Below are 56965 nucleotides of genomic sequence, written 5' to 3'. Positions count from 1 at the left end.
CCCGATGCTCGGCGCCCAGCGCATGCAAGCGGATCTGGCCCAGATCGGCCTGAAGGTCAATATCAAGGTCATGGAATGGGGCGAAATGCTCAAGCGCGCCAAAGCTGGCGAGCACGACATGGTTTCTGCCGGTTGGGCCGGGGATAACGGCGACCCGGATAACTTCCTCACCCCTAACCTGAGTTGCGATGCAGCGAAAAACGGCGAAAACTACGCCCGCTGGTGTAACAAAGAGTTTCAAGACTTGATCGACAAGGCCCGCGCCGACGCTGAACCCGCCGAGCGCGCTGCACTCTATGAACAAGCTTTGGCCGTTTTCGAGAAGGACCAGCCGTGGATTCCCATGGCCTACCCGAAAATGTTTACCGCCATGCGCAAGAACGTCGAGGGTTATACCCAAAGCCCTCTGACCACCAATAACTTCGCCACCACCCAGGTGAAGTAAATAAGAAAAACGCTCGGCACCGTCGACACTGACGGTGCCGGACCTGCCTAACCGGCTGATTGAGGTACACACCAAGATGTTTAGTTTTATTGCCCGCCGACTGGGGTTATTGATCCCCACGTTCTTCGGCATCACGTTGCTGACCTTTGCGTTGATTCGCATGATTCCAGGCGACCCCGTAGAAGTCATGATGGGCGAGCGACGGGTTGACCCCGAAATGCACGCACAGGCAATGGAGCGCCTTGGCCTTAACAAGCCGCTGTATGCGCAATACTTGGACTATGTCGGCAAGCTCGCCCAGGGCGACCTTGGCGAATCGCTGCGCACGCGCACCAGCGTGTGGACCGAGTTCACCGCCCTCTTCCCCGCGACCCTGGAACTGTCCATGGCCGCGCTGTTGTTCGCCGGTATCCTGGGCCTGTTGGCCGGGGTGATCGCGGCACTCAAGCGAGGATCCCTGTTCGACCATGGGGTGATGGGCATCTCCCTGGCGGGGTACTCGATGCCGATCTTCTGGTGGGGCCTGATCCTGATCATGTTCTTCTCGGTGAGCCTGGGCTGGACCCCGGTATCCGGGCGTATCGACCTGCTCTATGACATCGAGCCACGCACCGGTTTCATGCTGATCGACACCTTGCTGGCTGACGAGCCGGACGCGTTCTGGGATGCGTTGCACCACCTGATCCTGCCGGCCATCGTGCTCGGCACCATCCCGCTGGCGGTGATCGCGCGCATGACCCGTTCGTCGATGCTCGAAGTGCTGCGTGAGGACTACATCCGCACCGCCAAGGCCAAGGGCCTGTCGCCGGCTCGCGTGGTGTTCGTGCACGGCCTGCGCAACGCGCTGATCCCGGTACTCACCGTGGTCGGCTTGCAAGTCGGCACACTGCTGGCCGGTGCGGTACTGACCGAAACCATCTTCTCGTGGCCCGGCATCGGCAAATGGCTGATCGAAGCCATTGGCGCGCGGGACTACCCGGTGGTGCAAAACGGCATTCTGCTGATCGCCTGCCTGGTGATCCTGGTGAACTTCGTGGTGGATATCCTCTACGGCTTCGCCAACCCACGCATCCGTCACCAGCGCTGAGATCATGACCATGACCACACCTACTCAAGTGTCAGCAGTCGATCAGAGCCTGCTGTACCCGTCCCCGTACAAAGAATTCTGGCAAGCCTTCTCCAAGAACAAAGGCGCGGTTGCCGGCCTGCTGTTCATGTTGCTGATCGTGTTCTGCGCGATCTTCGCCCCGTGGGTTGCCCCGCATAACCCCAGCGAGCAATACCGCGACTTCCTGCTGACGCCGCCGGCGTGGCTGGAAGGCGGGCAGATGCAGTTCCTGCTGGGCACCGACGAACTGGGCCGTGACTTGCTCTCGCGCCTGATCCAGGGCTCGCGCCTGTCGTTGCTGATCGGCTTGTCGTCGGTGGTGATGTCGCTGATCCCGGGCATCCTGCTGGGCCTGTTCGCCGGGTTCTTCCCGCGCTTGCTGGGCCCGACCATCATGCGCCTGATGGATATCATGCTGGCCCTGCCGTCGCTGCTGCTGGCCGTGGCGATTGTCGCCATCCTCGGCCCTGGCCTGATCAACACCGTGATCGCCATCGCCATCGTGTCGCTGCCGTCCTATGTGCGCCTGACCCGCGCCGCCGTAATGGGCGAACTGAACCGCGACTACGTGACTGCCGCCCGCCTCGCTGGCGCCGGCCTGCCACGCCTGATGTTCATCACCGTGCTGCCTAACTGCATGGCGCCGCTGATCGTACAGGCGACCTTGAGCTTTTCCTCGGCGATTCTCGATGCCGCGGCCCTGGGCTTCCTCGGCCTTGGCGTACAACCGCCAACCCCTGAGTGGGGCACCATGCTGGCTTCGGCCCGAGACTACATCGAACGCGCCTGGTGGGTCGTGAGCCTGCCTGGCTTGACCATTTTGCTCAGCGTGCTGGCAATCAACTTGATGGGTGACGGCCTGCGCGACGCGCTGGACCCGAAACTCAAGAACGCCGCCTGAGGAGATTCCCATGTCACTATTAGAAATCAAGAATCTCAACGTGCGCTTCGGCGACAAGACCGCCGTGCCGGTGGTCGATGGCCTCGACATTTCGGTCGACAAAGGCGAAGTACTGGCGATCGTTGGCGAGTCGGGCTCGGGTAAATCCGTGACCATGATGGCGCTGATGGGCCTGATCGAGCATCCCGGCATCGTCACCGCCGACGCCCTGAGCTTCGACGGCAAGGACATGCTCAAGTTGAGCAACCGCCAGCGCCGTCAGATCGTCGGCAAAGACCTGGCGATGGTGTTCCAGGACCCGATGACCGCGCTGAACCCCAGCTACACCGTGGGTTTCCAGATTGAAGAAGTGCTGCGCCTGCATTTGAAAATGTCGGGCAAACAAGCACGCAAACGCGCCATTGAGCTGCTGGAAAAAGTCGAAATCCCAGGCGCCGCCAGCCGTATGGACGCCTACCCGCATCAACTGTCCGGCGGCATGAGCCAACGTGTTGCAATCGCCATGGCGATTGCTGGCGAACCGAAACTGCTGATCGCCGATGAACCGACCACTGCACTGGACGTGACCATCCAGGCGCAGATCATGGAACTGCTGCTGGCCCTGCAAAAAGAGCAGAACATGGGCCTGGTGCTGATCACCCACGACCTTGCGGTAGTGGCTGAGACCGCCCAGCGCGTATGCGTGATGTACGCCGGCCAAGCCGTGGAAGTCGGCCAGGTGCCGCAGTTGTTCGACATTCCGGCGCACCCGTACAGCGAAGCGCTGCTCAAGGCGATTCCCGAGCACAGCCTGGGTGCTACGCGCCTGGCCACGCTGCCGGGCATCGTGCCCGGCCGCTATGACCGTCCGCAGGGTTGCCTGCTGTCGCCGCGCTGCCCGTATGTGCAGGACGCCTGCCGCGCCCAGCGCCCGGGCCTTGATCCGAAAAGCAACAGCCTTGCCCGCTGCTTCTACCCGCTGAACCAGGAGGTGGCGTAATGGCCGTCGTACTTACCGCCCGCGACCTCACCCGTCACTACGAAGTGTCCCGTGGCCTGTTCAAGGGCCACGCCACCGTGCGTGCCCTCAATGGTGTGTCTTTTGAGCTGGAAGCCGGCAAGACCCTCGCCGTGGTAGGCGAGTCGGGCTGTGGCAAATCCACCCTGGCCCGTGCCCTGACGCTGATTGAAGAGCCCTCGTCGGGCTCGTTGAAAATCGCCGGGCAAGAAGTGGCCGGCGCCGACAAGGCTCAGCGCAAGCAATTGCGCAAAGACGTGCAGATGGTGTTCCAGAGCCCCTATGCCTCGTTGAACCCACGCCAGAAAGTCGGTGATCAACTGGCCGAACCGCTGCTGATCAACACCAACCTGTCGGCCACTGAGCGCCGCGAGAAAGTGCAGGCGATGATGAAGCAAGTGGGCCTGCGCCCTGAGCATTATCAGCGCTACCCGCACATGTTCTCCGGCGGCCAGCGCCAGCGCATCGCGTTGGCTCGGGCGATGATGTTGCAACCCAAGGTGCTGGTGGCGGACGAACCGACCTCGGCGCTTGACGTGTCGATCCAGGCGCAGGTACTCAACCTGTTCATGGATTTGCAGCAGGAATTCAACACCGCTTACGTGTTCATCTCTCACAACCTGGCGGTGGTGCAGCACGTGGCTGACGATGTGATGGTGATGTACCTCGGCCGCCCGGTTGAGGTGGGCCCCAAGGAAAACATCTACGCTCGCCCCTTGCACCCTTACACCCAGGCGCTGCTGTCGGCCACCCCGACCATTCACCCGGACCCGAGCAAGCCGAAGATCAAGATCGTCGGCGAACTGCCCAACCCGCTGAACCCGCCACCTGGCTGCGCGTTCCACAAGCGCTGCCCGTATGCGACGGAGCGCTGCAGTAGCGAGGAGCCGCTGTTGCGTGCGTTGGATAACCGGCAGGTGGCTTGCCACTACGCGGAGCAATTCGTGGCCTGAAGCAACACAACCGCCCTGTAGGAGCGAGCTTGCTCGCGAAAAACGTCAACGATAACGCGGGTAGTCTGGCTTAACGCGGTGTCCATGGGTTCTTCGCGAGCAAGCTCGCTCCTACAAGGGGCTGCGGTTTAAATGAGTTCCATCGCCCTTCCCGCCAGATTGCGCATCAGTCTGGCCGGAGGGGCTTTTTTTTGCGCGGTTGTAACAAAAAACATACCGTTTGAACCCGTGCCCAACGCCCTGAAAACATTGAGCCAGAGCGTTTCAAAAAGTGTATAGATTGTAAATGCAATTTACTTCTGTTTGAGAATCAATACCATTACGGCGCACAGAGAGCGCTGGATGCACAAAAAAATTCAGACGCCTCTCGTTCAATCGCCCCTCCTAAAGGACTTTGTGGACATGTCGTCTCAATTCAGGCTCAGCCATCTCTCGCTGGCGTTTATCGCTACCCTTTCGTCCCCTGCGCTGCTGGCGCAGAGTGTGGAAAAAGAGCGCGACAAAGTGCCGATCCAAGCGACAGACCTGCCTGTGGATGGCACGCCCCAAGCCCTGGTGCTGGGCGAGACACGTGTACTGGGCACCGCCGCCGAAGAACTCAAGCAAGCGCCCGGCGTGTCGATCATCACCGCCGAAGACATCAAGAAACGCCCGCCCACTAACGACCTGTCGGAGATCATCCGCCGCGAGCCGGGTGTGAACCTGACCGGCAACAGTTCCAGCGGCAGTCGTGGCAATAACCGCCAGATCGACCTGCGCGGCATGGGCCCGGAAAACACCCTGATTCTGATCGATGGCAAGCCGTCCACCTCGCGCAACGCTGTGCGTTACGGCTGGAGCGGTGACCGTGATACCCGCGGCGAAACCAACTGGGTACCGGCCGAAGAAGTCGAACGCATTGAAATTCTGCGCGGCCCGGCCGCCGCCCGTTATGGCTCCGGTGCCATGGGCGGTGTCATCAACATCATCACCAAACGCCCCACCGACCAACTGCACGGCTCGCTGACCGCCTACACCGCCTTCCCCGAAAACGATGCCGAGGGCGCGAGCAAGCGCACCAACTTCAACCTCAGTGGCCCATTGACCGACAGCCTGGCGTTCCGCGTCTATGGCGGCCTGAACAAGACCGACGCCGATGACGCCGACATCAACCGCGCAGCGCAAGCGACGCCGGACTCGTTGGTAGCCGGCCGCGAAGGTGTGCGCAACAAAGACGTGAATGGCTTGCTGAGCTGGCAGTTCACCCCCGAGCAAACCCTCGACCTGGAGGCCAGCTACAGCCGCCAGGGCAATATTTTCGCCGGCGATACCATGCTCAACGGCGGTGGCGCGTTCGTGGAAAGCCTGGTGGGCAAGGAAACCAGTGTGATTCAACGCAGCAGCTTTTCTGCCACCCATCGCGGCGAATTCGACTGGGGTTCGACCCTGGCCTCGCTGACCCACGACCTGACCCGCAACGAGCGCCTCAACGAAGGCCTGGCGGGCTCCGGCGAAGGCGCGCCCTCCGCCAGTGCAGGCCGTTTCGAGTCGCGCTTGCGCAACACGCGGGCCACCGCCGAGGTCAACCTGCCCCTGAGCGCCGGTGCCGAACAGGTGCTGACCCTGGGCAGCGAATACCTCTACGAATCGATGAACGACCCAGGCTCGCTGCGCCCGCAAACTTACGACCCAGGCACCGGCGGCGTACCCGCCATCCCGGGCGTGAGCCGCAACAGCACCAAGACCACCGCCTCAAGCTACGCCTTGTTTGCCGAGGACAACATCGAACTGGGCAGCAAGACCGTGATCACGCCTGGCTTGCGCTTCGACGATCATGAGGAATACGGAGGCAACTGGAGCCCCAGCTTCAACGCCTCGCACCAGTTGACCGACGAACTGAGCATCAAGGGCGGCATTGCCCGCGCCTACAAAACCCCCAACCTGTACCAGTCCAACCCGAACTATTTGCTCTACAGCCGTGGCAATGGCTGCAACGCCAGCGAAGCCAACATGGGCGGTTGCTACCTGGTGGGCAACCGGGACCTGAAGCCGGAAATCAGCGTCAACAAGGAAATCGGCCTGGCTTTGGACAAGGGCACCTGGCGCACCAGTGCGACGTATTTCCGTAATGACTACAAGAACAAGATCAACGCCAGTAACGAGGCGGCGTTCCGTCTGGGCAATGGCCGACGTGTATTGGAGTGGGAAAACAGCGGCCCAGCCTTGGTGCAGGGCGTTGAAGGCAACCTGTTCATCAGCCTGCGCGATGATCTGGACTTGAACACCAACCTGACCTACATGATCGACTCCAAGGACAAAGACACCGGCGAGCCCTTGAGCATCATCCCCAAGTACACCGTCAACACCACGCTGGACTGGCAAGCCACTGACAAGCTGTCTTTCCAGGTCAGCGGCACTTATTACGGCAAGCAGGAGGCGCCGACGCTCAACTCACGCAGCGCCAGCAGTTACGATCGCAGCGCCCAGCAGGACGTCGACCCGTACGGGCTGATGGGCCTGAGCAGCGGCTACGAATTCAATAAAAACCTGAGCGTACGAGTGGGCATCAACAACCTGCTGGACAAGCGTTTGTCGCGCAAAGGCAACGCCGAGGATGCGGGGGCGCAGACCTACAATGAGCCAGGGCGGGCTTACTTCGCGTCGGTGACCACTTCGTTCTGAGGAAAGTGGGCGGCCAGTAATAACAATGCCTTGGAAACCCCATCCAAGGCATTGTTTGAAGCGCTTTACATTGCTGAGCGAGCCTACGTCTGGCTATCGCCTTCGTCTGCGTCGTCGCTGTCGGGCTCGTCGGTGGTCGAGTCATCATCTCCCTCAGTGCCACCTTGGCCTTTATCGCCGGGTTCCGCTTCGGACTTGGCCAACTGCAAGTCCGGGCTCTGGCTACTCGTCACCATGGCTGAGCCATGCACCGGGTTATGCGCCCAGGCCGTCGACATCCCCAACGACAACAGCACCAGCACCTTCATCAACAGCACTATTCGTTGAAAAATACTCATGATCGATTCCGTCCAGTCAGTAGGTAAAGCCCACGCGACAGACCAATTACCATCGCCAGTCTTTGAAGCTAGTTCTGATCAAGGGTTTGCGCCAATTTCTGGTCAAATCGAGATTAACTGTGGGAGCGGGCTTGCTCGCGAATGCGGGGCGTCATTCAACAGATGCGTCGGCTGATCCACCGCCTTCGCGAGCAAGCCCGCTCCCACACTTAGCCTTTGGGCGACCAATAAAAAGGGCGAAGCCATCACAGCTTCGCCCTTCTCTTAACCGCTCAAACCTTAGTGGTGTTCGCGGGTCGCGCGGAATTTCACATCCGGCCAACGCTCTTCCATCAGCGCCAGGTTGACCCGGGTTGGCGCCAGGTAGGTCAGGTGACCACCGCCGTCGATCGCGAGGTTTTCCACGGCCTTGTTGGAGAACTCTTCCAACTTCTTCTTATCGCTGCAATCAATCCAGCGCGCCGAATACACGGTGATCGGCTCGTAGGAGCACTCCACCTTGTATTCCTCTTTCAAGCGGCTGGCGACCACGTCGAACTGCAGCACGCCCACGGCGCCGAGGATGATGTCGTTGCTGCGCTCGGGGAAGAACACCTGGGTGGCGCCCTCTTCGGCCAATTGCTGCAAGCCTTGGCGCAGTTGCTTGGACTTGAGCGGGTCACGCAGACGCACGCGGCGGAACAGTTCCGGGGCGAAGTGCGGGATACCGGTAAAGCCCAGCGCTTCGCCTTCGGTGAAGGTGTCGCCGATCTGGATGGTGCCGTGGTTGTGCAGGCCGATGATGTCGCCGGCAAACGCCTCTTCCAGCTGCTCACGCTCGGAGGAGAAGAACGTCAGGGCGTCGCCGATGCGCACGTCCTTGCCGGTGCGCACGTGGCGCATCTTCATGCCTTTTTCGTATTTGCCGGAGCAGATGCGCATAAAGGCGATACGGTCACGGTGTTTGGGGTCCATGTTCGCCTGGATCTTGAACACAAAGCCGGTGAATTTCTCTTCCACCGGTTCCACGGTGCGCTCGTTGGCGACGCGGGCCAGGGGTTTTGGCGCCCAGTCCACAACGGCGTCGAGCACGTGGTCGACACCGAAGTTGCCCAGCGCGGTACCGAAGAACACTGGCGTCAGTTGGCCGTCGAGGAACTCCTGCTGGTTGAACTCATGGCAGGCGCCCTGCACCAGCTCCAACTGGTCGACAAAACGGTCGTACTCGTCACCCAGGTGGGCGCGGGCTTCGTCGGAGTCGAGCTTCTCGATGATCTTGGTTTCGGTGCGTTCATGACCGTGGCCAGCGGTGTACACAATGATGTAGTCGTCGGCCAGGTGGTACACGCCCTTGAAGTCGCGGTAGCAACCAATCGGCCAGGTGATCGGCGCGGCCTTGATCTTCAGGACGGCTTCGATTTCATCCAGCAGCTCGATGGGGTCGCGGATATCGCGGTCGAGTTTGTTGATGAAGCTGACAATCGGCGTGTCACGCAGACGGCACACGTCCATCAGCGCGATGGTACGTGGCTCGACGCCTTTACCGCCGTCGAGAACCATCAGCGCCGAGTCCACCGCGGTGAGGGTGCGGTAGGTATCTTCGGAGAAGTCTTCGTGCCCCGGGGTGTCGAGCAGGTTGATCATGTGCTCGCGATACGGGAACTGCATGACCGACGTGGTAATGGAAATACCCCGTTGTTTTTCCATTTCCATCCAGTCGGAGGTGGCATGGCGGTCGGATTTGCGCGATTTCACCGTGCCGGCTACCGCGATCGCCTTGCCCATCAGCAACAGCTTTTCGGTGATGGTGGTTTTACCGGCATCGGGGTGGGAAATAATGGCGAAAGTGCGGCGTTTCGCGACTTCGGCGGCCTGGTGGGTCATGGGAAATCGCCTGGCAGGTGAGTCAAAAAAGGGCGGCGAGTATAGCGCAAACGCGAGGGTACGGACCACCGTTGAGCCCATTGGGGGTGGCTAAATGCGCCCAAGTGTGGAACCTTTTAAAAGGTCGAGACGTCCACTCCCCTGCTACCGCACTCGGAACAGGGGCTGAAATATCAGCAAGTTAGCCTGACGAGGCTGCGCTCATGGCTTGATCGCATACTGCATTGCCAGTATCGGCGAGCTGCTTTTCGCGAACCTATTCGCCGACAGCCAGGAATGGCATTGCCGCCGGAGAATGTGTTCGCCGACAAAAGAAAAAAAGGAGTCCGCCTGTGGCTATTCGCTATGGCAAAGGGCTGATAGGAGGCGCGGTTGTCGTCGCGCTCCTGGCCCTGCTGGTCCACTGGATCGGCATCAACACGATCGAACTGTACCGCGACGATTTGTTGTTTTACCTGCAAGCTCATCTGATTCTCGTCCTAGTCTCCATGCTGGCAGCCCTGATTGTGGGCATCCCCGCCGGTATCCTGCTCAGCCGACCCAATATGGTCGGGCGCGCAGAACGTTTCATGCAGATCTTCAACATCGGCAACACCGTCCCTCCCCTGGCCGTACTGGCCATCGCCCTCGGCGTCCTCGGCATCGGCAGCGGCCCGGCCATCTTCGCGCTGTTCCTCGCCTCGCTCCTGCCCATCGTGCGCAACACCTACGAAGGCCTGAAAAACGTTCAGGGTTCCCTGAAAGAAGCCGCCACCGGCATCGGCATGACTCCTAGCCAGGTGCTGTTTCGCGTGGAGCTGCCCAACGCTGTGCCGATCATCATCGGCGGTGTGCGCGTGGCCCTGGCGATCAACGTCGGCACCGCGCCGCTGGCCTTCCTGATCGGCGCCAACAGCCTGGGCAGCCTGATCTTCCCCGGCATTGCCCTGAACAATCAGCCGCAACTGCTGCTCGGCGCCGCCTGCACCGCGCTGCTGGCGTTGCTGCTTGATGGCCTGGTAACCATGGCCAGCCGCCTCTGGCTGGAACGCGGGTTGCGCCCGTCTTAAGCCCGGTAAAGGAATTCACATGAAAAAACTGAGCTTGATATTAGGCTGCGTCCTGCTGCTTGCAGGTATTGCACAAGCCGCCGAAAAACCCGTGATCCGCATCGGCGCTCGGGTGTTCACCGAGCAGACCCTGCTCGCCGAAATCACTTCCCAGTACCTGCGCACCAAGGGCTACGACGCCCGTGTGACTGGCGGCCTGGGCAGTAACCTGGCGCGCAGTGCCCAGGAAAGCGGGCAACTGGACCTGATCTGGGAATACACCGGTGTGTCCCTGGTGGCCTACAACCATATCGACGAGAAACTCGACAGCGAACAGTCCTACGCTCGGGTCAAAGAACTCGACGCGAAAAAAGGCCTGATCTGGCTGTCGCCGTCTCGCTTTAGCAACACCTACGCCCTGGCACTGCCGGAGAAAGTCGCGCAGGAACATCCCGAGATCAACAGCATCAGCGACCTCACCCAAGCCATGGCTCAGGAGACCAAAGAGCATCGCCTGGTCGCCCTGGACACCGAGTTCGCCAACCGCTCCGATGGCCTGGCCGGCATGGTCAAGCTGTACGACATGAACCTGACGCGCAAAAACACCCGGCAGATGGACGCAGGCCTGGTCTACACCGCGCTGCGTAACGGCCAGGTGTTCGCCGGTTTGGTCTACACCACTGACGGTCGCCTTAACGCGTTCAAGTTGAAGCTGCTGGAAGACGACAAGCACTACTTCCCCGACTACACCGCAGCCCCGGTGATCCGCCAGGAATACCTCGACAAACACCCGCAACTGGCCGCCGAACTCAAGCCTTTGGCCCACCTGTTCGACGACGAAACCATGCGCCAGCTCAATGCACGGGTCGACGTCGACCATGAAAGCCCGTCCGCCGTTGCCGCCGATTTCCTGCGCCAACATCCAATCAACTAAAAAGGAGAAGACATGGAATTTTTGAACGCCTTTTCCCATCTTGATTGGGCCCAAGTGCTGCACTTGACCTGGCAGCACATCACCCTGGTCGGCATCGCCGTGATCCTCGCGATCTTTATCGGCGTGCCCCTGGGCATTCTGATGACGCGCTTCCCCACCCTGGCAGGTCCGTTGCAAGCCAGCGCCACGGTGCTGCTGACCGTGCCCTCCATTGCGCTGTTCGGCTTGCTGCTGCCGTTCTACTCCAAGTTCGGCCAAGGCCTGGGGCCAATGCCGGCGATCACCGCCGTGTTCCTCTACTCCCTGCTGCCGATCATGCGTAACACCTACCTCGCGCTGACCGGCGTAGAGCCAGGCATTCGTGAAGCCGCACGCGGCATCGGCATGACCTTCGGCCAGCGCCTGCGCATGGTCGAACTGCCGATTGCCGTGCCGGTGATTCTCGCTGGCGTGCGCACCGCCGTGGTGATGAACATCGGTGTGATGACCATCGCCGCCACCATCGGTGCCGGTGGCCTGGGTGTACTGATTCTGGCCTCTATCAGCCGCAGTGACATGTCGATGCTGATCGTCGGCGCCGTGCTGGTCAGCCTCCTGGCCATCTTCGCCGACCTGCTTCTGCAATGGCTGCAACGCTCGCTGACTCCAAAAGGATTGCTCAAATGATCGAACTTCAAAACCTGTCCAAGACTTTTCAAAGCAACGGCAAGACCGTCACTGCCGTCAACGATGTGAGCCTGACCGTCAACGAAGGCGAGATTTGCGTATTCCTGGGGCCCTCGGGCTGCGGCAAGAGCACCACGCTGAAAATGATCAACCGCCTGATCAAGCCCACCTCGGGCAAGATCTTGATCAACGGCGAAGACACCACCGACCTCGACGAGGTGACCCTGCGCCGCAACATCGGCTACGTGATCCAGCAGATCGGCCTGTTCCCCAACATGACCATCGAAGAGAACATCGTGGTGGTGCCCAAGCTGCTCGGCTGGGACAAGCAGAAATGCCACGACCGCGCCCGCGAGTTGATGAGCATGATCAAGCTGGAGCCCAAGCAGTACCTGCATCGCTACCCGCGTGAATTGTCGGGCGGGCAGCAACAGCGCATCGGCGTGATCCGCGCCCTGGCGGCCGACGCGCCGTTGCTGCTGATGGATGAGCCGTTCGGCGCGGTCGACCCGATCAACCGCGAGATGATCCAGAACGAGTTCTTCGAGATGCAGCGCGCGCTGAACAAGACCGTGATCATGGTCAGCCACGACATCGACGAAGCCATCAAGCTGGGTGACAAGATCGCCATCTTCCGCGCCGGCAAGCTGCTGCAGATCGACCACCCGGACACGTTGCTGGCGCACCCGGCCGACGAGTTCGTCAGCAACTTCGTGGGCCAGGACAGCACCCTCAAGCGCCTGCTGCTGGTCAAAGCCGAAGACGCGGCGGACAACGCCCCGTCCGTCAGCCCGGAAACCCCGGTGGCCGATGCCCTGGAGCTGATGGACGAGCACGACCGCCGCTACGTGGTGGTCACCTGCGCCGAAAACAAAGCGCTGGGTTATGTGCGCCGCCGCGACCTGCACCGCCAGGCCGGCACCTGCGGCCAGTACCTGCGCGAGTTCAATGCCACGGCGGCGTATGACGAGCATTTGCGCATCCTGCTGTCGCGCATGTACGAGTTCAACCGCTCGTGGCTGCCGGTGATGGATGCCGAGCGCGTGTTCCTGGGTGAAGTGACCCAGGAGTCGATTGCCGAGTACTTGAGTTCCGGTAAATCCCGTGGCGGCAAGACCAGTATTGTCTCGCCTGCCGAGACAGCCTTGGCTTAAAACTGTGGGAGCGGGCTTGCTCGCGAATGCAGAGTGTCAGTCGCCAGATAGGTTGACTGGTGCACCGCATTCGCGAGCAAGCCCGCTCCCACATTGGATCTTCAGTGGGTCTGAAACACCTCAAATCTCCCCATCCGGGGAACATCAATCCGTCACACCGGTCGGTTACATAAGTAGCTGCACGCGGCCGCGCGACGAACGCGTGCAAAAACGCGACATTTTTAGTTGATCCCACGCCCGCCAAGCCCTAAAGTTCGCGCCGAACGTCCATGCTGGAAACGATCCATCCGGCTCAAGTACTGACGACGAGACAGCAAGGCCAAGGGCAGCTTACCCCGTGGCCTTTTTGCTTTCGGCGACATGCCTTGGGAAGTAGGCGAACCAAAGTGGGGATACGGAGGACGTTCATTTGCACCCATTGATCAAATTAGTTTGCCCTTAGGAGTTCCCAGCATGTCGATCCAGGTCGAAGATTATTTCGCGCGCGCCACTTTTGACAAAATGAAGGCGTTCGCCGACAAGCAAGAAACCCCGTTCGTGGTGATCGACACCGCGATGATCAGCCAGGCCTACGATGACCTGCGCGCCGGTTTCGAATTCGCCAAGGTGTATTACGCCGTCAAGGCCAACCCGGCCGTCGAGATCATCGACCTGTTGAAAGACAAAGGCTCGAGCTTCGACATCGCTTCGATCTACGAGCTGGACAAGGTCATGGACCGCGGCGTCAGCGCCGACCGTATCAGCTACGGCAACACCATCAAGAAATCCAAGGACATCCGCTACTTCTATGAGAAGGGCGTGCGCCTGTTCTCCACCGACTCCGAAGCCGACCTGCGCAACATCGCCAAGGCCGCGCCGGGCTCGAAAGTGTATGTGCGTATCCTCACCGAAGGCTCAACCACCGCTGACTGGCCGTTGTCGCGCAAATTCGGCTGCCAGACCGACATGGCCATGGACCTGCTGATCCTCGCCCGCGACCTGGGCCTGGTGCCTTACGGCATCTCGTTCCACGTAGGCTCGCAACAGCGCGACATCAGCGTGTGGGACGCGGCCATCGCCAAGGTCAAGGTGATCTTCGAACGCCTGAAAGAAGAAGACGGCATTCACCTGAAGCTGATCAACATGGGCGGTGGCTTCCCGGCCAACTACATCACCCGCACCAACAGCCTGGAAACCTACGCCGAAGAAATCATCCGCTTCCTCAAGGAAGACTTCGGTGACGACCTGCCGGAAATCATCCTGGAGCCTGGCCGTTCGCTGATCGCCAACGCCGGCATCCTGGTCAGCGAAGTGGTATTGGTGGCGCGCAAGTCCCGTACCGCCGTCGAGCGTTGGGTGTACACGGATGTGGGCAAGTTCTCCGGCCTGATCGAAACCATGGACGAAGCCATCAAGTTCCCGATCTGGACCGAGAAGAAAGGCGAGATGGAAGAAGTGGTCATCGCCGGCCCGACCTGCGACAGCGCCGATATCATGTACGAAAACTACAAGTACGGCCTGCCATTGAACCTGGCCATTGGTGATCGTCTGTACTGGTTGTCGACCGGTGCCTACACCACCAGCTACAGCGCGGTGGAGTTCAATGGGTTCCCGCCGTTGAAGTCGTTTTACGTGTAAGACCGCTTCGCATAAAAAACCCATGACGCGTCATGGGTTTTTTTTGGCTTACGAAAAGGTCGCGGCTCGTTGTTGGTAGGCCTCGGCCATGGCGCGAATTCGCGGATCATCCGCCAGCGCCAGGGCCTTGTGCGCCGTTCGCAGGAATTTGAGATTCCCGCCTTCCAGCGCCTTGCGCAACCACTCCAGTGCCGCATCGATCTGGCCGCTGTCGGCCAGCACCGCCGCATGGCTGAACTGCCCACGAAAATCCCCGGCCTCGGCTGAACGGCGATACCACTCGACAGCCGCCTCAAGGTCCTTGGGGCAATGCTGCCCATCTTCCAGGTAGCGCCCGAGCAGGTTCATGGACTTGGCGTGGCCCTGCTCGGCGGCCTGGCGGTACAGCGCCAGTGCTTGCGCCTGGTCTTCTACAACGCCACGGCCGGTAGCCAAGAGGTTGGCGTAGTTGTACTGCGCCCAATCCAACCCGGCGTGTGCCGCCAGGCGATATTCCCGTGCTGCTGCGGCTTCATCGACGGCACAGCCCCAACCATGCTCCAGGCAGCGCCCGGTCATATTGCGCGCCATCTGGTGCCCGCCCTGCGCGGCAATCTGGAACCAGCGCAGCGCCAAGGCTTCATCGCGCGCAATGCCGCGCCCTTCCAGCAATATTTGCCCGAGCAGGGCCTGGGCATCGACCACGCCTGCCTTGGCCGCGATGAGGATTGCCTGGGCGGCGCGCACCGGCGAATCGTCGAGCATGCTTTGTAATTGTTCGACGTTGAGCACTTCTTCGCGGCGCAATAAAAAGCCCATGTTCAGACCTCGACCCAGCGGCGCAGCAGGTTGTGGTAGGTGCCGGTGAGCTGGATCAACGCGGGGTGGTCGGGGACGTCGCGGGTCAGTTGCTGGATCGCGCCGTCCATCTCGAACAGCAAGGTGCGCTGGCTGTCTTCGCGCACCAGGCTTTGGGTCCAGAAGAACGAGGCATAGCGCGCGCCACGGGTCACCGCGTTGACCTTGTGCAGGCTGGAGCCGGGGTACAGCACCATGTCGCCGGCGGGTAGCTTGACCCGCTGCAGGCCGAACGTGTCCTGGATCTCCAGTTCCCCGCCGTCGTAGTCGTCGGGGTCACTGAAGAACAGCGTGGACGAAAGGTCGGTGCGCACGCGCTCGTGGCTGCCTTTGGGCTGGCGCACCGCATTGTCGATATGAAAGTCAAAACTGCCGCCTGCGGTATAGCAGTTGAGCAGCGGCGGGAAGACTTTGTGCGGCAGCGCGGCCGACATGAACAGCGGGTTGCTCCACAACCGCTCCAGCATGGCTGCGCCAATTTCCTTGGCCAAGGGGTGACCTTCAGGCAATTGCAGGTTGTGCTTGGCCTTGGCCGACTGGTGACCGGCGGTGATTTTGCCGTCAGCCCATTCGGTCTCTTCCAGGGCTTGGCGAATGCGCAGCACCTCCTCGCGAGAGAACAGGCCGGGAATGTGCAGCAACATGAGGCAATACCTGCGATCAGAGAGGCGTCAATGGTATTGATTCTTATCCGCCCTGTAAAACACGGGGACGAACGAGAGGGCAAATTCCGTAACAAAAAAGTGTAAAGAATGTAAATTTGATGCGAATAGCAATATCTCGCAATTGATACAAAGTCTTGTTGGCCCTATATTCCGCGGCCTCACATCCTTGGGGAAGGGACACGTCATGTCGCGCACTATTCTAAAAATACCGGTCAGTTCACCACGCATGCTGGCTTCGGCCATCGGCGTTGCCCTGAGTGCCGGCTCCGCCGCCCACCTGGCGCAGGCGGCTGAAAATACCGAGCCAAAAGGCGAGCGCAACCCTATCTCCCTCGGCGCCACCAACATCACCGGCCAAGAGCAGGACAACACCTCCTACCAGGTGGAGAAAGCCTCTTCGCAGAAGTACACCGCGCCGCTGGTGGACACGCCGCGCTCGGTCACTGTGGTGCCGCAACAAGTACTCAAGGACACCGCCGCCACCTCGTTGCAGGATGCCTTGCGCACCGTACCGGGTATCACCTTCGGCGCCGGTGAAGGTGGCAACCCTCAGGGCGACCGTCCGTTTATCCGTGGTTTTGACGCTCAGGGCGACACCTACCTCGATGGCGTACGCGATACCGGCGGCCAGAGCCGCGAGATCTTCGACATCGAGTCCATCGAAGTCAGCAAAGGCCCCAACTCCTCGTTCGGCGGCCGTGGCTCGGCCGGTGGCAGCCTCAACCTGGTGAGCAAGACCCCACAAGCGCGGGACTTCACCAACGGCGGCTTTACCTACGGCTCCGACCAGACCCGCCGCTACGTGCTCGACGTGAACCGCCAGTTCCTGGACGACAGCGCGGCCTTCCGCCTGAACCTGATGAGCCATGAACAAAACGTGGCTGGCCGCGATGCGGTGAACTACGACCGTTGGGGCGTGGCACCGTCGCTGACCTTTGGCCTGGGCACACCGACCCGCGTCAACCTCAGCTACTACCATATGGAAAGTGATGACCTGCCGGATTCGGGGATTCCCTACGGCTACGGTTCGTCGACCGCCACGGCCCACGTGCATGACAAACCCAACGATGGCGGCGACAGCAACAACTTCTACGGTTTGAAAAGCCGTGACTTCCGCAAGACTCGCGCCGACATCAGCACGTTCTCCATCGAGCACGACCTGAACGACAACATGACGCTCAAAAACACCCTGCGCCACGGCAGCACCGGCCAGGACTATGTGCTCACTCAGCCGGATGACAGCAAGTTCAACGTCAACCGCTATGGCACCGTCTGGCGTCGCGCCAACAGCCGTGTCTCCACCACGACCACAACCACCAACCAGACCGATCTGTTTGGCAGCTTCCAGGCCCTGGGCTTCAAGCACACTTACTCCACTGGCCTGGAATTTACCGGTGAAGAAACCCGTGTCAGCGGCTACACCGTCAGCCCTAACGCCAACCCGGTGTGCACAACGGCCAAGGGCAGCCTGGGCGGCCAGTGCACCTCACTGAGCAACCCGAACCCCGACGACGCCTGGAACGGCAGCATCGCGCGCAACTACAACGGCACCAACACCAAGGCCACCAGCCGCGCCGCGTACGTGTTCGACACCATCGAACTCGATCCGAAATGGCTGCTGAACGTGGGCCTGCGCTACGACACCTTTGACACCGAAGCCAACACCAACGCGGTGCCGAGCGCGACGGTAAAAGCCCGCAGCAAGATCAAGGACGACAGTCAGTTCTTCAACTGGCAAGCCGGCCTAGTCTGGAAGCCGGTGGAGAACGGCAGCATCTACGCCTCGTACGCAACATCGGCCACGCCAGCCGGTGGCCTGATAGGCGAAGGTTCCGACGGCAACCCACTGTCTGCCGGTGCCGCCACCAGCGACTTGCAGCCAGAAGAAACCGTCAACTACGAACTGGGCACCAAGTGGGACCTGTTCCACGACCGCCTGTCCCTGACCGCAGCCGTGTTCCGCACCGAGAAGAAAAACACCCGCATCCTGGTGGATGCACTCACCTACCAGAACGCCGGTGAATCTCAGGTCGATGGCATCGAGTTGTCCGCCAGCGGCAAAATTACCGAACAATGGCAGGTGTTTGCGGGCTACAGCTATCTGGACAGCGAACTGGTTAAATCCGGCCTCAACGGGCGTAACGGTGTCGTGAGTTCCGGCTCCAGCAAGGGCAACCAAATGCCCAACACGCCGAAGAACTCCTTCAGCCTGTGGACCACCTACGACGTGACGCCCAAGCTGACCATCGGCGGCGGCGCCTTCTATGTCGATCAGGTTTACGGCGACGTCGGCAACACGGTGTATGTACCCTCCTACACCCGCTACGACGCCATGGCCAGCTACAAGCTGACCAAGAACGTCGACCTGCAATTGAACGTGCAGAACCTGACTGACAAGACCTACTACGACAAGGCTTTCTCCACGCACTTCGCCAACCAGGCGGCCGGTCGTACGGCGTTGTTGACCACCAGCTTCCACTTCTAAAAGCGGTAAAGCTCCAGCCAGAAGCCCCACACATCGGATGCGTGGGGCTTTTGCGTGTTTCCCGGCAACTCACGGCATAATGCGCGCCGTGATCAGATATCCAGCTAAGCGAGGCGCTCCGACGTGTTGAAGAAAACCCTGTTCCAGTTGCATTGGTTCTTCGGCATCACGGCCGGGCTGGTGCTGGCCTTGATGGGGGTCACCGGGGCCGCGTACTCGTTTCAGGACGAGATCCTGCGGGCGCTCAACCCCACCGTGTTGAGCGTGCAGAAACGCGAGGCCGGTGTACTGCCGCCCGCCGAGCTGGTACGCAAGTTGGAAGCGGCCGAAGGCAAGACCGTGGCCATGCTGTGGGTAGAAAGCGACAGCGGCAACGCCGGCCGCGTGTCCTTCACCCCGCCACCGGGCGAGCGCCGTGGCCAGATGCGCTACTTTGACCCGTACACCGGCGACTACATGGGCGACGCGGTCGGCCAGGACCTGTTCGGCTTTATCCTGCAACTGCACCGCTTCCTCGCCATCGGCGATACCGGGCGCAATATCACCGGCGCCTGCACCCTGATCCTGTTGTTCTTCTGCCTCTCCGGCCTGTACCTGCGCTGGCCGCGCCAGGTGAAAAGCTGGCGCGTCTGGCTGACCCTGGACTGGCGCAAAAAGGGCCGCAGCTTCAATTGGGACCTGCACTCGGTATTCGGCACCTGGTGCCTGCTGTTTTATCTGTTGGCGGCGCTGACCGGGCTGTATTGGTCCTACGACTGGTACAACCGTGGCGTGACCAAACTGCTGTCCGACGCGCCGCAGAACGAGCGCATGCGCAAGCGCGGCCCAGCCCCCGCTGGCCCGGCTCCGGTGGCCAACTACGACGCGATCTGGAGCAGCATCTACAGCAACGCCGGCCCCGACTTGAGCGCCTACAACATTCGGATGCCGCCGGTGGCCGGGCAACCGGCCACTGTGTATTACCTGCTCAACTCATCGCCCCATGACCGCGCGCTGAACCAGATCAACCTAGACCCGGCCACCGGCGAGGTCAAATCCCACGAGCGCTACGCCAGCAAAAGCCTCAAGGCGCAGTTGCTGACCAGTGTGTATGCGCTGCACACCGGCAGCTATTTCGGTCTGGTCGGGCGGATTGTCCTCACCGTCAGCTCCCTGCTCATGCCGCTGTTCTTCATCACGGGCTGGCTGCTGTACCTCGACCGACGCCGCAAAAAGCGCCAGGTCCGCGATGCCCGCAAAGGTCTGACAGGTAACCACAGCGATGCGCCGGCCTGGCTGATCGGCTTCGCCAGCCAGAGCGGTTTTGCCGAACAACTGGCCTGGCAAACGGCCGGGCAATTGCAGGCTGCGGGCCTGGCGGTAAAGGTGCAGCCCCTGGGCAGTGTCAGCCCTGACGACCTCAGCCACTCGCAGAACGCACTGTTTGTGGTCAGTACCTTTGGCGACGGCGAAGCCCCCGACAGCGCCCGTGGTTTCGAGCGCAGCGTGCTCGGCCAGGCGCTGCCCCTCAAAGGCTTGAACTACTCGGTGCTGGCCCTGGGTGACCGGCAGTACGAGCATTTTTGCGGCTTTGCTCGGCGCCTGCATTTCTGGCTGACCAACCAGGGCGGCAACCCCCTGTTTGCCCCGGTGGAAGTCGACAGCGGCGACACCCTGGCGTTGCAGACCTGGCAACAACAACTGGGCCAGCTCACCGGGCATGCGCCGGCAGCGGCCTGGCCGACGGCCCAGTACGAAAACTGGACCCTGAGCCAGCGCACCCTGCTCAACCCCGACAGTGTCGGCTCGCCCGTCTACCTGCTGGGCCTCACATCCACGTCTGCGCACAGCTGGCTGGCCGGCGACCTGGTGGAAGTCCTGCCGCGCAATTGCCCGTGGGCTATCGAACACTTCCTGGCCGGCCTGGGCTTGGTCGGCAGCGACGGCGTGGTAATCGACGGCGTCGCCCACACCCTCGACCAGGCCCTGGCCACGCGCCAGTTGCCGGACAACCGCACGCACCTGGTCGGCCTGCACGCCCAGGCACTGGTGGACGCGTTGGTACCGCTGGGCATGCGCGAATACTCCATCGCCTCGATTGCCAGCGACGGTGTGCTGGAGCTGATCGTGCGCCAGGAGCGCCACCCCGACGGCAGCCTGGGGCTTGGCTCCGGCTGGCTGACTGAACACGCCGCCCTCGGCTCGGCCATCAGCCTGCGCCTGCGGCGCAACAGCGGCTTCCATTTGCCCGACGCGCCTGTGCCGCTGATTCTGCTGGGCAACGGCACCGGCCTGGCGGGCCTGCGCAGCTTGCTCAAGGCGCGTATTGCCGACGGCCAGCAGCGCAACTGGCTGCTGTTTGGCGAGCGCAATATCGCCCACGACTACCTGTGCCAGGACGAACTGCAAGGCTGGCTCGCCAGTGGAGACCTGGCCCTGCTGGACCTGGCGTTTTCCCGGGACCAGGAGGAGAAAATCTACGTACAGGACCGTTTGCGTGAATCAGCGGATGTGCTGCGTAAATGGCTGGCGGATGGCGCGGCGATTTATGTATGTGGCAGCTTGCAGGGGATGGCGACGGGGGTGGATCAGGCACTGGCAGACATCCTGGGCAATGAGGCGCTGGAGCGCCTGATCGAACAAGGCCGCTATCGTAGGGATGTCTACTGACCCTGCTAATGCCTGCCTTCTGTAGGAGCGAGCTTGCTCGCGAAGAACGTCAACGATAACGCGGGCTTCCTGAATAACGCGGCGTCTATGAGTTCTTCGCGAGCAAGCTCGCTCCTACAGTTTTGATTGCATTCCAATCAGATGGGTTGCAGTTTTTGCTCGAACACGGAAACCCCATCCAAGTCGCGCAGCATCACCGTCAACTCCGCCGTCTGCCCATCAATCTGCACTTCACCAAAAAACTGAAAGCCCGCAAACGGCGAGGTGTTCTGTGCCGGTGGCGCCTTCTGGAACACCACGTGCGGGCCAAAGGTTTTATCCAGTGGGTTGGGCCCGAAGCTCCCGGCATTCAACGGTCCTGCCACAAACTCCCAGAACGGCTCGAAATCCTGGAACGCCGCGCGGTCCGGGTGGTAGTGATGCGCCGCGCAGTAATGCACGTCCGCCGTCAGCCACACGTGGTTGCGCACCTTGTGCTCATGCAGGAACCCCAGCAGTTCGGCGATCTCCAGCTCACGCCCTTGCGCCGGGCCAGGGTCGCCGTTGGCGACGGCTTCCCAACGCGCCACGCCGGGGCTGACCTCACCGTCGGGCACGCCCAGGCCGATGGGCATGTCGGCGGCGACCACCTTCCACTGCGCTTGCGACGCCTTGAGCCCGCGCTTGAGCCAGTCCAACTGCTCACGCCCCAGGAAGGGCTTTTCAGCGCCCAGGTTGTCGTCATTCGGCCCGCGATAGCTGCGCATATCCAACACAAACACATCCAGCAGCGGCCCATAACTGAGCTTGCGATAAATGCGCCCGCCAGCGTCGGCGCTCTGTCGGCGCATGGGTGAGTATTCCAGCCAGGCCTGGCGGGCACGGCCCACCAGGGTGTTGATGTCGCGGGTCTGGTAACGCTCATCCAACTGCTTGCTCGATGACCAGTTGTTGATCACCTCGTGATCGTCCCACTGCCAGATCTGCGGCACCTCGGCATTGAAGCGGCGCACGTTTTCATCCAGAAGGTTGTAGCGGTAATTGCCGCGATATTCATCCAGGGTTTCGGCAACCTTGCTCTTGGCTTCGGTGGTGATGTTGCGCCAGATGCGCCCGCCTTCGGTGGTGATCTGCGCGGGGACTGGGCCGTCGGCGTAGATGGTGTCGCCGCTGTGGATAAAAAAGTCCGGCAGGCGCAGGCGCATGGCTTCATAGATGCGCATGCCACCGATGTCGGGGTTGATGCCGAAGCCTTGGCCGACGGTGTCGCCGCTCCACACAAAACGGATATCGCGCCGCTGTTGCGGCACGCTGCGCAAGTGGCCGAACCAGGGCTCACTGGCAATGCCGCTCTGGGCGTCTTCGAAATGCACGCGGTAGAAAATCGCCTGGTCGACCGGCAGCCCCGTGAGTTCGACACGGGCGGTAAAGTCGGAGCGGCTGTCGGCCAGGGGCGAGACGAACCGGCGCGGGTTGCTGAACACACTGCGGGTATCCCACTCCACCACCATCTTCGCCGGGCGGTCGCTGCGGCTCCAGATCATGGCGCGGTCGCCCTGCAGGTCGCCCGATTGCACGCCGTCAGTGAGTTGCGGCCGGTCCTTCACCGAAGCGATCACCGCCGGCGCCAGGCCCGGCAACAACAGGCCAGCGCCTACGGCTTGCATCACACGGCGGCGGCCCAGATCGAAGTGGCTCATGCAGGTGCCCTCTTGAGTATCAAAAGGGCCACTTAAGCATGGAGGGATGAAGCGGATGTGACACCGATCGGGAGAACGATCAAATTCACCTGTGGGAGCTGGCTTGCCTGCGATGCAAACACCTCGGTGTATCAGGCAAACCCAGTCGATGCTATCGCAGGCAAGCCAGCTCCCACATTTTTTGCCAGTGTCAGGCAGTCACGGCCAGCTCGGCCGCTTCCGGCCGCTTGAGCAGGGCATACACCAGCCCGGTCAACACACTGCCCGCCACAATCGCCAACAAGTACAACAACGCATGGTTCATCGCATTCGGAATCACCAACACAAACAAGCCGCCATGGGGCGCGGCGAGTTTGCAGCCGAAGTACATCGACAGCGCACCGGTCAACGCACCACCGGCGATGCTGGCCGGAATGACGCGCAGCGGGTCTTTGGCGGCGAAGGGAATCGCACCTTCGGAGATAAAGCACAGCCCCAGGATCATCGCCGCCTTGCCGGCTTCGCGTTCGGTCTGGGCGAACTTGCGTCGGGCCAGTAACGTAGCGATGCCCATGCCAATCGGCGGCACCATGCCGGCGGCCATGGTCGCGGCCATCGGCGCGCCGCTCGAGGCGGCCAGCAGGCCGACCGAGAACGCATACGCCGCCTTGTTGATCGGCCCACCCAAGTCCACGCACATCATGCCGCCGAGCAGAATGCCCAGCAGCACCGCGTTGGTGGTGCCCATGGTGCTGAGGAAGTCCGTCAGGCCCGTGAGCAAGCGGGCGACCGGTGGCCCCACCAGGTAGATCATCACCAAGCCGGTAAACAGGCTCGCCACTAACGGGATGATCAGGATCGGCTTGAGCGCTTCCAGGCTCTGGGGCAGTTGCACCGCGCGGCTGATCAGCTTGACGCAATACCCGGCGACGAAACCGGCGAGGATGCCACCAATAAACCCAGCCCCCAGCGTCCCCGCCAGCAGCCCGCCAATCATGCCGGGCGCAAGGCCAGGACGGTCGGCAATCGAGTAGGCGATGTAGCCCGCCAGCAGCGGCACCATCAACAGGAACGCCTGGTCACCCACGGATTTGAGCGCCGCCGCCAAGGTGCCAGGCTGTTCGAAGGCATGGATGCCGAATACAAACGACAAGGCGATCAGCAGGCCCCCCGCCACCACCATCGGCAACATGTACGACACGCCGGTGAGCAGGTGTTTATAGACCCCGGTTTTCTCCGCCTTGGCCGCTGCACCGCTGGCCGCGCTTTCCACCGCGCCTTCGGCCAGGGCCTTGTTGAGGATGGCTTCGGATTGCTTGAGGGCAATGCCGGTGCCACAGCGATAAATCTTCTTGCCGGCGAAACGCTCGGTGGCCACTTCGATATCGGCCGCGAGCAATACCACATCGGCATCGGCAATCGCCTGGGGGCTCAACGGCGTGCGGGCGCCGACCGAGCCTTGGGTCTCGACCTGCAAGTCATAACCCAGTCGCTGGGCCGTCTGCTGCAAGGCTTCGGCGGCCATGAACGTGTGGGCCACACCGGTGGGGCACGCGGTAATCGCTACGATACGCGGCGCAGCCTTGGCCGCCACCGCTGCGTCGTTGGCGACATACACCTGGGCCTCTTCAGCCCCACGGCGCAACACGCCTTCGACATCCGCCAACGCCTGGGCCGGCGTGCTCTGGAACACACGTTTGCCGACAAACCGCTGCATATCCACCGGGGTACTGCTGACCAGCAGCACCCACTCGGCATCATCAATCGTCGCCTGGGACAACTGGCGCTCCGGGCGCTGCACATCGACGACTTCAACACTGGTGTGCAAGCCCATGCGCTGGGCGGCGGCGTCCAGCAAGCGGGCGCACAGCACACTGGTGACCATGCCGTTCGGGCAGGCAGTAACAATGGCTAACTTCATCACAAACCCTCTTATTGTTCTGTCAGCGTGCGCACATCGACGCCGCTTTCGAGATGCGCCAACTGCGCGTCATCGCTGATGCCAAAACCGATCTGTGTCACCGCCATCGCGGCAATCGCCGTGGCCCGGCGCAGGGTGTGCTCCGGTGTGTCGCCACTGAGCAAACCGTGGAGCATCCCGGCCAGCAGCGAGTCGCCGGCGCCCACGGTACTGGCCACTGCCACCTTGGGCGGCGTGGCATGCAGCGCCGCACCTGGGCGGTACCAGGTCACGCCTGCGGCCCCGTCGGAGACCACCACATGTTCGACGCCTTGCTGATGCAGTCGGCTGATGGCATCGGTGGCGCTACCCAGGGCCTCGGCCAACTCTTCGGTATTGGGTTTGACCAGCCACGGGCCAACCTCCAACCCCAGGCGCAGCGCTTCGCCGCTGGTGTCCAGGGCCACTTTCAACCCGAGGTCTTTCAACGCCTCCAGCAAACCTTTAAACCACTGCGGGCTGACGCCGCGCGGCAAGCTACCGGCCACCACCACCGCATCGAACTCCGGGCCAATGATCGCGACCATCTTAAGCAGCGCTTTTAGCGCCTCTTCAGTCACCAGCGGCCCCGGTGCATTGATGTCGGTGACCCGCCCATCCTGTTCGGCAATCTTGATGTTGCTGCGGGTTTCGCCGGGGACACGGATGAAAGCATCGCCAAACCCACGGCGCTTGATCAGCGCATTGAAAGCCTGGGGGTTGGCACTGCCGAGGAAGCCGCCCACGCTGACGTAATGGCCCAGGTCCGCCAGCACTTGCGCCACATTCACGCCCTTGCCCGCCGCGTGGGTGAGCATCGCTTCACTGCGATTGACCTCACCGGGTTGCAGGTGCGCCAGGCGTACCGTGAGGTCCAACGCCGGGTTCAGCGTCAGGGTCAGAATATTCGCCATCTACACGGCCTCCACTAGGGCACGCACTTGCGCGGGCGAACCCACCGCCAGTGCTTGTTGCGCCAGGCCCTGGGCCTCGCTCAGACTGAATTCACGCACTCGCGCCTTCACCTCGGGAATGCTGCGGGCCGACACGCTCAACTCATCCACACCCAGGCCGACCAGCACCGGCACCGCCAGCGGGTCCGCCGCCAACTCGCCGCACACACCCACCCATTTGCCATGGGCATGGGCGGCGCGCACGGTGATGTCGATCAGTTGCAAAACTGCCGGGTGCAGGCCATCGGCCTGGGCCGACAGGGTCGGGTGGCCGCGGTCGATGGCCAGGGTGTACTGGGTCAGGTCGTTGGTGCCGACGCTGAAGAAGTCGACTTCCTTGGCGAGCACCGGCGCCAGCAACGCGGCTGAAGGCACTTCGATCATGATCCCCAGTTGCAGGTCTGCCACCGGGATCTCCAGGCGCAGGCGCTCGGTCATGTCCCGGGCGGCGCGCCACTCATCCACGCTGCCGACCATGGGGAACATGATGCGCAGCGGGCGGTTATCCGCAGCACGCAGCAGTGCGCGCAGTTGCGCTTCCATGATCTGCGGGCGTTGCAGCGTCAGGCGAATGCCGCGCACACCGAGGAAGGGGTTTTCTTCTTCGGCGATCGGCCAATAGGGCAAGGGCTTGTCGCCGCCCACATCCAGGGTGCGCACCACCAACGGGCGACCGTTGAGGCCGTCGAGTACGCGACGGTATTCGGCCTCCTGGGTGGCCTCGTCCGGCGCCTGGGGGTGGGCCATGAAAATCAGTTCGGTGCGCAGCAGGCCAATACCTTCGGCGCCCTGCTCCACTGCACTGGCCACCCCGGCGCTTTCACCAATGTTGGCGAACACTTCCACGGCGTGGCCGTCACGGGTCAGCGCCGCTTCATGGCGTTGGGCCGAAGCAGCTTGCAAGCGCTGTTCGCGGCTGTCGCGCTCCACGGTGGCCCGTTGCAGGGTGGCGGCGTCGGGGTCGACATGCAGGCGACCGCGCTGGCCATCGAGCAAAAGCGGCGTGCCGGCGTTGAGCAGTAATACCGCAGCGCCAGCACCGACCAAGGCCGGAATGCCCAGGGCGCGAGCGACGATGGCACTGTGAGCGGTGGCGCCACCTCGGGCGGTGAGAATGCCGGCAACGCGGGCCGGGTCCAAGCGCGCCACGTCCGAAGGGCCGACTTCTTCCATCACCAGGATGTAGGGTTCGCTCGGTTCCTGCACGCTTTGGACGCCGCATAATTGGGCCAGCACGCGGCGGCCGATGTCACGCAAGTCGGCAGCACGCTCGGCCAGTAAAGCATCCTGCAAGGCTTCCTGCTGCTTGGCGGCAGCTTCGATCACGCTCATCCAGGCGGCCTCGGCGCTTTCGCCTTGCTTGAGGCGGGTGTCGACTTCGTCGGTCAGTTCCGGGTCGTCGAGCATTTCCTGGTGGGTGATGAAAATCTCGCGAATGGCCTTGGCCTGGCTACGCTCGATCAAGCCCTGGATATCCGTGCGCACGTCGCTCAAGGCCGTGTGCAGGCGCTGGCGTTCGGCGGCGGCAGACTCACCGCGCAAGGGGTAATCGAACACCTGTGGCACCTGGATATGGGCCGGGCCGATGGCAATACCCGGTGCGGCGGCAATGGCCTGGAGTTGGCTACCGCTCAGTGGCGCGCTGAGCACGGGTTCGATATCGACCTGCGCTGGCTGTGCACTCACCGTAGGCAAGGGCTCGACCTCTTCGCCAAGGCCCTCTTGCACGGCGGCCAAGAGGGCGGGCAATGCATCGCCGGCCACCGTCGGCTCGGCCACAAATTCCAGCACCTGGCCACGACGTGCGCCGAGGCTGAGCAACTTGCTCAGGCTTTTGACCGACACGGCGCCCACCGCACCATCGACGATGCGCACGCGGATATCGCCATCAAAACTTTTCGCCAATTGCGCCAGGATCTTCGCCGGGCGAGCATGCAGCCCGTGGGCGTTGGCCAGGGCAATGCGAGCGCTCGGCCAGTCCGGCGGCAGTTCACCACCCAGCACTTCCAGCACCGCGCGGCTGCTGGTGGCGCGCCCCAACTCCTGGCCGCGCCCTTCGATCAGCAAGGCACACAGGCGTTCAAGCAGGGTCTGGTGCGCTTCACCGAGGCTCGCCAGGCAGAACAGGCCGTGCAAAGGCTGGCCGAGGTAACGCATGGGTTTGTCCGGCGTCACAAAGGCCAGGCCCGGACGCTTGACCGTCTGCTCGCTGTGCAACCACCACAGGCCATCGCCCAGGGGCAGCGCGTCGACCTGCTGCAATACGGCGGCAAAGCCATTGCTCACACAGTCGGCCTGGCGCAGCAGGCGTGCACCGCGCCACACCAACTCTTCAAAATCATCGGCCGACACGCCCAGGCTGATCATCTGTGCATCCAGCGCCAGTTCCTGGGGCGCGCCTTGCAACAGTTTCAACAGGGCTTCGGCACTGTTGGCACGGCGCAGCGCCTGGCCCAGGTCGGTTTCACCGAGGGCACGGGTGAGCAGTTGCAACAGGCGCAGGTGTTCATCGGATTTAGCCGCGATGCCAATCGCCAGGTAAACGATCTGGCCATCGCCCCAGTCCACCCCTTCGGGGAACTGCAGCAGGCGCACACCGGTGGAGAACACCTGGTCGCGGGTTTCTGGCGTGCCATGGGGAATAGCAATGCCTTGGCCGAGAAAGGTCGAGCCTTGGGCTTCACGGGCTTGCAAGCCACTGAGATAACCTTCGGCAACCAGGCCATCGGCCACTAATTTGTCAGCGAGCAGGTGCAAGGCAGCAGATTTATCCACAGCCACCTGGCCCATGGATATCTGCTCTACAGTGAGCTCAAGCATGCCGTTCTCCTAGTTAGTGCGACGGGGCGCACTAGGTATTGTTGTAGGTAAATATGTTCAAAATTAACTGACTGAGCGGTCAATTGGCAGTGGTCACTCAGCGGCGAACATCGTAAAAATACGCTTGCTGAAACGTTTAATCTAGAATTTATGGCAGATTACGCGTTAATTGCGCAAGCTTGAAGGGCCACTCGGCGCTTGCTGTGGGGCATGGGTCGAATGCAGGAATCGGTTACGATTGGACAAAATGTCGGGGCGAGCGCCAAAAAACAAGGAAATCCCGGTTTGAAACTCAGTGATATCGCACGTCTGGCCGGTGTGTCCGTTACCACCGCCAGCTATGTCATCAATGGCAAGGCCGAACAGCAGCGCATCAGCAACGCAACCGTTGAGCGTGTGCGTGCCGTGGTCCAGGCCCATGGCTTTACCCCCAACCCTCAAGCCGCCGGGCTGCGCAGCCGGCATACGCGCACCTTGGGGTTCATCCTGCCAGACCTGGAAAACCCCAGCTACGCACGCATCGCCAAACTGCTGGAACAAGGTGCGCGGGCGCGAGGCTATCAGTTGCTGATCGCCAGCTCCGATGATGAAGCGGACAGCGAACGCCAACTGCTGCAACTGTTCCGTGCCAGGCGTTGCGATGCGTTGTTCGTCGCCAGTTGCCTGCCGGCCAGCGATGACAGCTATCGCGAGCTGCAGGCCAAGGGGCTGCCGGTGATTGCCATCGACCGGGAGATGGAGCCGAACCAGTTCTGTTCCGTGGTCAGCGACGACCACCAGGCCTGCCAGCAACTCACCAGCAGCCTGCTGCAACCGTTGCCCAAGCAGATCGCGCTGATCGGCGCACGGCCCGAGCTGAGCATCAGCCAGGCGCGTACCGCCGGTTTCCGGGATGCGCTGCAAGGCTTCACGGGCGACGTGATTATCGAACAGGGCGAAGCCTTCAGCCGTGACTGCGGCCGAGAGCTGATGGAGCAACTGCTGCAACGCCTGGGGCATCTGCCGGACGCGCTGGTAACCACCTCCTACGTACTGCTGCAAGGCGTGTTTGATGCGCTGCATGATTTCCCCCTCAAGTCACGGCCCCTGCGCCTGGGCACCTTCGGCGATACGCAGTTACTGGATTTCCTGCCGCTGCCGGTCAACGCCATGGCCCAGCAACATCAGTTGATTGCCGAAACCGCCCTGCGCCTGGCCCTGGCCGCCATTGAAGAGGAACAGTACCAACCCGGCGTGCATGCGATTGGCCGGACCTTCAAGCAGCGTATCCACGAGGCCTGAGCGTGGAGCTGATCGACACCCACACGCACCTGGACTTCGAGGACTTCGACCCCGATCGCTCGCATGTCCTCGCCCACAGCCGTGAACTCGGCGTGCGACGCATGGTGGTGCTGGGGGTGTACCAGAAAAATTGGCAGCGGCTGTGGGACTTGGTGCAACAGGACGAAGGCCTGTTCGCCGCCTTCGGCTTGCACCCGGTGTATCTCGATGAGCATCGCCCCGCCGACCTGCTGGAACTGGGCGACTGGTTGACGCGCCTGCATGGCCACCGGCAACTGTGCGCCGTGGGCGAAATTGGCCTGGATTACTTTCTGGAACAGTTGGACCACCAGCGCCAGCAACCGCTGTTTGAAGCCCAACTGAAACTCGCGGTGGAGTTTAAACTGCCAGCCTTGCTCCACGTTCGCCGCAGCCACGCCGCCGTGATTGCCACCCTCAAGCGCATCCGCGTGCCCAGAGGCGGCATCATCCATGCGTTCGCCGGCAGCGCTGAAGAGGCACGCGAGTACATCAAGCTCGGGTTCAAACTGGGCCTGGGCGGCGCTGCCACCTGGCCCCAGGCCCTGCGCATGCACCGGGTACTGGCGCAGTTGCCGCTCGACGCCGTGGTGCTGGAAACCGACTCGCCGGATATGGCCCCGGCCATGTACCCCAACCAGCGCAATAGCCCGCAGCACCTGCCGCAGATCTGCACGGCCCTGGCCGAGCGCATGGGTATCAGCCCTTTATTGCTGGCTGAGGCGAGCACACGCAATGCGTGCGAGCTGTTCAACTGGTAGCGGGCTGATCACCTGCAACTTCAAGGTCATTGTCTGTCGATGGCGGGCATAGCGCACCACCAGCAAATGGATCAGCACGGCGACCAGCGAAATGTTCAGTTGCCCGATCACACTGAGCAGCCCCAACCATTCAGCGACCAAGGCCATCAGCAAGGTTGCGCACGTCAGCATGATCATGCTCGGCCGCACCAGCGCCCAGTGGTCCAGGGCCCTGAACTGGCGCAACTGCTTGACGCACCCCAACTGCAACCCGCAGTGGCAATACGTACAGTCAAACGGTATATCAATGGCAATGGCGTTCAGTTGCCAGGGCTTGAGCTCAAACGTCATGTTGCATTGGGCGCAATGCCCTTTGATACCGATTGCGGCGGCCATCGTTTTGTCCCCTCGTGACCGTGACGGATGAAATAAATTTTCACCTATTCACGCCCCGATAAAACACGCATCGGTAAATCAGGACATAAGCCACATGGCCCGCCGCTTCGTCCTTCAGAACCTCCCTACACCCGAAACGCGCCAATCAATTGCTTCAACTCAACCACCTGGGTTGCCAGTTGCCGACTGGCCGCTTCCGTGTGCTGCGCGCCTTGCGCCGCATGCTCGCCGGCGCGGTTGATTTCGACAATGTTCTGGTCGATGTCTTGAGCGACCGCCGTTTGCTGCTCCACGGCGGCGGCGATCTGCTGGTTCTGATCGACGATCATCCCAACTGCTCCCAGGATATTTTCCAGGGCTTGCTGGACTTTTTCCGACTGCCCTACCGTGCCATTCGCCATTTCATGGCTGCTGCCCATGGCCTTCACCGCCGCACCGACGCCGCTGTGCAAGCGGATGATCATCTGCTCGATTTCCTCGGTGGAGTGCTGTGTACGCCGGGCCAGAGTGCGCACCTCGTCGGCCACCACCGCAAACCCGCGCCCTTGGTCACCGGCGCGCGCCGCTTCGATGGCCGCGTTGAGCGCCAGCAGGTTGGTCTGCTCGGCGATGCTCTTGATGACCTCCAGGACGCTGCTGATGGACTGGCTGTCGGTCGCCAGTTGATTGATCACCCGCACCGATTCGTCGATCTCCGCCGCCAGGCGCGCAATACCGCCTTGCTGGGATTGCACCAGCGCACGCCCGCTGACGGTTTCATCGTTGACGCTCTGAGCACTGCTGACCGCCGCCGCCGCGCTGCGAGCCACCTCCTGGGCGGTGGCGGACATCTGGTTCATCGCCGTCGCCACTTGCTCGATCTGGCTGCGCTGGCCGGACACCGCCTGGTTACTCTGTGCCGACACCGCCTGCACCTGGCCCGCCTGCAACTCCACCTGGCTGACCGTATGCCCAACACGCTCGATCAGGTCATGAATCTTGGCCACGGTGCCATTGAACACCTGGCCCAGGTCGCCCAGTTCGTCACGGCTCTGGGCAACGAAGGTGACCGTCATGTCACCCGCCGCCACTTTGTCCATCATCGCCCCCAGGCGGCGCAAGGTGGTGCGGGTGGAGACAAAGAAACCGGCATAGAGATAGAAAATCAGCGCAAACACCGCCGCCAGGGCCGTGACCAGCAACACCATGTGCAAACGGTTCTGCGCCAGGCGCTGCTGCAACTGCTGCCCGAGGAACGCCAGGGTGGTGTCATCCAATTGATAGGTCTTGGCCATCAGTTGGCTGACGCCGTCATAAAACCCCTGCCAAGGCGCGTCGAGGGTCTCGGCCATCACCACCTGCTCTTCGAAAAACTCACTGCCTTGCTTAAGGCTCGCCTGGCTGGCTTGCGCCGAGACGTCGAGGGCGGCGTGCGCGGCCTTGCTGGCGCCCAGTGCGTCCTGCAGCTTCAAGCCATATTCACCGTGGAGTTTTTCCAGTTGCTGCAACAGTTCGTCAAAACGGGTGCTGGAGGACGAATTGATAAAGCCCTGCCCCAGGGAGTACGCGCCCATCGCCCGGCCTTCGCCCAAGGCTTGGGTGACTTGAGGGGTGACGGTGGTGACCAGGTCGCTGAGCTGGCGCAGATCACTTTGCGGATCACGGCTCAAGCCGGCTTGGCTGGCAATGATCTGGCTGAACATCTGGGCCTGGTTGAGTAACTTGCTAATCAACGCCGCTTTGTTGAGCAACGAGGTTTCCTGTTGCTGGGCCTTGAACGCGGCGATCAGTTCGTCGCGCTTACTGTCAAAGACCGCAACTTGCTCGGGCTGGGTCGCGATGGCGCGCAAGCCCTGCAAGCGCTCCACGACACTGGCTTCCAAAGCGCTGATCTTGGTCTCCAGGTCTGCCGCTTTGCCGGACTGGCCGAGGGTCGCGTTGATCTGAACCTGGTTGTTGAGAGTTTCCAACTCGCGACGCAACGCGAGGCTGCTGCCGAGCAGGTCAAGGCTTTGCAGTTCGACGCGGGTGCCCTGGTATTCACGCCAGGAGTCGCGCACCAGGTAATAGTTGGTCGCCAGCATCGGCAGCAGGAACAGCACGCTGATCAGGCTGAACTTCATGCCGAAGCTCAGGCGGTTCATCAGCGCGACGGCGGGATAGAGCAAGCTCTTCACAGGTGACCTCCCCTTCTTTTATTTTTATTGAGGCGCAGGGCGGCGGCAGATAGCCACTATTTGGCGCTCTATCTGTATAGCTCAATTCGAAAGGGAGTTTTGTAACGTAAGGTTAACGCAGAGGCGCAAGCCCTAATGCCATGTAGGAGCGAGCTTGCTCGCGAAAAACTTAACGACGCCGCGTTTATTCAGGAAGCGCGCGTTATCGTTGAGGGTTTTCGCGAGCAAGCTCGCTCCTACAAATCAGGGGAGTACCGTCCAGATGGCAAACCCGGCATACCACAGCACCGCCGCACGCAGCAGCAGTTCCCACAGGCGATCCAGGCTGTTGATGCCATCGGCCCCCACCACTGGCGGCGGGATTTCCGCAGCGGCCAGGCCGACTTTTTCCACCAGCTGTGCCGCGCTGATGTCCCAACTCAGCAGTTCGTGGAGCATCACACGGCTGACCCCGACGAAATTGCCCACCAAGGCAAAGCTGGCCGCCAGCAGGCGTACCGGCAACCAGTCAAACGCGTGGCGCAATTGCGTGGCGCGTTCGGCCACCAAGGGGTTCTGGCTGTGTTCACTGGCCAGCGCCAACAGGCGGTACGCCAGGGCGGCCACCGGGCCCAGCAGGAAATACCAGAAAATCACCGCAAAAAAGCTTTGGTACGCCTGCCACAGCAGGTAGCCCTGGACGCGCTCCAGCAGTTGCTCGCCACTGTCGGCGCCAAGCTTGAGGTCGCGTTCGGCCACATGCTCGGCCGCCTGCAGGTCACCGCGCCGCCAGGCATCACGAAACGGTCCCAACCCTGCCAATAGGTCGCCACGGCCCAGGCTATAGATCACCACCAGCAAATGCACCGGCAATGCCAACAGGCCATAGGCCACCGGTTCCAGCACCAGCAACAGCAACGCCAGCAATGCCACCGGCAACAGCACCAATACCAGCAGGATCAGCCAGGGCCGCTTGCCCATGCGCGGGCTCGATTCCAGCTTGGCCAGTTCACGCAGCCATCCGCCGTCACGCTGCAACCGCAGGCGCAAGGCCGAGAACTTCTCGATCCATACCGCCAGCACCAACACCAGGAAACTCATCGTTCGTGTCCTCCATCCTGCAGGGCGCTGCGAAAGCGCGTCCAATCAAAAGCGGGGCCCGGGTCGGTCTTGCGCCCCGGTGCGATGTCGCTGTGACCACAAATACGTTGGTGGGTGATCTTTGGGTAAGCCTTGAGCAACTGGCGGGTCAGGTCGATCAGCGCCGCATACTGGGCATCGGTGAACGGCAGGTCGTCCGTACCTTCGAGCTCGACCCCCAGGGAAAAATCGTTGCACACCTCGCGCCCGTCAAAAACGGAAACACCAGCATGCCAGGCCCGGTCGCGGCACGAAACAAATTGCGTCACAGTGCCGTCACGTTCAATCAGAAAATGCGCAGACACCCGTAGGCTGGCTATCCCTTCAAAGTAGGGATGCTCTGAAATATCCAGGCGGTTCTGGAAAAACTCCTGCACCTTGCCGGTCTTGAACTGCGCCGGAGGCAAACTGATGTTGTGCACCACCAACAGCGAGATTTCGCCTTCAGGGCGCTCGTTGAAGTTGGGCGAAGGGCAATGACGAATGCCCTGGCACCAACCGCTGGCGGGGTCCAACTGCATACAGGCTCCTTGAGTGAGACGAGGTGTGACCAGTATGCCGCGTTCCACCCTGCGGTTGCGATCACTTGCCGCGATTGAGTTGCCGCAGATTGCCCACCACGGCTGCCAGCGCACGCTCGAACAGTGGGCCGTCGTCCAAGGCGTGCAGGACGCCCTGCTTGAACGCCAGGGCTAACTGGCACGCGCTTTTCTCCAGTACCTTGAGGCCCCCTCGACTGACAAAAATATAGGTATCGGCGGGCGGCATGATTGCGGTCAACTTGCAGCGCAGGGTACCGGCTTCATGTTGCTGCAACGCAACCCAGGCACCGACTCGCAACTGCTGGACCTTGAGCAGGTCGGGGTCGTCAGGGGGCATTGATTTGTCGGCGGTCGGCGGGCCAGCGTCCAGGGTAAAAGGCTCGCGGACTTCGACCAGCGCCTCGCCGTCGAGCGGCTGAACATGCAGAGCCTGCAACCGCAGGAAAAACTCGCGGGTACTGAAAGGATCGAACGCCGCACCGGCCAACCCGTCACGCAATGCTTTGAGCAGCCCGGGTAATTGCTCCAGCAAACGCCGGCCGGCTTCGGTGTCTTCACGCAGGCCCACGCTCCAGAGCAATTCATCCAGGGTGCGCAGCGCCGCCTGCCATTGCAGCGATTGTTCACCGTTTTTGAGAACGGCCACTAACAGCACCTGGCTCCAGGCCTGCTGCACAAATTGCAGCACCGATGCCGGCAAGGTTTTGCCCACGAGCCGCCGATTGAGCACCTGCGCCACACGCTGGCGCGCCACCTGGGTATGCAGGCGCTCTTGCTCGGCGTCACGGGTATGCCGTTCAAGACGTTCACTGCGCGTGCGCTCTTGGGCTGTAAATGCGCTGAACGTGGTGAGCAACTGGGAGAAAATCGCCGGGTCTTCGACGTACTCATTCAGCAACCGCTGTACGAGTTGCTCGATACACAGATAGAGGTTGTCTCGTGAGTGGTCATGGGGCGGGCTCCAGCCGATGACGGCGCTCGCGATGTCATTGAGCAAGCGCCGCGCCGGATGCTGCGTGTAACTGAGCAGGCTCTTGTCCAGCACCGCCACTTTCAGCAGCGGGATCTGCAAGCGGGCGATCAGCGCCTTGAAAGCGTCCGGCACACTGCGGTCATCGAGCATGAACTCGAACAGCATGGCCACCAGATTGATCACATCTTCGTCTGCTTCTTCCAACACCCGCGACTTGCCACTTTTGACACTGACCCGGGTGAGCAACTGTTCAAGCTGGCTGCGCAGGTCGAAATCGTCCTCGCACTCCGGCTCCGGTACATATTGCTGCAAATGCGACAGCAGCCGCAGCAGATCGCGGGTGGCAATGGGTTGCGGCTCGGCGCTGGCTTCAAGGGTCGGGGCCACGCTGCCACGCACGGCTACCAGCAACGTCTGCAAGGCGCTGAACGCTTGCTGGCCGCTTTTATCCAGCGGCGGGTCGGCCACCGCTTGGCCGGTGCAGTCCTGGTGCTCCCGGGCCGCACGCCCGCCGGCTCGACGGGATGGGATCGCTTTGAGTTCCGGCAATACGCCAGTGGCGATCAGCAATTGGTTGGCCTCGCCATACAACAGGTCGGCGTCACTGAGCACGTATTTCTCAAACAGCTTGAGCATGACCAGCTTGACGCGGATCTCCACCCCGAGGCTGCGCCCTGCTTGCAGGAAAAACTCGCACAGCCGCGCCGGGCCCAAGGGGTTTTCCGGATCATCCAGGCGCCTGCCAAGCAGTTCACTCAAGCGCGCGTTCAATTGCCCCAGCGCCAAGCCATCACGGTGTCGCACCCGACCGAGCATCGCCTCCAGGGCCACGGCTTTTTCCACGTCATCGGCGCTGGTGCCGGGTACCGCCTCATAAGACACCAGCGGCACCAGGTGTGCCCCGCTGCACCGGGCCTGGCCCAGGTTGGCGAACGCCACGAACAGCTGCTCCATGAACACGCGTTCGAAGTTCTTGCGCTTGAGGCGCAGGTCGCGCATGGCCTCGAAAAAAATATGATGGTCGACGGTGCTACGGGCCTTTTCGGCCATTTCAAACAGGGTGTCGTCGGCGTTATCGAACAGTTCCTGCAAGCCTTGCTGCAGTTGTTGCGCAGCCTTGTCACGCACCTGCAGCAACACCACCGGCAGGCGCGCGAGCGGCGATGGCGTGGCCTGTGCCCTGTTGATAGGCACCACCTTCCCGTCATTGTGCATCCTGGCCTCCTGAAACGGCGGTTTTGAGAGGTGGAAAGACCGGGGCAGGCCCGGCAGGCCCTGCAAATATCCCGGTTACCACCAAGACGTCAAAGCTATGACGCCAATTGCAAGGCGCGAGATTATCTTGCAAACGAGGGCAGTTGCGCCAGCACACTCTGACTTTGTGCGGTAAATGAGTGGCGAGCCTGGGTTAGAACGCACGCTGGCCCTATAATCGAGGCACTTTGTTTGTGGAGCCTGTTATGCCGAACCTCCGTCTTGCCGACCTCACCGCCGAAATCGAAGCCAACGTGCGCCGCGCACTGCTGGAAGACATCGGCAGTGGTGACATCACCGCGCAGTTGATCCCGGCCGAACGGCTGGCCAAGGCCACGATCATTACCCGTGAAGCGGCCGTGATTGCCGGTACGGCCTGGGTGGATGCAGTGTTTCGTCAACTGGACCCACGGGTCGCCGTGCATTGGCAGGTAGCTGACGGTGAACGTGTCAGCCCCAACCAGGCGCTGTTCCACCTTGAAGGCCCGGCACGCTCGCTGCTCACGGGTGAACGCAGTGCGCTGAATTTTTTGCAGATGCTGTCAGGTGTAGCCACCCGAGCGCAGTTCCTGGCGGATTTTGTCGCGAGCACCCAGGTCAAACTGCTGGACACCCGCAAGACACTCCCAGGTCTGCGTTTGGCGCAGAAGTACGCGGTGACCTGCGGCGGTTGCCACAACCACCGCATCGGGCTGTATGACGCGTTCCTGATCAAGGAAAACCACATCGCCGCCTGCGGTGGTATTGCCCAAGCGATTACGGCCGCCCACAAAATAGCCCCGGGCAAGCCGGTGGAAATCGAAGTGGAAAGCCTGGAAGAGTTGCGCGAAGCCCTGGCGGCGGGTGCCGACATCATCATGCTGGATGAACTGAGCCTGGACGACATGCGCGAAGCCGTGCGCCTGAACGCCGGCAAGGCCAAGCTGGAAGCCAGCGGCGGGATCAATGAAACCACCTTGCTGCCTATCGCTGAAACCGGCGTGGACTACATCTCCATCGGGGCGATGACCAAGGATGTGAAGGCGGTGGACCTGTCGATGCGCCTCAGTATCTGAAGATGCCGTAACCGTAGGAGCGAGCTTGCTCGCGAAAAACCCTAACGATAACGCGTACCTCTGGGGGCACGCGGTGGTCTTGAGTGTTTCGCGAGCAAGCTCGCTCCTACAGGCTGCTTTTAAACTACAAGGTTATTCATCTCGCAGTACTCGTCCCATTCGACACCCAGCACCTCGGCCGCCTCTTTGTGCAAGGCCAACCGCGCGGCTTCGAACTCTTCGGGTGTCGAGGTGTACTTGAGGGTCAGCTCCCAAGGCTGGTAGCCCTGGCTCTCGGCCTCATCTTCAAATGCCCACTGAATCTGGTCACGCTGATCGTCAGCGCTCAGGTCCTTGATCTCTTCTTTAAGCTGCGGCGTCGCCTCGAGGTATTTCTCGAGAGCTTCTTGGTGCCGAACTTCCTGGGTCATCTCAGTCGTGGTCATGTCGTTCTCTTAGATCGAGGAATGGGAATGCATCTGGGTCTTCAAGGTTGCGCAGATACAAAAGAGCGGGCGCAAATGCCCGGCTCACCTGGCCTTCAGAACCATTCTGGGATCATCTGAAAACATTGCCGTTGAAACAGTGGTGCCTGTGGTGCCCGAGACAGGAATCGAACCTGCGACCTTCGCGTTACGAGTGCGCTGCTCTACCGGCTGAGCTACACGGGCGGTGGGCTAAAGCTAGCACTGCATTGGGCATGCAGCAACTTGCTCGCTCACCGCCCGGCGACTGTCACGCGCCGTTGGCGCCACAACCCTTGGCAGCGTACTGCGGGTCTACCGTGGTGGCACAGCTCCAGCCGCTGGTAGCGCTGCGGGTCAGGGTGATGGTCTTGCCGAGCACGGGCGCGGGCGCATCGAGGATTTCACAACGCAGGGTACCGGCGCCCGAGGCCACATCGCCCGTCACTTCGATAGTGCAGTTGGCGGTAGGGCTGGTGCCCCCGATGAGGGCCAGGGTCGGCACGGTGCCCTGGTTAATGACGTCCTCATAGCCGGCCTTCAACGCGCTGATTTCAGCCAACCCCGCGGTGAACTTGGCCTTGGCCTGGTGCTTGGTGTACATGGGCAGGCCGATGGTGGCCAAAATGCCGATGATTGCCACGACGATCAATAACTCGATCAAGGTAAAACCTTTTTGACGCATTTCTTTCACTCTCCAGAATAGAACCATGACAAGGCGCGTCCTGCGCCCCGTAGTGTGCAACGGCGCCAGTGTACTCATCCCCACGCAGCCGTTCGCCTGCAAGACGCACAATCTGACATTTTATCGCCCAACACCAGCCTGGCCGACTCCGCCACCTGACTAAGCTATAAATTCTTCACGACCTGGGTGTGCCAACTTCACATGAACGACACGTCGACAATCTATGCCTGGGAGGGCATCAACCGCAAAGGGCGCCGGGTATCCGGAACGATCGCCGGCCATAACCTTGCGCTGATCAAGGTGCAACTGCGCCAGCAAGGAATCTGCCCCGAGCGAGTGCGCAAGAAGTCTTGTGCACTGCCGACCTTCAAGACGCGCATAACGCCCGCAGATATCGCTCTGTTCACTCGCCAGTTGGCTACCTTGCTCAAGGCCGGCATCCCGCTGCTGCAAGCCTTCGACATCATCAGTGAAGGCGTCGAAAACCCACAGCTGCGCGAACTGGTGAAAGCGCTGAAACAGCATATTGCCAGCGGCCACCCGTTGGTTGCTGCCCTGCGTCAATATCCCCGCTACTTCGATGAGCTGTACTGCAATCTGGTGGCGGCTGGCGAAATGGCCGGAGCCCTTGAAACCCTGCTGGAGCGCGTGGCGATTCATCTGGAAAAAAGCCAACGGCTCAAAACCAGGATCAAGAAAGCCATGACCTACCCTATCGCGGTACTGGTCATTGCCACAGGGGTGAGCACAGTGCTGTTGATCCATGTGGTGCCGCAATTCCAGAACGTGTTCGCCGGGGTCAACGGCCAATTGCCGGGATTTACCCTGGGGGTCATCGCGCTGTCGGAACTGCTGCAACAGGCGTGGTGGATGCTGGGGCTGGGTGTGGGCGCGGCGCTGGTTGCGGGGCGCCACGCCTACCGTACTTACCCGGGGTTTCGCCATGGGTGGGCAGCAGGTTTGTTGAAAATGCCCGTGGCAGGCAAACTGCTGCACAAATCTGCGGTCGCCCGCTACGCTCGCACGCTATCCACTACCTTTGCGGCGGGCGTTCCTCTGGTACAGGCATTGGGTTCGGTGGCTGGCGCCGTCGGTCATGGCCCCTTCAAACAGGCAATCGAACGTATGCGCCATGATGTATCCACAGGCATGCAGTTGAATCAATCGATGCATAACAGCGGCCTGTTCCCAGGCATGGCGATCCAGATGACCGCAATCGGTGAGGAGTCCGGCACCCTGGACCGCATGCTGGAAAAAGTCGCGAACCACTACGAGTCAGACGTGGACACCTTGGTCGACAACCTCACCAGCCTGATGGAGCCGCTGATCATGGTGGTATTGGGGGGGATTGTCGGCGCGCTGGTAGTCGCCATGTACTTGCCGGTATTCCAATTGGGGACGGCGTTTTGAGCCTGCTGCTGAGCGAACATCCCTGGGCGTTTGTTGGCCTGGCGCTGGTGTTGGGCCTGATCGTCGGCAGCTTCCTCAATGTGCTGGTGTGGCGCCTGCCCAAAATGCTCGAGCGGGAGTGGCGTGCCCAGGCCCATGAGATTCTGGAGTTGCCAGCCGAGCCCGGTGGGCCCGCCTATAACCTGATGCGCCCCAACTCATGCTGCCCGCACTGCAATCAACCGATTCGGCCTTGGGAAAACATTCCGGTGCTCAGCTACCTGCTGCTCCGGGGGCGTTGTGCCCACTGCCGCGAGCCCATCAGCCTACGCTATCCTCTCACCGAACTGGCGTGCGCGCTGACCTGCGCCGCTGTCGCCTGGCACTTCGGCTTCGGCTGGCAAGCCGGCGCGGTGATGCTGTTGAGTTGGGGCTTGCTGGGGATGAGCCTGATTGATCTGGACCACCAACTGCTGCCGGATGTGCTGGTGCTGCCGCTGCTATGGCTGGGGCTGATCCTCAACAGCGCTGACCTGCTGACGCCCCTGCCCGATGCAGTATGGGGCGCGGTCATCGGCTACATGAGCTTGTGGAGCCTGTTCTGGCTCTTCAAGCTGGCCACTGGCAAGGACGGCATGGGCCATGGCGACTTCAAATTATTGGCCTTGCTGGGAGCCTGGGGCGGCTGGCAGATTCTGCCGATGACCCTGCTGATGGCCTCGCTGCTGGGCGTGTTTGTTGGGTTGATTCTGTTGCGTTTGCGTAAGGCCCAGGTGTCAGCGCCAATGCCGTTTGGCCCCTGCCTGGCAATTGCCGGCTGGATTGCATTGCTCTGGGGTGGTCAAATAACCGACTTCTATTTGCAGTCTGTCGGTTTCAGATGACCACTTCTGTTGCAACACCCTGGATTCTTGGGCTCACGGGCGGCATTGGCAGCGGCAAAAGCGCTGCGGCCGAGCACTTTATCAAGCTGGGCATCGACCTGGTGGACGCCGATCACGCCGCGCGCTGGGTGGTCGAGCCTGGCCGCCCGGCGCTGGCGCGCATTGCCGAACATTTCGGCAGTGGCGTGCTGCAAGCCGACGGCCAACTGGACCGTGCCGCGCTGCGCAAACTGATCTTTGAGATCCCACAAGAACGCCTGTGGCTGGAAGCCTTGCTGCACCCGCTGATCGCCGAGGAAATTCGCAGCCACCTGGCACGCGCCCAGTCGCCCTACGCGATCCTGGTGTCACCGCTGCTGATCGAGTCCGGGCAGTACAGCATGACCCAGCGCATCCTGGTGATCGACGTGCCGCAATCGCTGCAGATTCAGCGTACCCTGCAGCGCGACGGCATCAGCGAACAACAGGTGCAGGCGATTCTCAAGGCTCAGTCCAGCCGCGAAGACCGCCTGAACCATGCCGATGACGTGCTGGTCAACGATAAGGACCTTGCCTGGCTGCATGGCGAGGTCGAGCGACTGCACCACTTTTACCTTACTTTGCGTGGAGGCCGATCATGAGCCAACCCTTGACCGTCGACTGCCCAACCTGCGGCGCCCCCGTGGAATGGAAAGCGACCAACCTCAACCGGCCGTTCTGCTCGGACCGTTGCAAACTCATCGACCTGGGTGCCTGGGCCGCTGAAGAACACAAGATTCCCGTGGCCCCGGACGCCGAAGACGAACTGTTTTCCGAAGACCTGCCGCCGCGCCACTAAGGCCGCATAAAGGCATATTCCTGCTGGTCGTCGAGGTTTTCTGCAAGGTATTGCAACTCGTCGGCCAGGTCTTCGAAGCTGCGTACACCCTTGCTTTGCTGCACCACTGCGCTGAGCATGGCGCGCAAGGTCAAACCGGGGTCAAAACCGATTTCCTGCGCTGCATCCTGGCTTCTGCGCAACTCCTGCCGTGCCCATTCATACACACTCATGATTCATGCTCCTGAAAATTTTGCCGAGCATGGACCTGCGCCACTGCCCTGCTTTTGACCTGGATCAACGCCGCGAATCGTCGTCCTTCCACGGCGCCGAGAGGTAGCGGGTGCGGTTGAAGGTCTCCAGCCATTCCGGGCAAAACACCACCAGCGCGCTGATGACCATGCCGTTGATAAAGGCTTCGGGAAAGATGATCAGCCACAGGTAACCGACAAAATCCTCCAGCCATTGCGGCATTGCAAAAAGGCCGTCGAACCACAGCAGTCCCAGGCCGGCCAACAGGCACAGCAATGCCGACAGTGCGGCAGCAAAAAAGCCCGAACAGAAGATATACACAAAGGGGTTTCGCGGCTGCGCCCGCTCCACCAACAGCGCGCACCCTTCGGTGACCAGCACCGGCAGCACGATCAGGAGCAGGCCATTGACGCCAAGCGCGGCCTGGTCCTGACGCCCCAACAGCATCAAGCCAAGCTGGGCGGCAAAACCACCGACGATAGCCAGCGGCCAATCGAGCAGCAAGGTCACGGCGGTCATGCCGATGAAGTGATAGGACACGCCGGTATCGAAATCCCGCCGCACCAGCCACAGCATGAACAGTGCGAACACCGTGCCGAACAGCAAATGCTGGCGCCGCCGGTCGGCAAACAGCTCCACCCAGGGCGAGCGCAGGATCGCCCATATCACCACGGGCGCATACACCAGCCAGCCGATACCGAGGGTCTGGGGTGCCAGAACCGCTGCACTGATCACGGACGCTCTGCCTTTACCAAAAAACTCATCACACACCTCGTCCCTGGCCTGTTTCACGTGAGCATTCTACACCCGCGTTTTAAGGCAAGACTTCCTGTGGTCATCATTTGAACGCTAAGCTGCGACTATGGATGACTCAGATTATTTGCGCCTGCTCACCGTAGCAGCCGAACAAGCCAACGCATTCCTGTCCAATGCCCGCAAGTGGGAGCGTGAGCGTTGGGTCTGCCAGCGCCTGCTGCAAGGCTTGAACGTGCCCTATCGTGTCGAAGAGTTTCACGCAGCGGGCCAGGAGCCGCCCGACGTGCTGTTTCGCGACGCCAGCTTCGAGGTCTTTTTTGTGCTGGACGAGGGCCGTCGCCTGAACGACGAGTGGCGCGATGAGCTGCTGCGCAGGCGCAGTGCTTTCTCCCTGAGCCAACTTGTACGGCGCGAAGCCAAGCCACGGCGTATCCCCGCCCATGAGTTCCTGCTGCGCCTGGCCCCCACACTGCGTAAAAAAGCTCACAACTACAAAGAACGCGGCATGGATCTGGGGGAGCTGGACCTCATTGCGTTTACCAGCCTCAAACGCGAGGTGCTGGACCTCAACAGCCATTTTCCGCCGCCGACCGAATACCTGCGTCAGGGCTGGCGCTCGCTATCGCTGGTGGGGCCGACATTCGCACGGGTCCTGTTCGCACATCCCGACGCGCCGGACTTCTTGCGCAACAACCTGGGCCGCAGCATAGTGTTTGATGTCGGCATCAGCCTGTGATGCCCCTGGCTGTAACGTGGCGCCCCTTTGCAACGTCTACCTGACGAGGCCTTTATGACCAGCCGCCTGAAACCCGATGACCAAGAGCGTGTCGAAGAGTACCTGCAACTCTCCCAGAACAGAGTCGAGCGCAAGCCTTTCCGGCCGTGGCTGCTCCTCTGCGTGGTGCTGGTAGTGGTGATCGGGCTCGGTGCGCTGAGCCGCCTATTGAGTTACCTGACGCTATGAGCCGCCTGGCGCTCGCGAGGGTAACTGCTCCGATTTCTTTTAGCCTTGCGAGATATCCCCATGACCCATCGTATTATTATCGTCGGCGGCGGTGCCGGCGGCCTGGAGTTGGCTACCCGCCTGGGTAAGACCCTGGGCAAGCGTGGCAAGGCCAGCATCACGCTGGTCGACACCAACCTGACCCACATCTGGAAGCCCTTGCTGCACGAAGTGGCTGCCGGCTCGCTGAATTCCTCGGAAGACGAACTCAACTACGTCGCCCAAGCCAAATGGAACCACTTCGAGTTCCAGCTGGGCCGTATGAGCGGGCTTGACCGTGAACAGAAGAAAATCCAGCTGGCCGCCACCCTCGACGAAGAAGGCCGCGAACTGGTGCCCGCCCGCGTGCTGGGCTACGACAGCCTGGTGATTGCGGTAGGCAGCACCACCAACGATTTCGGCACCGAGGGCGCGGCGCAACATTGCCTGTTCCTCGACACCCGCAAGCAGGCCGAGCGCTTCCACCAGCAATTGCTCAACCACTACCTGCGCGCCCATGCAGGCCAAACCGACGCCGTTGAACAGATCAGCGTCGCCATCGTCGGCGCCGGTGCCACCGGGGTTGAGCTGGCCGCCGAGCTGCATAACGCCGCCCATGAGCTGGCCGCCTATGGTCTGGACCGTATCAAGCCAGAAAACATGCACATCACCCTGATCGAAGCCGGCCCGCGGGTATTGCCTGCCCTGCCGGAGCGGATCGGTGGGCCAGTGCATAAAACCCTGGAGAAACTAGGGGTGACGGTACTGACCAATTCGGCGGTCAGTGAAGTAACCGCCGACGCCTTGATCACCAGCAGCGGCCAGGTGATTCCGGCTAGCCTCAAGGTCTGGGCGGCCGGTATCCGCGCCCCCGGTTTCCTCAAGGACATCGATGGCCTGGAAACCAACCGCATCAACCAGCTGCAAGTCCTGCAAACCCTGCAAACCACCCGCGACGAAAACATCTTCGCCTTTGGTGATTGCGCCGCTTGCCCGCAGCCGGGCACCGACCGCAATGTACCGCCACGGGCCCAAGCGGCTCACCAACAGGCGTCATTGCTGGCCAAATCGCTGAAGCTGCGGATTGAAGGCAAAGAGCTGCCGACCTACAAGTACACCGACTACGGCTCGCTGATCTCGCTGTCGCGCTTTTCTGCGGTGGGTAACCTGATGGGCAATTTGACGGGCAGTGTGATGCTGGAAGGCTGGCTGGCGCGGATGTTCTACGTGTCGCTGTACCGCATGCACCAGATGGCCCTGTATGGGTTCTTCCGCACGGCGATGCTGATGCTGGGCAGCAAGATCGGCCGCGGCACCGAGCCACGCCTTAAATTGCATTAACAACCTGGCCTCGAAAGAGGCCTGGTAAATGTGGGAGCAAGTCGAATCGTCGCACCGCCGCTCCCACATTTGTTTTGCGGTGAATTCAGGATTCACGCAGGCAAAAAAAATCCCCGTATCTTTCGATACGAGGATTTTTAATATGGTCGGGGTAGGGGGATTCGAACTCCCGACATCCTGCTCCCAAAGCAGGCGCGCTACCGGACTGCGCTATACCCCGGTAATAAAAAGGCGACCTTTCAGTCGCCTTCTTCGATCAGCGCTTTTGGCCTCTGATCTTAAGATTCGATTCCAGCGTTAACTGGTCTCAAAAATGGTGGGTCGTGTGGGATTCGAACCTACGACCAATTGGTTAAAAGACAATTGGTTTTAGTGCTTCATAGCCCAGGATCGTGTTCGCTACACATAGCTGTTTCCGTGGCCTCGCAGCCTCTAATGAACCCACATTAGAGGCTCCAAACCATGAAAATCTCTGCGGTCGTTTCGACCAAAGGCGGCGTAGGCAAAACTACCATCGAGGCCAACCTCGGCGCTTTTTGTGCGGATGCAGGCCTGCGCGTGCTCATGATCGACCTAGATCCTGCACAGCCTTCGCTCTCCTCGTATTACCAATTGGTCGATGAAGCTCAAGGAGGCATCTACGACCTGCTGGCATTCAATATCACCGAATCAGCCAAGATCATATCCAGCACCACGATACCAAACCTGTCGCTTGTCATTTCCAACGACATCAACAACCAACTGAACAGCCTGATCCTGCAAGCACCTGACGGACGGTTGCGACTCGCCAACCTGATGCCGGGCTTCAAAGATCATTTCGACCTGGTACTGATTGACACCCAAGGCGCCAGGTCGGCAATGCTCGAAATGGTGGTCCTAGCCTCTGATTTGGTCATATCCCCACTTCCGCCCAATATGCTCGCTGCACGGGAGTTCAGCCGGGGATCCATGCAGATGCTGGACGGCCTGCGCGCCTATGGGCGCCTGGGCATGAAAATCCCTCCTGTGCGGATCGTCGTCAACAATCTCGACCAAACCACCGACGCGCAAATGATCGAGCAGTCGGTACGGGAAATTTTCCAGGACAATGACGAAATCAACGTTCTGGAATGCGTCGTCCCCTCCGCAGTGGTGTTTCGTAACAGTTCATCCCTGGGCGTCCCAGTACACCGCTTGGAATACAGACAGCCTTCCAACCGCATATCCCCTGCAGCCCTTGTCGTGATCCGCCAATTGGCCATTGAGCTTTTTCCAGAATGGCGTGACCGCTTCGAGGCCATGACCGAGGAAAAGGTAGCTAACTTGGTGAGGGAGGGTCGTTGAAATGGCGAAGCCCTCCATTACCGACGCCCGCAGTATTACTGCAAACCTCATCCTAGAGGTTGGCAAGTACTACAGCGCTCAGCAATTGCGCAGCTTGCAAGCCAAGCTCAGTGGAACCGCACGAGAAATCCGAGCCCTGACAAGCGGTTACCAATTACCCGGTCGGATTGGCGCTCAGTTGAGCGTTGACCAGCTTCAGCTTTTGCAGGACGCCGCGAAGCTTATCGAGTCAGTGAACTCGAACATTAAGCACGCGAAGGAAAAGCGCGGCCGCGACGAAAACCAAGCCAAACGCCGTCAGCAAAGTCGATATGCCGAAGCCAAACGCCTGGTAGCTGAAACATATTTAGAACCCTTTGCTCCTGAGCCAACGGCTTTGGACCCTCTTCTAGATATTCTTAAAACAGCGCTGACGCTTAATCGAGCAGACGTTTTCAGGAATGGTTATTCCCCTAGGGAGTTCAATCTCAGGCTCCGTGATTACCTGTCGCCTGCCAGAACTCGAAAGCTCATTGGCTGGACCAGCCCAAGTGCTTTTTGGATAAGCACGGTTCTCTCTCTTCGTAATGACGTTGTGCAAGCTGTTGAGCAAGAGATTGCTTACGACGATGGGTCAAGTGTTCAAGACCGCCTTGATGCCCTGAAACAGAAGGTTGCGGACTGCCTTGCCCGGACTCACCTCTCTGCTGATGAGGAAGAAACACTTCGCCTGTGGTCAGAGGCGCTCTCCCCCCGCCTCCAACAGGAAGGGGGTGAATGATGGACAAGCAAAAAGTCCTCAGCAAGGTCGCCAAACTCATGGCGCTGGCCAAGTCACAAGGCGCTGCCCCAAACGAAGTGGAAATTGCACTTCGTCAAGCTCGCCATTTGATGAATCAGTACAACTTGGAACACACCGAAGTCGCTGCCCATACAATCGAAGAATCCATTGTGGGTACCAAAACCCGTCGGGCACCGCAGGATTGGCTGCACAACCTGGCCTCAATCTGTTCCCAAGCCTTCGATTGCAGCCACTTGGCGTATTTCAATCCGCTACTTGGCTGGTCCTTCAAGTTCTTGGGGAAAGGTATTTCACCCGATCTGGCAGCTCACACCTATTCAACGCTGCATCACCAGCTTGTCGCAGCCCGACGAGCTCATGTTGCCCAGCAGAAGCGCTGCCAACTGAAAACCAAACGTCACCGCGGCCAACTGTTTGCCGAGGGCTGGCTCAATGCCGTCGCCTCTAAGGTGAACCAGTTTGCAGGTGGGATAGACGAAAACACTGCGCTGGAGATCCAAGCCTACCTGGAATGGCATCATCCAAAACTAACGCTAGCCATTATCAAGCCCATCGAAGCCAAAGGTCATGACACCCGCTCTTTGCAAGCGGGATGGGACCAGGGCAAGCATGCCAGGCTGCATCGTGGTGTCGGACAGCAGTCACAAGGAGCCCTTGGGCATGGAGGGAGCCAATGAGAACTCATTCGCTTTCACCTTTGGCCATGGCGGCGCTGGAACAAGCCAGATCCCAACTTGGGCTTGCCCCGGTTCACAAACACCATGTTTGGAGTGAGGCAGAAGAGCGCTCGCTCATTGCCCGCTATCCCAATGAACCGACTCAGGTCCTAGCCGCCGAATTGGGGCTCAGCGTCTATCAGGTCTATGCCAAAGCCAAACGGCTGGGCTTGAGCAAAAGCGCCGAGTTTCTTCGCAGTAGTCTCTGTGGCCGGCTTGACGGCAAGTTGGACGCAGAATTCCGCTTTCCCAAGGGATCCGTCCCATGGAATAAGGGCCTTAAGGGGCTCCCCTCCTCTGGCCGTATGACTCAGACGCAGTTTAAGGCCGGCAATAAACCGGGGAACTGGCTGCCTATTGGCAGCCTGCGCACAACTCCTGACGGTTATCAGCAGAAGAAAATCACCGATACCGGTTACCCACCCGTTGACTGGAAAGCCGTGCATGTACTGCTTTGGGAGGAGCATCACGGACCAGTCCCTATAAACATGTGCGTGTGCTTCAAGGACGGCAACAAGGCCCATATAGCCCTGAATAACCTGGAGTTGCTGACGAGAGCAGAACGTATGCGTCGGAACACCATTCATCGGTATCCGGAAGAGCTGAAATCCGCAATACGCGCTATCGGCAAACTCAAACGCACCATCCGGGAGGTTGAACATGAAGAACAAGATTGAAGATCTACGTAATCACCTGTTCGTCGCGATCGAGAGCCTCCTGGACCCAGAAAGACCAATGGAAATCGAACGGGCCAAAGCGGTTGCCGAGGTTGCTCAGGTCATGATCAATTCAGCGAAGGTTGAAGTCGACATGGTCAAAGCCCTGGGGGCACGCAACGGGAGTGGTTTTCTTCAGATAGGCCAGGAGTCTGGGAAATGAATCACCTTGACCTCTCACCTCCCTACTCCGTAGAGGCTGAACAAGGTGTGTTAGGTGGGCTACTGCTCGACAACAACACCTGGGATCTCGTCGCAGACAAACTGGATGCCTCTGATTTTTTCCGACACGACCATCGGTTGCTGTTCCGGACAATGGCAAGCCTTGCTGACAAGTCCATTCCGTTCGACATCGTCACCGTCCACAACGCGTTGGAGGAGCCAGACGAAGCCGGAGGGCTGAGCTATCTGGGCGAGCTGGCCAAAAACACGCCGTCTGTAGCCAACATCGAGCATTACGCATCCATCGTGCGTAATCGCTCTCGGCTCAGACAGCTCATGTCCCTTGGATACCAATGCTCTCGCGAGGCGACAGACCCGTTGGCAAGTGCGGAGGATGTTCAAGAATCAATTGAACAGCAACTGTTCGCTCTGGGTGAAGGCAAGAGCGCAACGGAATTCGTCAATATCAACCAATGCCTGACGAACGTCGTCGAACAAATAGACGAACATTTCAACGGCAATATCACCGTGACCGGCCTGCCTTCAGGCCTGGAGGACCTGGACGAGCTGACGTCGGGTTTTCAAGAAGCCGACCTGATCATCCTCGGCGCGCGCCCGTCTATGGGGAAGACCTCTCTGGCCTTGAACTTCATAGATACGGCTCTGCAGGCAAAGCTTGATCGTACAGTTCAGGTTTTCAGCATGGAAATGCCGGCCAAAGCACTGATGTATCGATTGATGGGCATCCTAGGCCATATCGATCTGGGCAGGCTATTGAAGGGCAAGCTCGATGATGATGATTGGCCGAAGCTGACTGCAGCGGTTTCTCGTATTAATGGCTATGGAGAGCGGCTGGTCATCGACGACTCATCAGCGCTCACGCCTGCAGTAATCAGAGCTAAATCTCGTCGAGCAGCTCGTCGCTTCGGACACCCGAGCTTGATCCTGATCGATTACCTGCAGCTCATGCGCTGCCCAGGTCAGGAAAACAGGGCCAACGAGATCAGCGCTATATCCCAGTCCCTCAAGGCCCTAGCGAAAGAGATGAATTGCCCGGTGGTTGCGCTTTCCCAGCTCAACCGAGAACTGGAGCGACGGCCAAATAAGCGTCCGATCAACGCAGACCTGCGTGATAGCGGTGCGATTGAACAGGACGCGGACCTGATTATGTTCGTCTACCGGGACGAGGTGTACCACCCTCAGAGCGAACACAAAGGCATTGCAGAAATCATTCTCGGCAAGGCGCGTAACGGCCCAACTGGGACCGTACGAACAGCCTTCATCGCCAATCAGACCCGGTTTGCCAACCTCAGTCCCAACGCCGGCTGGCAAGGGGCTCAACTATGAAAAAGCACACCTCAGCGATGAATACTCTCGTACGCATCACTCACTGGTGCCTTCAATGCGATAGCCACCACCCGAAACATCAAGTGAGTGGCGCTCCAGCCTTACCCGGCGGTGAAGTGGACGAGCTTATTTGCCCTACTTGCAATAGCTATGACATCGAGGAGCTTCAGGAGGTGTCGGATGCACAGTAGCGCCGAGCTATTTCCTAGTATCCATGCCGGTGCCGTGTTCGAAGCCTCTGCTGTGGCTCATGCCCATAAATCTGGGATCAACCCGGTGGAGCTCGACGCATTAGCTCAAGCGATCGGCCGCCTTGCTCGTGACCACAGCACCGTGGTCCCAATGAGCATGCGTGAGGATCTGTTGGAGTTTGAGAAGCTCGGCTACGTCGAGCTGACCAACACGCCCAGCGCAACAATTACCGTTGAACTGCTCTGTGCGGGCGCCTTGCTATCCAGCTACTTCTGGTCGGTTTGGGTGCCCCGCTACCTCCAGTGCTGCTCGCTGAAAGTGGCCGTCATGTCTCACCTGCAACACCCCGCGGAAGTTCAGCACTGCAGCGTGGTGTTCCGCGTGCCTGGAGCACGTGAGGCTACGCGTCACTTTTTGCATGAGCTCGGTACCAAGTTTCCTGGCGATCAGGCTGAAATCATCGCGATCCAGACCGGTAACGTTCTGGCAGACAGGGATGCAGAGCTATGACCACCAATCTCCTACGCGGAAAAAGCGAGAGCCTTCGTGTACTCGTGAAGTTTGCTGAAGCGAATGGCTGGACGGTGTCTCGCACTCAAGGTGGCCATATCAAGTTCACGAAATCTGGCCTTGGATCGATTTACACCTCATCAACCGCAAGCGATTACCGCTCAGGCCTCAACGCCAAAGCCCGTATTCGTCGTGCTGATCGAGCTCAAACCCTACACTCGCAGGAGGCAATCTAATGCCTATCCGTCATTGCATCGTCCACCTGATCGACAAAAAACCCGATGGCACACCTGCTGTTCTCCAGGCACGCGATTCGGAGCTATCCGAATCGGTCGCCATCGAGAACATGCTTGCCGACCTCAACGAGAGCTATAACGCCAAACAAGGCAAGGCCTGGGGTTTCTTCCATGCCGAGTCCGGCGCGCACCCGTTTAGCGGCTGGTTAAAGCAGTACTTTGAAGGTGACCAGGACTTCACCGCCTTCAGCCACACGGCGGTCGAGCATCTGCAAAAGCTGATGGAAGAGTCCAACCTCTCCACCGGTGGCCACGTACTGTTTGCCCATTACCAGCAAGGCATGACCGACTACCTAACTGTCGCCCTGCTCCACCACAGTGAAGGCGTGGTGGTTACTGACGATCTGGACGTCACTCCTTCACGCCACCTGGACGTTGGCCAGTTGCACCTGGCAGCGCGTATCAACTTGTCCGAGTGGCAGAACAACAAGCAATCCAAGCAGTACATCTCGTACATCAAAGGCAAAAACGGTAAGAAGATCTCGGGGTATTTCAGCGACTTCATTGGCTGCATGGAAGGCGTCGACGGCCCGGGCGAAACCCGCGCCCTCCTCAAGGCGTTCAGCGACTTCGTTGAAAACGAAGACCTGCCAGACGAATCGGCCCGCGAGAAAACCAAGGCCCTGGTGGACTACGCCACCAGCCAGGCCAAGCTCGGTGAACCCATGGGCCTGGAGGAACTGTCAGGCTTGATCGATGAAGATCGCCCCAAGGCGTTCTACGACCATATCCGCAATAAGGACTACGGCCTGTCGCCGGAAATCCCCCTGGATAAACGCACTCTCAACCAATTCCGTCGGTTCACCGGCCGTGCCGAAGGCTTGTCCATCAGTTTTGAAGCGCATCTGCTAGGGGACAAGATCGAGTACGACGAGGCGTCCAATTCATTAGTCATCAAGGGGTTACCTACCCAACTCACTGATCAGTTGAAACGTCGCTGAACACACTTTCTACCCTAGGCATCGGAGCCCACCATGAGTAACAAACCACAGCGTCTGCATGAAGAAAAATTCGTTATTCGCCTGCCCGACGGGATGCGCGAACGCATCGCGTTGGAAGCACGTGAAAACGCCAGGTCGATGAACTCAGAAATTGTTTATCGGCTGGAGACAACTGCCGAACTTGAAGCTGCTCTGGATCGTGCTTTGAAAATCATTGACCAGCTTTTGGCGGCAAGCCCGGCTTATGAGCAGCCAGGAGCCAGAGTATGAAAGCGTCTTTGGCCCAAACCATGAAAGATAAGCTGTTGCTGCCGGCGTTTGAATCGAAGTCGCCGGTGGCAGCGCGAATGAGCGACCCCATCGTCGATACCCCCATGCTGTTGACTCTCGACGAAACGCTGCCGTATGACGAAAACCCAAGGACGACTCGTAACCCGAAGTACGATGAAATTAAAGAGTCGATACGAAATCGGGGACTCGATACGCCACCTCCCGTCACTCGTAAACCTGGGGAAGATAAGTACCGGATCCGCAACGGCGGCAACACTCGCCTGGCAATTTTAAACGAGTTGTATCGTGAGACCGGCGACGAGAAGTACTTCAAGTTTCACTGCCTATTTCGACCCTGGGACGCCGTTCGGGGCGAAATCATCTCGCTCACCGGCCACTTGGCTGAAAACGACCTCCAAGGCCAGCTCCTGTTCATTGAGCGGGCTATTGGGGTCGACAAAGCGAGAGCGCTGTATGAAACAGAGGCAGGGGAGTCTATCTCATTACGTGAGCTTTCACGGCGGCTGTCAGCGGATGGCTACCCGGTCTCCGCGTCTCACTTGAGTCGTATGCACGACACCATTCGGTACTTACTGCCAGCAATTCCAGGCGCGCTGTACTCTGGACTGGGAGTAGACAGAATCATAAAGCTTCTGTCTTTGCGCAAAACAGCTCTTCAGTGCTGGGATCGCAATTATCAAGAGCAGGAGCAGCACCTTGATTTCGATACGCTTTTCCAAGATGTACTGTCCCAGTTTGAGGGCGACGCTGAAGAATTTCTATTCCAGCGATTTCAGGACGAACTGATAGATCACCTTAAAAAGCCGCTGAACCTCGGCTACGAGCAAATACTGTTGGAAATCACTCAGAACCAGGACCAATTGCGCCGGTCTACGCCGGTTCTTGAGCTGCCACAGTACCCTGCATCGCAATTTGAGGGGGGGACTCAACTTAACGTTTCGAACAATGGCATTGAGGCTAATCAGAACCCTCTACAACTACCCCCTACTACTTCGGGGGGCAGCACACATAAGACGACGCCCTCCAAAGAGAGTCCTTCACCTCAAGGGGTGCAACAGCAACTGGCCCCAACTCCGCAGGAGCAAATGAGCCCACAAGAGCGCCAAGCACGTATCGATGGGCACGTTGCGAGCCCTGTGAAGACTTCTCCCAGAGTCGACAAGATGAAACGGGAGCTCGCTGCGCTTGACGGTGAGGTCTTGCCCGACTTCGCCTCCAATGCCTTGGTGGCCATCCCTGTTCAAGCTGGCGGACTCAATCCCATTTCTGACCTTTGGTACATCGAACGCGAAATAGACAATACCGCGACCCTGCGTCAGCACATCGCTCAATTGGCTCGCGAAATAGCCAGCTCGGTCAAAGCCCCAGGTCAATTTATCGATATCGATGGTGGCGTCGGGTTCAGCTACCGACACCCCGAAGCGGAAGTCGAAATTACTGCCACAGCCCAACATACCTTGACGCTGCTCCAGTCTTTGAGCGGCTCGATGGCCATCGTACTGAAAATGATTCAGCAGCAACCCAAGCTTCAAATCGACGCGTTGGCTGACTTTGAGTTCGCAGCCGGACTGGGCCAGATCTTACTGGGCCAGCCTCACACAAAAGATCAGCCCCCTGAAAGTGAATGCCGTCTCAGCGACGGCGCTCTAGTGAAGCTGTTCCGCATTATTCGTCTCGCAAGACGTTTGATTGACCTGGAAATCCAGTCAGTCGCCAACAACGGTCCGAATTCAGCCAGTTAACACACGGACTCTACAAGGGGGAGTCGTCATGTCCAAGACACCAATAAATGAAGCAATCCTGTCACAGGTGCTTCATCACATGCGTAATGGCCAACTTCGGCGCTGCATCGAAATGGGCCTGGAGCCAGAGATATTGGCTCAGCTCCAACAACCTTCAGTACTGAGCTTGCTGCTTAACACTCCCGTGTCTTGGTGCAACGTCACCATTGATGGGGACATGGTAAAAAAACTACTGTCAGGCGCGCAGCGTTCTGATGAAGAAGTGCGCATGATTGAACGTGCGCTGCGACTTGGCGCGACCACTCAAATGCTGCAACAGTTCTTCGGGCTGTCTCCGCAGGATGTGGCCCTTCAACGCCTAATGATCGGCGTGACGGCACGTCGTGGCCGTTGGCGCGAATTCAGTGAGGAGATGGACGCTCAGCTTTGGTACCGATGGACGCACCTAATGCAAGAGCATCAGGTAGAGCTTGGCGACAGTCTCGCGTTGCTGGACATCGCCATGTTGGTCGCCGAGGAACTCAATGCTCCACAGGATACTAGCCCAGATGAGACCCACGAAAACCTCAGCCTGGCCATCATCTGGCATCGCATTCAGTCCTGGATAAAGGAAGGGCTTTACCCTCCTGCAAACCCTGGCCTTCCGAGAAGGCTACAGCTTGTGTCTTCTCAACGACTTGCACAGCCTGCAGCGACATCGGTGGAAGGTGACTCTGTATTATGAGGTTGTCTCGGCTTCCCTTGTCGACGCTTTTAGACTCGGCCTCGGGTCACCTTGAAGCTCATTTGCTTCAGAAAAAAGAGTCGGCGCCTCCGGGGATTGAAGGGTCTTCCCCCTACTCCGGAATTATTTTCAGCGGGAACCCACACGAAACGGTTCCTCGCCGATTGCTTTTGGATGATCGCTTAACCCCGCTTGAAAGAAACACCTGGCAGGTATTTCGCCTACTGATCAATGACGACGGCCTTACGGCGTTCCCTACCTATGACCAACTGCGGCCATATTTGGGTATGCAACCCGGTAGGCCTGCCTCGCGTGAAACTGTATCAAAAGCATTAGTGACCTTACGTCTCACCCGTTGGCTTAGCCTGGGGCGACGGGTGCGCAATGATCTGAGTGGACAAGTGCAAGGCAACGTCTACCTGCTTCACGACGAACCGGTCACACCGGCCGAAGCTATAGAGTTCGACAAGGACTACTTGCAGCTACTCGCGCAGTCAATGCAGCACCAGACCAAGGTGATTCGCGAAGTGGCAGAAATTGCCTGGAAGGAATTTGCAGCTGATCCTGATGTTGGCCAACGCTTACCTAGCAGGCTGGACATCATCGAATCCCGCATGAATAGCCAGGCCTGGACCAAAGCGCAGGCTCCAGTCGTTCTTAAAGCGACTGAGTTCGGAATCCGAACTCAGCAAAATATAGCTCTATCTCCACTGAGTTCGGATACCGAACTCAGTGAAAAAGGCGAAGAGCGAATCGCTTTGGAGCAGAGTTCGGATGCCGAACTCAGCCGTAAATCACTGAGTTCGGACTTAGTTCGGCATCCGAACTCATATAGTACGTATACAGATACACACAAAGATGTTTGTAAAAGCTCTGTACATGTACCGCCCACACCAAACGACATCGCTGCCGATTTGCTCGGTGCACTGCATCGACTACCGGTCGAGCAAAAACAGAACGCGGTCCTGGCGCTGCAAAAGGTTCCAGCAGAGTTGAAAACCGCGCTCATCAAACAATGGGTCCACCGCTGTGACTCGGGAGGGGTCCGAAACCCGCTTGGATACTTAATGACGCTCGTCGGCATGGCCGTTCGCGGCGATTTCAACAGCCAATGGAACCCTGACGACAAGGCAAAAGCGAGCCCCGAGCGTCAAGACGCTTCAGCCCCGCCAGAGGGCGCAGAGCAGCCGACGAAGACGCTAACGCAGACGCGTAGCCCTGAGTCGATACAAACCGCAAAACACACACTCAGCGGAATGCTGCATCTGCTGAAGCCTAATCGGGGTACACATCCATGATGTCAGGTGGACAACCAGAATATCGTGGTAACGCGGCCCAGAGCGAAGCGGTCGTGACCGGAATCTGTGCCAGCTACACAGCAAGTGTTGCGGCCCGCAACACCCTGACAGGAACCGAAATACGCCGCGGCCGCCACGCAAGTGACTCGGCCCAAATCACTTGCCCAGGATCCGGCATTCGTGCCAGCGACAC

53 protein-coding genes and 2 tRNA genes (1 of these 55 cut by a window edge) are annotated in these 56965 nt (G+C 60.1%); 36 read left to right on the top strand and 19 right to left on the bottom strand.

The genetic code is table 11. The features are described 5' to 3' along the window. From A7K61_RS09760 to A7K61_RS09735, 6 genes are all read left to right on the top strand, one after another. Window positions 1-445: the final stretch of an ABC transporter substrate-binding protein gene (locus A7K61_RS09760; protein ID WP_044271568.1), read on the top strand. 1154 nt of this gene lie to the left of the window's left edge; 445 of the gene's 1599 nt are visible here — the last part of the coding sequence; its start codon lies beyond the left edge, outside the window; its stop codon occupies window positions 443-445. Between the two features lie 76 nt (window positions 446-521). Then, entirely contained in the window at window positions 522-1532 is a 1011-nt protein-coding gene (locus A7K61_RS09755; protein WP_003171721.1) for an ABC transporter permease subunit, read from the top strand. Between the two features lie 10 nt (window positions 1533-1542). Beyond that, window positions 1543-2454: an ABC transporter permease subunit gene (locus A7K61_RS09750; protein ID WP_003188486.1), complete on the top strand. Its 912-nt coding sequence runs from the start codon at window positions 1543-1545 to the stop codon at window positions 2452-2454. Between the two features lie 10 nt (window positions 2455-2464). Continuing rightward, window positions 2465-3433, top strand: coding sequence for an ABC transporter ATP-binding protein (locus A7K61_RS09745; RefSeq protein ID WP_069557491.1), 969 nt, complete (start codon window positions 2465-2467; stop codon window positions 3431-3433). Then, on the top strand, window positions 3433-4404 hold the full coding sequence (locus A7K61_RS09740; RefSeq protein WP_069557490.1) for a peptide ABC transporter ATP-binding protein: 972 nt from the start codon (window positions 3433-3435) through the stop codon (window positions 4402-4404). The genes A7K61_RS09745 and A7K61_RS09740 overlap by 1 nt, the downstream gene beginning before the upstream one ends. Window positions 4405-4806: 402 nt before the next feature. Further along, entirely contained in the window at window positions 4807-7065 is a 2259-nt protein-coding gene (locus tag A7K61_RS09735; protein WP_047712580.1) for a TonB-dependent siderophore receptor, read from the top strand. Window positions 7066-7148: 83 nt separating this feature from the next. Here A7K61_RS09735 and A7K61_RS09730 read toward each other — a convergent pair whose 3' ends face one another. Both A7K61_RS09730 and A7K61_RS09725 read right to left on the bottom strand, forming a co-directional pair. Next, window positions 7149-7403 carry a hypothetical protein gene (locus A7K61_RS09730; protein WP_069557489.1) on the bottom strand — a complete coding sequence of 85 codons (255 nt, stop codon included), beginning with the start codon at window positions 7401-7403 and terminating at the stop codon, window positions 7149-7151. 279 nt (window positions 7404-7682) lie between these two features. Continuing rightward, on the bottom strand, window positions 7683-9266 hold the full coding sequence (locus tag A7K61_RS09725) for a peptide chain release factor 3 (protein WP_003188476.1): 1584 nt from the start codon (window positions 9264-9266) through the stop codon (window positions 7683-7685). A gap of 332 nt (window positions 9267-9598) precedes the next feature. On the opposite strand from A7K61_RS09725, the gene A7K61_RS09720 reads away from it, so the two are divergent. From A7K61_RS09720 to A7K61_RS09700, 5 genes are all read left to right on the top strand, one after another. Next, window positions 9599-10315 carry an ABC transporter permease gene (locus A7K61_RS09720; protein WP_069557488.1) on the top strand — a complete coding sequence of 239 codons (717 nt, stop codon included), beginning with the start codon at window positions 9599-9601 and terminating at the stop codon, window positions 10313-10315. A gap of 19 nt (window positions 10316-10334) precedes the next feature. Then, entirely contained in the window at window positions 10335-11228 is an 894-nt protein-coding gene (locus A7K61_RS09715) for a glycine betaine ABC transporter substrate-binding protein (RefSeq protein WP_044271547.1), read from the top strand. A 12-nt stretch (window positions 11229-11240) separates the two neighbouring features. Then, the gene (locus A7K61_RS09710) at window positions 11241-11894 is read left to right on the top strand and encodes an ABC transporter permease (protein WP_003188473.1); all 654 of its coding nucleotides are present in this window, start codon (window positions 11241-11243) and stop codon (window positions 11892-11894) included. Then, a complete protein-coding gene (locus tag A7K61_RS09705) occupies window positions 11891-13048 on the top strand; it encodes a betaine/proline/choline family ABC transporter ATP-binding protein (RefSeq protein ID WP_003188471.1) in 1158 nt (385 codons plus the stop codon). The genes A7K61_RS09710 and A7K61_RS09705 overlap by 4 nt, the downstream gene beginning before the upstream one ends. A 453-nt stretch (window positions 13049-13501) precedes the next feature. Next, a complete protein-coding gene (locus A7K61_RS09700; protein WP_032893596.1) occupies window positions 13502-14665 on the top strand; it encodes a type III PLP-dependent enzyme in 1164 nt (387 codons plus the stop codon). Between the two features lie 48 nt (window positions 14666-14713). On the opposite strand, the gene A7K61_RS09695 is transcribed toward A7K61_RS09700, so the two are convergent. Further along, window positions 14714-15463 carry a tetratricopeptide repeat protein gene (locus A7K61_RS09695; RefSeq protein WP_069557487.1) on the bottom strand — a complete coding sequence of 250 codons (750 nt, stop codon included), beginning with the start codon at window positions 15461-15463 and terminating at the stop codon, window positions 14714-14716. Between the two features lie 2 nt (window positions 15464-15465). Continuing rightward, window positions 15466-16146 carry a Fe2+-dependent dioxygenase gene (locus tag A7K61_RS09690; RefSeq protein ID WP_003188464.1) on the bottom strand — a complete coding sequence of 227 codons (681 nt, stop codon included), beginning with the start codon at window positions 16144-16146 and terminating at the stop codon, window positions 15466-15468. 205 nt (window positions 16147-16351) lie between these two features. Between A7K61_RS09690 and A7K61_RS09685 the strand changes: the two genes are divergently transcribed. Then, window positions 16352-18652, top strand: coding sequence for a TonB-dependent siderophore receptor (locus A7K61_RS09685; RefSeq protein WP_069557486.1), 2301 nt, complete (start codon window positions 16352-16354; stop codon window positions 18650-18652). A 123-nt stretch (window positions 18653-18775) separates the two neighbouring features. Then, window positions 18776-21301: a sulfite reductase flavoprotein subunit alpha gene (locus A7K61_RS09680; RefSeq protein WP_069557485.1), complete on the top strand. Its 2526-nt coding sequence runs from the start codon at window positions 18776-18778 to the stop codon at window positions 21299-21301. Between the two features lie 137 nt (window positions 21302-21438). On the opposite strand, the gene A7K61_RS09675 is transcribed toward A7K61_RS09680, so the two are convergent. From A7K61_RS09675 to ptsP, 4 genes are all read right to left on the bottom strand, one after another. Next, the gene (locus A7K61_RS09675) at window positions 21439-22980 is read right to left on the bottom strand and encodes an alkaline phosphatase (protein ID WP_069557484.1); all 1542 of its coding nucleotides are present in this window, start codon (window positions 22978-22980) and stop codon (window positions 21439-21441) included. A gap of 190 nt (window positions 22981-23170) precedes the next feature. Then, entirely contained in the window at window positions 23171-24880 is a 1710-nt protein-coding gene (locus tag A7K61_RS09670; protein WP_069557483.1) for a PTS fructose-like transporter subunit IIB, read from the bottom strand. A gap of 11 nt (window positions 24881-24891) precedes the next feature. Continuing rightward, window positions 24892-25812 (bottom strand): 1-phosphofructokinase, encoded by a 921-nt coding sequence (gene pfkB, locus A7K61_RS09665; RefSeq protein WP_032893608.1) that lies wholly within the window; start codon window positions 25810-25812, stop codon window positions 24892-24894. Beyond that, on the bottom strand, window positions 25813-28671 hold the full coding sequence (gene ptsP, locus A7K61_RS09660; RefSeq protein WP_069557482.1) for a phosphoenolpyruvate--protein phosphotransferase: 2859 nt from the start codon (window positions 28669-28671) through the stop codon (window positions 25813-25815). A 285-nt stretch (window positions 28672-28956) separates the two neighbouring features. Between ptsP and cra the strand changes: the two genes are divergently transcribed. Both cra and A7K61_RS09650 read left to right on the top strand, forming a co-directional pair. Next, entirely contained in the window at window positions 28957-29952 is a 996-nt protein-coding gene (cra, locus tag A7K61_RS09655; protein WP_003188455.1) for a catabolite repressor/activator, read from the top strand. 2 nt (window positions 29953-29954) lie between these two features. Continuing rightward, complete coding sequence (locus A7K61_RS09650; RefSeq protein ID WP_044271531.1) at window positions 29955-30731, top strand: TatD family hydrolase; 777 nt, start codon at window positions 29955-29957, stop codon at window positions 30729-30731. Here the strand turns inward: A7K61_RS09650 and A7K61_RS09645 are convergent. From A7K61_RS09645 to A7K61_RS09625, 5 genes are all read right to left on the bottom strand, one after another. Beyond that, window positions 30678-31106 (bottom strand): hypothetical protein, encoded by a 429-nt coding sequence (locus A7K61_RS09645; protein ID WP_047712572.1) that lies wholly within the window; start codon window positions 31104-31106, stop codon window positions 30678-30680. The genes A7K61_RS09650 and A7K61_RS09645 overlap by 54 nt on opposite strands. Window positions 31107-31231: 125 nt before the next feature. Continuing rightward, entirely contained in the window at window positions 31232-31936 is a 705-nt protein-coding gene (locus A7K61_RS34195; protein ID WP_371914721.1) for a methyl-accepting chemotaxis protein, read from the bottom strand. 1569 nt (window positions 31937-33505) lie between these two features. After that, window positions 33506-34342, bottom strand: coding sequence for a regulatory signaling modulator protein AmpE (gene ampE / locus A7K61_RS09635; protein ID WP_003188449.1), 837 nt, complete (start codon window positions 34340-34342; stop codon window positions 33506-33508). Continuing rightward, a complete protein-coding gene (gene ampD / locus A7K61_RS09630) occupies window positions 34339-34902 on the bottom strand; it encodes a 1,6-anhydro-N-acetylmuramyl-L-alanine amidase AmpD (RefSeq protein WP_003188448.1) in 564 nt (187 codons plus the stop codon). Before ampD ends, ampE begins: the two co-directional genes overlap by 4 nt. 61 nt (window positions 34903-34963) lie before the next feature. Then, the gene (locus A7K61_RS09625) at window positions 34964-37111 is read right to left on the bottom strand and encodes a DUF1631 domain-containing protein (RefSeq protein ID WP_069557480.1); all 2148 of its coding nucleotides are present in this window, start codon (window positions 37109-37111) and stop codon (window positions 34964-34966) included. 245 nt (window positions 37112-37356) lie between these two features. On the opposite strand from A7K61_RS09625, the gene nadC reads away from it, so the two are divergent. Then, the gene (nadC, locus tag A7K61_RS09620) at window positions 37357-38205 is read left to right on the top strand and encodes a carboxylating nicotinate-nucleotide diphosphorylase (RefSeq protein WP_047712568.1); all 849 of its coding nucleotides are present in this window, start codon (window positions 37357-37359) and stop codon (window positions 38203-38205) included. A 119-nt stretch (window positions 38206-38324) separates the two neighbouring features. Here nadC and A7K61_RS09615 read toward each other — a convergent pair whose 3' ends face one another. The 3 genes from A7K61_RS09615 to A7K61_RS09605 form a co-directional block, all read right to left on the bottom strand. Beyond that, window positions 38325-38630 carry a DUF6388 family protein gene (locus A7K61_RS09615; RefSeq protein WP_044271514.1) on the bottom strand — a complete coding sequence of 102 codons (306 nt, stop codon included), beginning with the start codon at window positions 38628-38630 and terminating at the stop codon, window positions 38325-38327. A gap of 149 nt (window positions 38631-38779) precedes the next feature. Continuing rightward, window positions 38780-38855: transfer RNA gene (locus A7K61_RS09610), tRNA-Thr, on the bottom strand. Window positions 38856-38919: 64 nt separating this feature from the next. Beyond that, entirely contained in the window at window positions 38920-39333 is a 414-nt protein-coding gene (locus A7K61_RS09605) for a pilin (RefSeq protein ID WP_069557479.1), read from the bottom strand. Between the two features lie 201 nt (window positions 39334-39534). Here A7K61_RS09605 and A7K61_RS09600 point away from each other — a divergent pair, with 201 nt between their 5' ends. From A7K61_RS09600 to yacG, 4 genes are read left to right on the top strand one after another with little or no spacing between them, the layout of a single operon-like run. After that, the gene (locus tag A7K61_RS09600; RefSeq protein ID WP_069557478.1) at window positions 39535-40743 is read left to right on the top strand and encodes a type II secretion system F family protein; all 1209 of its coding nucleotides are present in this window, start codon (window positions 39535-39537) and stop codon (window positions 40741-40743) included. After that, window positions 40740-41606: an A24 family peptidase gene (locus A7K61_RS09595; RefSeq protein ID WP_069557477.1), complete on the top strand. Its 867-nt coding sequence runs from the start codon at window positions 40740-40742 to the stop codon at window positions 41604-41606. Before A7K61_RS09600 ends, A7K61_RS09595 begins: the two co-directional genes overlap by 4 nt. Then, window positions 41603-42226, top strand: coding sequence for a dephospho-CoA kinase (gene coaE, locus A7K61_RS09590; protein ID WP_069557476.1), 624 nt, complete (start codon window positions 41603-41605; stop codon window positions 42224-42226). The genes A7K61_RS09595 and coaE overlap by 4 nt, the downstream gene beginning before the upstream one ends. After that, window positions 42223-42423: a DNA gyrase inhibitor YacG gene (gene yacG / locus A7K61_RS09585; RefSeq protein ID WP_003188437.1), complete on the top strand. Its 201-nt coding sequence runs from the start codon at window positions 42223-42225 to the stop codon at window positions 42421-42423. Before coaE ends, yacG begins: the two co-directional genes overlap by 4 nt. On the opposite strand, the gene A7K61_RS09580 is transcribed toward yacG, so the two are convergent. Both A7K61_RS09580 and A7K61_RS09575 read right to left on the bottom strand, forming a co-directional pair. After that, on the bottom strand, window positions 42420-42635 hold the full coding sequence (locus A7K61_RS09580) for a hypothetical protein (RefSeq protein ID WP_003171680.1): 216 nt from the start codon (window positions 42633-42635) through the stop codon (window positions 42420-42422). The genes yacG and A7K61_RS09580 overlap by 4 nt on opposite strands. A gap of 64 nt (window positions 42636-42699) precedes the next feature. Continuing rightward, complete coding sequence (locus A7K61_RS09575; RefSeq protein ID WP_069557475.1) at window positions 42700-43389, bottom strand: energy-coupling factor ABC transporter permease; 690 nt, start codon at window positions 43387-43389, stop codon at window positions 42700-42702. Window positions 43390-43516: 127 nt separating this feature from the next. Between A7K61_RS09575 and A7K61_RS09570 the strand changes: the two genes are divergently transcribed. Genes A7K61_RS09570 through A7K61_RS09560 form a run of 3 tightly spaced genes read left to right on the top strand, consistent with a single transcriptional unit; the run spans window position 43517 to window position 45733 of the window. Next, window positions 43517-44146 carry a DUF1780 domain-containing protein gene (locus tag A7K61_RS09570; protein WP_003188431.1) on the top strand — a complete coding sequence of 210 codons (630 nt, stop codon included), beginning with the start codon at window positions 43517-43519 and terminating at the stop codon, window positions 44144-44146. Window positions 44147-44200: 54 nt separating this feature from the next. Beyond that, entirely contained in the window at window positions 44201-44374 is a 174-nt protein-coding gene (locus A7K61_RS09565) for a DUF3094 family protein (RefSeq protein ID WP_032893628.1), read from the top strand. A 60-nt stretch (window positions 44375-44434) separates the two neighbouring features. Then, entirely contained in the window at window positions 44435-45733 is a 1299-nt protein-coding gene (locus A7K61_RS09560) for an NAD(P)/FAD-dependent oxidoreductase (RefSeq protein ID WP_014716868.1), read from the top strand. Between the two features lie 143 nt (window positions 45734-45876). Here the strand turns inward: A7K61_RS09560 and A7K61_RS09555 are convergent. Next, window positions 45877-45953, bottom strand: a tRNA-Pro gene (locus tag A7K61_RS09555). A 242-nt stretch (window positions 45954-46195) separates the two neighbouring features. Between A7K61_RS09555 and A7K61_RS09550 the strand changes: the two genes are divergently transcribed. The 13 genes from A7K61_RS09550 (at window position 46196) to A7K61_RS09495 (ending at window position 56772) form a co-directional block, all read left to right on the top strand. Continuing rightward, on the top strand, window positions 46196-47056 hold the full coding sequence (locus tag A7K61_RS09550; RefSeq protein ID WP_008437313.1) for a ParA family protein: 861 nt from the start codon (window positions 46196-46198) through the stop codon (window positions 47054-47056). 1 nt (window position 47057) lies between these two features. Then, the gene (locus A7K61_RS09545) at window positions 47058-47816 is read left to right on the top strand and encodes a hypothetical protein (protein WP_008437314.1); all 759 of its coding nucleotides are present in this window, start codon (window positions 47058-47060) and stop codon (window positions 47814-47816) included. Beyond that, window positions 47813-48514: a DUF2786 domain-containing protein gene (locus A7K61_RS09540; protein ID WP_008437315.1), complete on the top strand. Its 702-nt coding sequence runs from the start codon at window positions 47813-47815 to the stop codon at window positions 48512-48514. Before A7K61_RS09545 ends, A7K61_RS09540 begins: the two co-directional genes overlap by 4 nt. Continuing rightward, on the top strand, window positions 48511-49230 hold the full coding sequence (locus A7K61_RS09535) for an HNH endonuclease signature motif containing protein (protein ID WP_069557474.1): 720 nt from the start codon (window positions 48511-48513) through the stop codon (window positions 49228-49230). The genes A7K61_RS09540 and A7K61_RS09535 overlap by 4 nt, the downstream gene beginning before the upstream one ends. Beyond that, window positions 49214-49432: a hypothetical protein gene (locus A7K61_RS09530; RefSeq protein WP_008437317.1), complete on the top strand. Its 219-nt coding sequence runs from the start codon at window positions 49214-49216 to the stop codon at window positions 49430-49432. The genes A7K61_RS09535 and A7K61_RS09530 overlap by 17 nt, the downstream gene beginning before the upstream one ends. Next, entirely contained in the window at window positions 49429-50778 is a 1350-nt protein-coding gene (gene dnaB / locus A7K61_RS09525; protein WP_008437319.1) for a replicative DNA helicase, read from the top strand. Before A7K61_RS09530 ends, dnaB begins: the two co-directional genes overlap by 4 nt. A gap of 180 nt (window positions 50779-50958) precedes the next feature. After that, the gene (locus A7K61_RS09520; protein ID WP_008437321.1) at window positions 50959-51480 is read left to right on the top strand and encodes a hypothetical protein; all 522 of its coding nucleotides are present in this window, start codon (window positions 50959-50961) and stop codon (window positions 51478-51480) included. Beyond that, window positions 51477-51716: a type II toxin-antitoxin system HicA family toxin gene (locus tag A7K61_RS31140; protein ID WP_008437325.1), complete on the top strand. Its 240-nt coding sequence runs from the start codon at window positions 51477-51479 to the stop codon at window positions 51714-51716. Before A7K61_RS09520 ends, A7K61_RS31140 begins: the two co-directional genes overlap by 4 nt. Next, window positions 51716-52717 (top strand): nucleoid-associated protein YejK, encoded by a 1002-nt coding sequence (gene yejK / locus A7K61_RS09515; protein WP_008437326.1) that lies wholly within the window; start codon window positions 51716-51718, stop codon window positions 52715-52717. Before A7K61_RS31140 ends, yejK begins: the two co-directional genes overlap by 1 nt. 33 nt (window positions 52718-52750) lie before the next feature. Then, complete coding sequence (locus A7K61_RS34055) at window positions 52751-52987, top strand: Arc family DNA-binding protein (protein WP_008437327.1); 237 nt, start codon at window positions 52751-52753, stop codon at window positions 52985-52987. Further along, window positions 52984-54750, top strand: a complete 1767-nt coding sequence (locus tag A7K61_RS09505; protein ID WP_008437328.1) for a ParB family protein — start codon at window positions 52984-52986, stop codon at window positions 54748-54750. The genes A7K61_RS34055 and A7K61_RS09505 overlap by 4 nt, the downstream gene beginning before the upstream one ends. A 28-nt stretch (window positions 54751-54778) precedes the next feature. After that, window positions 54779-55474, top strand: a complete 696-nt coding sequence (locus tag A7K61_RS09500) for a DUF2857 domain-containing protein (RefSeq protein WP_008437329.1) — start codon at window positions 54779-54781, stop codon at window positions 55472-55474. Beyond that, on the top strand, window positions 55471-56772 hold the full coding sequence (locus A7K61_RS09495) for an STY4528 family pathogenicity island replication protein (RefSeq protein ID WP_019816979.1): 1302 nt from the start codon (window positions 55471-55473) through the stop codon (window positions 56770-56772). Before A7K61_RS09500 ends, A7K61_RS09495 begins: the two co-directional genes overlap by 4 nt. Window positions 56773-56965 lie beyond the last annotated feature (193 nt).

This window comes from Pseudomonas sp. AP42, from assembly GCF_001728935.1.
Classification (GTDB): domain Bacteria; phylum Pseudomonadota; class Gammaproteobacteria; order Pseudomonadales; family Pseudomonadaceae; genus Aquipseudomonas; species Aquipseudomonas lactis.
Note: the sequence above shows the minus strand (reverse complement) of the source record. Positions and strands in the feature narration are given on the sequence as shown.

What these genes read in the sequence shown, in the direction of transcription:
- A7K61_RS09755 (WP_003171721.1), top strand. Translation starts at nt 522, where the DNA reads ATGTTTAGTTTTATTGCCCGCCGACTGGGGTTATTGATCCCCACGTTC.
- A7K61_RS09750 (WP_003188486.1), top strand. Translation starts at nt 1,543, where the DNA reads ATGACCACACCTACTCAAGTGTCAGCAGTCGATCAGAGCCTGCTGTAC.
- A7K61_RS09745 (WP_069557491.1), top strand. Translation starts at nt 2,465, where the DNA reads ATGTCACTATTAGAAATCAAGAATCTCAACGTGCGCTTCGGCGACAAG.
- A7K61_RS09740 (WP_069557490.1), top strand. Translation starts at nt 3,433, where the DNA reads ATGGCCGTCGTACTTACCGCCCGCGACCTCACCCGTCACTACGAAGTG.
- A7K61_RS09735 (WP_047712580.1), top strand. Translation starts at nt 4,807, where the DNA reads ATGTCGTCTCAATTCAGGCTCAGCCATCTCTCGCTGGCGTTTATCGCT.
- A7K61_RS09730 (WP_069557489.1), bottom strand. Translation starts at nt 7,403, where the DNA reads ATGAGTATTTTTCAACGAATAGTGCTGTTGATGAAGGTGCTGGTGCTG.
- A7K61_RS09725 (WP_003188476.1), bottom strand. Translation starts at nt 9,266, where the DNA reads ATGACCCACCAGGCCGCCGAAGTCGCGAAACGCCGCACTTTCGCCATT.
- A7K61_RS09715 (WP_044271547.1), top strand. Translation starts at nt 10,335, where the DNA reads ATGAAAAAACTGAGCTTGATATTAGGCTGCGTCCTGCTGCTTGCAGGT.
- A7K61_RS09710 (WP_003188473.1), top strand. Translation starts at nt 11,241, where the DNA reads ATGGAATTTTTGAACGCCTTTTCCCATCTTGATTGGGCCCAAGTGCTG.
- A7K61_RS09705 (WP_003188471.1), top strand. Translation starts at nt 11,891, where the DNA reads ATGATCGAACTTCAAAACCTGTCCAAGACTTTTCAAAGCAACGGCAAG.
- A7K61_RS09700 (WP_032893596.1), top strand. Translation starts at nt 13,502, where the DNA reads ATGTCGATCCAGGTCGAAGATTATTTCGCGCGCGCCACTTTTGACAAA.
- A7K61_RS09695 (WP_069557487.1), bottom strand. Translation starts at nt 15,463, where the DNA reads ATGGGCTTTTTATTGCGCCGCGAAGAAGTGCTCAACGTCGAACAATTA.
- A7K61_RS09690 (WP_003188464.1), bottom strand. Translation starts at nt 16,146, where the DNA reads ATGTTGCTGCACATTCCCGGCCTGTTCTCTCGCGAGGAGGTGCTGCGC.
- A7K61_RS09685 (WP_069557486.1), top strand. Translation starts at nt 16,352, where the DNA reads ATGTCGCGCACTATTCTAAAAATACCGGTCAGTTCACCACGCATGCTG.
- A7K61_RS09675 (WP_069557484.1), bottom strand. Translation starts at nt 22,980, where the DNA reads ATGAGCCACTTCGATCTGGGCCGCCGCCGTGTGATGCAAGCCGTAGGC.
- A7K61_RS09670 (WP_069557483.1), bottom strand. Translation starts at nt 24,880, where the DNA reads ATGAAGTTAGCCATTGTTACTGCCTGCCCGAACGGCATGGTCACCAGT.
- pfkB (WP_032893608.1), bottom strand. Translation starts at nt 25,812, where the DNA reads ATGGCGAATATTCTGACCCTGACGCTGAACCCGGCGTTGGACCTCACG.
- ptsP (WP_069557482.1), bottom strand. Translation starts at nt 28,671, where the DNA reads ATGCTTGAGCTCACTGTAGAGCAGATATCCATGGGCCAGGTGGCTGTG.
- A7K61_RS09645 (WP_047712572.1), bottom strand. Translation starts at nt 31,106, where the DNA reads ATGGCCGCCGCAATCGGTATCAAAGGGCATTGCGCCCAATGCAACATG.
- A7K61_RS34195 (WP_371914721.1), bottom strand. Translation starts at nt 31,936, where the DNA reads ATGTCCGCCACCGCCCAGGAGGTGGCTCGCAGCGCGGCGGCGGCGGTC.
- ampE (WP_003188449.1), bottom strand. Translation starts at nt 34,342, where the DNA reads ATGAGTTTCCTGGTGTTGGTGCTGGCGGTATGGATCGAGAAGTTCTCG.
- ampD (WP_003188448.1), bottom strand. Translation starts at nt 34,902, where the DNA reads ATGCAGTTGGACCCCGCCAGCGGTTGGTGCCAGGGCATTCGTCATTGC.
- A7K61_RS09625 (WP_069557480.1), bottom strand. Translation starts at nt 37,111, where the DNA reads ATGCACAATGACGGGAAGGTGGTGCCTATCAACAGGGCACAGGCCACG.
- nadC (WP_047712568.1), top strand. Translation starts at nt 37,357, where the DNA reads ATGCCGAACCTCCGTCTTGCCGACCTCACCGCCGAAATCGAAGCCAAC.
- A7K61_RS09615 (WP_044271514.1), bottom strand. Translation starts at nt 38,630, where the DNA reads ATGACCACGACTGAGATGACCCAGGAAGTTCGGCACCAAGAAGCTCTC.
- A7K61_RS09605 (WP_069557479.1), bottom strand. Translation starts at nt 39,333, where the DNA reads ATGCGTCAAAAAGGTTTTACCTTGATCGAGTTATTGATCGTCGTGGCA.
- A7K61_RS09600 (WP_069557478.1), top strand. Translation starts at nt 39,535, where the DNA reads ATGAACGACACGTCGACAATCTATGCCTGGGAGGGCATCAACCGCAAA.
- coaE (WP_069557476.1), top strand. Translation starts at nt 41,603, where the DNA reads ATGACCACTTCTGTTGCAACACCCTGGATTCTTGGGCTCACGGGCGGC.
- yacG (WP_003188437.1), top strand. Translation starts at nt 42,223, where the DNA reads ATGAGCCAACCCTTGACCGTCGACTGCCCAACCTGCGGCGCCCCCGTG.
- A7K61_RS09580 (WP_003171680.1), bottom strand. Translation starts at nt 42,635, where the DNA reads ATGAGTGTGTATGAATGGGCACGGCAGGAGTTGCGCAGAAGCCAGGAT.
- A7K61_RS09570 (WP_003188431.1), top strand. Translation starts at nt 43,517, where the DNA reads ATGGATGACTCAGATTATTTGCGCCTGCTCACCGTAGCAGCCGAACAA.
- A7K61_RS09565 (WP_032893628.1), top strand. Translation starts at nt 44,201, where the DNA reads ATGACCAGCCGCCTGAAACCCGATGACCAAGAGCGTGTCGAAGAGTAC.
- A7K61_RS09560 (WP_014716868.1), top strand. Translation starts at nt 44,435, where the DNA reads ATGACCCATCGTATTATTATCGTCGGCGGCGGTGCCGGCGGCCTGGAG.
- A7K61_RS09550 (WP_008437313.1), top strand. Translation starts at nt 46,196, where the DNA reads ATGAAAATCTCTGCGGTCGTTTCGACCAAAGGCGGCGTAGGCAAAACT.
- A7K61_RS09545 (WP_008437314.1), top strand. Translation starts at nt 47,058, where the DNA reads ATGGCGAAGCCCTCCATTACCGACGCCCGCAGTATTACTGCAAACCTC.
- A7K61_RS09540 (WP_008437315.1), top strand. Translation starts at nt 47,813, where the DNA reads ATGATGGACAAGCAAAAAGTCCTCAGCAAGGTCGCCAAACTCATGGCG.
- A7K61_RS09535 (WP_069557474.1), top strand. Translation starts at nt 48,511, where the DNA reads ATGAGAACTCATTCGCTTTCACCTTTGGCCATGGCGGCGCTGGAACAA.
- A7K61_RS09530 (WP_008437317.1), top strand. Translation starts at nt 49,214, where the DNA reads ATGAAGAACAAGATTGAAGATCTACGTAATCACCTGTTCGTCGCGATC.
- dnaB (WP_008437319.1), top strand. Translation starts at nt 49,429, where the DNA reads ATGAATCACCTTGACCTCTCACCTCCCTACTCCGTAGAGGCTGAACAA.
- A7K61_RS09520 (WP_008437321.1), top strand. Translation starts at nt 50,959, where the DNA reads ATGCACAGTAGCGCCGAGCTATTTCCTAGTATCCATGCCGGTGCCGTG.
- A7K61_RS31140 (WP_008437325.1), top strand. Translation starts at nt 51,477, where the DNA reads ATGACCACCAATCTCCTACGCGGAAAAAGCGAGAGCCTTCGTGTACTC.
- yejK (WP_008437326.1), top strand. Translation starts at nt 51,716, where the DNA reads ATGCCTATCCGTCATTGCATCGTCCACCTGATCGACAAAAAACCCGAT.
- A7K61_RS34055 (WP_008437327.1), top strand. Translation starts at nt 52,751, where the DNA reads ATGAGTAACAAACCACAGCGTCTGCATGAAGAAAAATTCGTTATTCGC.
- A7K61_RS09505 (WP_008437328.1), top strand. Translation starts at nt 52,984, where the DNA reads ATGAAAGCGTCTTTGGCCCAAACCATGAAAGATAAGCTGTTGCTGCCG.
- A7K61_RS09500 (WP_008437329.1), top strand. Translation starts at nt 54,779, where the DNA reads ATGTCCAAGACACCAATAAATGAAGCAATCCTGTCACAGGTGCTTCAT.
- A7K61_RS09495 (WP_019816979.1), top strand. Translation starts at nt 55,471, where the DNA reads ATGAGGTTGTCTCGGCTTCCCTTGTCGACGCTTTTAGACTCGGCCTCG.